This window comes from Gluconobacter sp. P1D12_c (assembly GCF_018812105.1).
GTDB classification, from domain to species: Bacteria; Pseudomonadota; Alphaproteobacteria; order Acetobacterales; family Acetobacteraceae; genus Gluconobacter; species Gluconobacter oxydans_A.
On record NZ_JACSIQ010000011.1, the window covers coordinates 1 to 56,747 of the forward strand.

53 protein-coding genes, 2 tRNA genes and 1 other RNA gene (1 of these 56 running past the window's edge) are annotated in these 56,747 nt (G+C 57.6%); 26 read left to right on the plus strand and 30 right to left on the minus strand.

Annotated elements, in window-relative coordinates:
- Positions 1-354: 354 nt before the first annotated feature.
- Both clpB and KP705_RS12245 read right to left on the minus strand, forming a co-directional pair.
- Positions 355-2,955, minus strand: coding sequence for an ATP-dependent chaperone ClpB (clpB, locus tag KP705_RS12240; RefSeq protein ID WP_203547778.1), 2,601 nt, complete (start codon positions 2,953-2,955; stop codon positions 355-357).
- Positions 2,956-3,044: 89 nt separating this feature from the next.
- Positions 3,045-4,124, minus strand: coding sequence for an aldo/keto reductase (locus KP705_RS12245; protein ID WP_064274815.1), 1,080 nt, complete (start codon positions 4,122-4,124; stop codon positions 3,045-3,047).
- 186 nt (positions 4,125-4,310) lie between these two features.
- Between KP705_RS12245 and KP705_RS12250 the strand changes: the two genes are divergently transcribed.
- Positions 4,311-6,512, plus strand: a complete 2,202-nt coding sequence (locus KP705_RS12250) for a S9 family peptidase (RefSeq protein ID WP_215764517.1) — start codon at positions 4,311-4,313, stop codon at positions 6,510-6,512.
- Here KP705_RS12250 and KP705_RS12255 read toward each other — a convergent pair.
- From KP705_RS12255 to KP705_RS12270, 4 genes are all read right to left on the minus strand, one after another.
- The gene (locus KP705_RS12255) at positions 6,509-7,069 is read right to left on the minus strand and encodes a hypothetical protein (RefSeq protein ID WP_215764518.1); all 561 of its coding nucleotides are present in this window, start codon (positions 7,067-7,069) and stop codon (positions 6,509-6,511) included. The genes KP705_RS12250 and KP705_RS12255 overlap by 4 nt on opposite strands.
- Positions 7,070-7,085: 16 nt before the next feature.
- A complete protein-coding gene (locus KP705_RS12260; protein ID WP_215764519.1) occupies positions 7,086-8,477 on the minus strand; it encodes a M20/M25/M40 family metallo-hydrolase in 1,392 nt (463 codons plus the stop codon).
- Between the two features lie 124 nt (positions 8,478-8,601).
- A complete protein-coding gene (gene grxB, locus KP705_RS12265; protein WP_046900836.1) occupies positions 8,602-9,258 on the minus strand; it encodes a glutaredoxin 2 in 657 nt (218 codons plus the stop codon).
- A gap of 50 nt (positions 9,259-9,308) precedes the next feature.
- On the minus strand, positions 9,309-9,893 hold the full coding sequence (locus KP705_RS12270; RefSeq protein ID WP_046900835.1) for a YqgE/AlgH family protein: 585 nt from the start codon (positions 9,891-9,893) through the stop codon (positions 9,309-9,311).
- A gap of 70 nt (positions 9,894-9,963) precedes the next feature.
- On the opposite strand from KP705_RS12270, the gene KP705_RS12275 reads away from it, so the two are divergent.
- Both KP705_RS12275 and KP705_RS12280 read left to right on the plus strand, forming a co-directional pair.
- Positions 9,964-10,719 (plus strand): SDR family NAD(P)-dependent oxidoreductase, encoded by a 756-nt coding sequence (locus KP705_RS12275; protein WP_215764520.1) that lies wholly within the window; start codon positions 9,964-9,966, stop codon positions 10,717-10,719.
- A complete protein-coding gene (locus tag KP705_RS12280; RefSeq protein ID WP_215764521.1) occupies positions 10,709-11,587 on the plus strand; it encodes a PPK2 family polyphosphate kinase in 879 nt (292 codons plus the stop codon). The genes KP705_RS12275 and KP705_RS12280 overlap by 11 nt, the downstream gene beginning before the upstream one ends.
- Before the next feature lie 63 nt (positions 11,588-11,650).
- Here the strand turns inward: KP705_RS12280 and KP705_RS12285 are convergent, their stop codons facing one another.
- Both KP705_RS12285 and KP705_RS12290 read right to left on the minus strand, forming a co-directional pair.
- Positions 11,651-13,474 carry a DEAD/DEAH box helicase gene (locus tag KP705_RS12285; protein ID WP_215764553.1) on the minus strand — a complete coding sequence of 608 codons (1,824 nt, stop codon included), beginning with the start codon at positions 13,472-13,474 and terminating at the stop codon, positions 11,651-11,653.
- A 124-nt stretch (positions 13,475-13,598) separates the two neighbouring features.
- On the minus strand, positions 13,599-14,249 hold the full coding sequence (locus KP705_RS12290) for a class I SAM-dependent methyltransferase (protein WP_200898331.1): 651 nt from the start codon (positions 14,247-14,249) through the stop codon (positions 13,599-13,601).
- 85 nt (positions 14,250-14,334) lie between these two features.
- Between KP705_RS12290 and dapF the strand changes: the two genes are divergently transcribed.
- The 3 genes from dapF to ftsY all read left to right on the plus strand — a co-directional run bounded on the left by dapF (position 14,335) and on the right by ftsY (position 17,464).
- Entirely contained in the window at positions 14,335-15,108 is a 774-nt protein-coding gene (gene dapF, locus KP705_RS12295; protein WP_046901012.1) for a diaminopimelate epimerase, read from the plus strand.
- On the plus strand, positions 15,105-16,310 hold the full coding sequence (locus KP705_RS12300) for a MiaB/RimO family radical SAM methylthiotransferase (protein ID WP_046900831.1): 1,206 nt from the start codon (positions 15,105-15,107) through the stop codon (positions 16,308-16,310). The genes dapF and KP705_RS12300 overlap by 4 nt, the downstream gene beginning before the upstream one ends.
- Positions 16,311-16,498: 188 nt before the next feature.
- A complete protein-coding gene (gene ftsY / locus KP705_RS12305; RefSeq protein WP_046900830.1) occupies positions 16,499-17,464 on the plus strand; it encodes a signal recognition particle-docking protein FtsY in 966 nt (321 codons plus the stop codon).
- Positions 17,465-17,478: 14 nt separating this feature from the next.
- On the opposite strand, the gene KP705_RS12310 is transcribed toward ftsY, so the two are convergent.
- From KP705_RS12310 to argC, 7 genes are all read right to left on the minus strand, one after another.
- Positions 17,479-17,940 (minus strand): hypothetical protein, encoded by a 462-nt coding sequence (locus KP705_RS12310; protein WP_215764522.1) that lies wholly within the window; start codon positions 17,938-17,940, stop codon positions 17,479-17,481.
- Positions 17,937-19,907, minus strand: coding sequence for a protein kinase domain-containing protein (locus KP705_RS12315; protein ID WP_215764523.1), 1,971 nt, complete (start codon positions 19,905-19,907; stop codon positions 17,937-17,939). Before KP705_RS12315 ends, KP705_RS12310 begins: the two co-directional genes overlap by 4 nt.
- A gap of 91 nt (positions 19,908-19,998) precedes the next feature.
- Positions 19,999-21,288: an adenylosuccinate synthase gene (locus KP705_RS12320; RefSeq protein WP_064274773.1), complete on the minus strand. Its 1,290-nt coding sequence runs from the start codon at positions 21,286-21,288 to the stop codon at positions 19,999-20,001.
- Positions 21,289-21,341: 53 nt separating this feature from the next.
- Positions 21,342-22,481, minus strand: coding sequence for an ATP phosphoribosyltransferase regulatory subunit (locus KP705_RS12325; RefSeq protein ID WP_215764524.1), 1,140 nt, complete (start codon positions 22,479-22,481; stop codon positions 21,342-21,344).
- Entirely contained in the window at positions 22,478-23,635 is a 1,158-nt protein-coding gene (locus tag KP705_RS12330; protein ID WP_046900825.1) for a phosphoserine transaminase, read from the minus strand. The genes KP705_RS12325 and KP705_RS12330 overlap by 4 nt, the downstream gene beginning before the upstream one ends.
- Positions 23,636-23,690: 55 nt before the next feature.
- Positions 23,691-23,774, minus strand: a tRNA-Leu gene (locus KP705_RS12335).
- A 75-nt stretch (positions 23,775-23,849) separates the two neighbouring features.
- Positions 23,850-24,755, minus strand: coding sequence for an N-acetyl-gamma-glutamyl-phosphate reductase (gene argC / locus KP705_RS12340; protein WP_046900824.1), 906 nt, complete (start codon positions 24,753-24,755; stop codon positions 23,850-23,852).
- Positions 24,756-24,942: 187 nt separating this feature from the next.
- On the opposite strand from argC, the gene mazG reads away from it, so the two are divergent.
- The 7 genes from mazG to KP705_RS12375 all read left to right on the plus strand — a co-directional run bounded on the left by mazG (position 24,943) and on the right by KP705_RS12375 (position 32,678).
- Positions 24,943-25,728: a nucleoside triphosphate pyrophosphohydrolase gene (gene mazG, locus KP705_RS12345; RefSeq protein WP_046900823.1), complete on the plus strand. Its 786-nt coding sequence runs from the start codon at positions 24,943-24,945 to the stop codon at positions 25,726-25,728.
- 53 nt (positions 25,729-25,781) lie between these two features.
- Complete coding sequence (locus KP705_RS12350) at positions 25,782-26,570, plus strand: SDR family oxidoreductase (RefSeq protein WP_046900822.1); 789 nt, start codon at positions 25,782-25,784, stop codon at positions 26,568-26,570.
- A 97-nt stretch (positions 26,571-26,667) separates the two neighbouring features.
- Positions 26,668-29,097, plus strand: a complete 2,430-nt coding sequence (locus tag KP705_RS12355; RefSeq protein ID WP_215764525.1) for a membrane-bound PQQ-dependent dehydrogenase, glucose/quinate/shikimate family — start codon at positions 26,668-26,670, stop codon at positions 29,095-29,097.
- Between the two features lie 49 nt (positions 29,098-29,146).
- Positions 29,147-29,326, plus strand: coding sequence for a hypothetical protein (locus KP705_RS20125; protein WP_046900820.1), 180 nt, complete (start codon positions 29,147-29,149; stop codon positions 29,324-29,326).
- 19 nt (positions 29,327-29,345) lie between these two features.
- The gene (gene queA / locus KP705_RS12365) at positions 29,346-30,389 is read left to right on the plus strand and encodes a tRNA preQ1(34) S-adenosylmethionine ribosyltransferase-isomerase QueA (RefSeq protein WP_046901011.1); all 1,044 of its coding nucleotides are present in this window, start codon (positions 29,346-29,348) and stop codon (positions 30,387-30,389) included.
- Positions 30,386-31,552: a tRNA guanosine(34) transglycosylase Tgt gene (gene tgt / locus KP705_RS12370; protein WP_211514452.1), complete on the plus strand. Its 1,167-nt coding sequence runs from the start codon at positions 30,386-30,388 to the stop codon at positions 31,550-31,552. The genes queA and tgt overlap by 4 nt, the downstream gene beginning before the upstream one ends.
- A 67-nt stretch (positions 31,553-31,619) precedes the next feature.
- The gene (locus tag KP705_RS12375) at positions 31,620-32,678 is read left to right on the plus strand and encodes a purine nucleoside permease (RefSeq protein WP_215764526.1); all 1,059 of its coding nucleotides are present in this window, start codon (positions 31,620-31,622) and stop codon (positions 32,676-32,678) included.
- 50 nt (positions 32,679-32,728) lie between these two features.
- On the opposite strand, the gene KP705_RS12380 is transcribed toward KP705_RS12375, so the two are convergent.
- From KP705_RS12380 to KP705_RS12395, 4 genes are all read right to left on the minus strand, one after another.
- Positions 32,729-33,337: a nitroreductase family protein gene (locus tag KP705_RS12380; protein WP_215764527.1), complete on the minus strand. Its 609-nt coding sequence runs from the start codon at positions 33,335-33,337 to the stop codon at positions 32,729-32,731.
- 126 nt (positions 33,338-33,463) lie between these two features.
- Positions 33,464-34,555: a purine nucleoside permease gene (locus tag KP705_RS12385; RefSeq protein ID WP_215764528.1), complete on the minus strand. Its 1,092-nt coding sequence runs from the start codon at positions 34,553-34,555 to the stop codon at positions 33,464-33,466.
- Positions 34,552-36,096, minus strand: coding sequence for an adenosine deaminase (locus KP705_RS12390; protein WP_215764529.1), 1,545 nt, complete (start codon positions 36,094-36,096; stop codon positions 34,552-34,554). The genes KP705_RS12385 and KP705_RS12390 overlap by 4 nt, the downstream gene beginning before the upstream one ends.
- A gap of 75 nt (positions 36,097-36,171) precedes the next feature.
- Positions 36,172-37,080 (minus strand): PhzF family phenazine biosynthesis protein, encoded by a 909-nt coding sequence (locus KP705_RS12395; RefSeq protein WP_215764530.1) that lies wholly within the window; start codon positions 37,078-37,080, stop codon positions 36,172-36,174.
- A gap of 109 nt (positions 37,081-37,189) precedes the next feature.
- Here KP705_RS12395 and queG point away from each other — a divergent pair, with 109 nt between their 5' ends.
- Both queG and KP705_RS12405 read left to right on the plus strand, forming a co-directional pair.
- Positions 37,190-38,254, plus strand: coding sequence for a tRNA epoxyqueuosine(34) reductase QueG (queG, locus tag KP705_RS12400; RefSeq protein ID WP_215764531.1), 1,065 nt, complete (start codon positions 37,190-37,192; stop codon positions 38,252-38,254).
- Positions 38,251-38,475, plus strand: coding sequence for a ribbon-helix-helix domain-containing protein (locus KP705_RS12405; protein ID WP_099211866.1), 225 nt, complete (start codon positions 38,251-38,253; stop codon positions 38,473-38,475). Before queG ends, KP705_RS12405 begins: the two co-directional genes overlap by 4 nt.
- A gap of 5 nt (positions 38,476-38,480) precedes the next feature.
- Here the strand turns inward: KP705_RS12405 and KP705_RS12410 are convergent, their stop codons facing one another.
- Complete coding sequence (locus KP705_RS12410) at positions 38,481-38,849, minus strand: hypothetical protein (RefSeq protein ID WP_374195567.1); 369 nt, start codon at positions 38,847-38,849, stop codon at positions 38,481-38,483.
- A gap of 107 nt (positions 38,850-38,956) precedes the next feature.
- On the opposite strand from KP705_RS12410, the gene KP705_RS12415 reads away from it, so the two are divergent.
- Positions 38,957-39,787 carry a TerB family tellurite resistance protein gene (locus tag KP705_RS12415; protein ID WP_046900812.1) on the plus strand — a complete coding sequence of 277 codons (831 nt, stop codon included), beginning with the start codon at positions 38,957-38,959 and terminating at the stop codon, positions 39,785-39,787.
- Here KP705_RS12415 and KP705_RS12420 read toward each other — a convergent pair.
- The gene (locus KP705_RS12420) at positions 39,784-40,845 is read right to left on the minus strand and encodes a YeiH family protein (RefSeq protein ID WP_215764532.1); all 1,062 of its coding nucleotides are present in this window, start codon (positions 40,843-40,845) and stop codon (positions 39,784-39,786) included. The genes KP705_RS12415 and KP705_RS12420 overlap by 4 nt on opposite strands.
- Before the next feature lie 107 nt (positions 40,846-40,952).
- On the opposite strand from KP705_RS12420, the gene KP705_RS12425 reads away from it, so the two are divergent.
- A complete protein-coding gene (locus tag KP705_RS12425; protein ID WP_046900810.1) occupies positions 40,953-41,837 on the plus strand; it encodes a LysR family transcriptional regulator in 885 nt (294 codons plus the stop codon).
- 80 nt (positions 41,838-41,917) lie between these two features.
- Here KP705_RS12425 and KP705_RS12430 read toward each other — a convergent pair whose 3' ends face one another.
- The 4 genes from KP705_RS12430 to KP705_RS12445 form a co-directional block, all read right to left on the minus strand.
- Positions 41,918-43,375, minus strand: coding sequence for a mannitol dehydrogenase family protein (locus KP705_RS12430; RefSeq protein ID WP_215764533.1), 1,458 nt, complete (start codon positions 43,373-43,375; stop codon positions 41,918-41,920).
- A 123-nt stretch (positions 43,376-43,498) separates the two neighbouring features.
- Positions 43,499-44,530, minus strand: a complete 1,032-nt coding sequence (locus KP705_RS12435; RefSeq protein ID WP_252348363.1) for an FUSC family protein — start codon at positions 44,528-44,530, stop codon at positions 43,499-43,501.
- A gap of 84 nt (positions 44,531-44,614) precedes the next feature.
- On the minus strand, positions 44,615-45,367 hold the full coding sequence (locus tag KP705_RS12440) for a glycosyltransferase family 25 protein (protein WP_215764534.1): 753 nt from the start codon (positions 45,365-45,367) through the stop codon (positions 44,615-44,617).
- Between the two features lie 30 nt (positions 45,368-45,397).
- The gene (locus KP705_RS12445) at positions 45,398-46,933 is read right to left on the minus strand and encodes a Do family serine endopeptidase (RefSeq protein WP_215764535.1); all 1,536 of its coding nucleotides are present in this window, start codon (positions 46,931-46,933) and stop codon (positions 45,398-45,400) included.
- Between the two features lie 117 nt (positions 46,934-47,050).
- On the opposite strand from KP705_RS12445, the gene KP705_RS12450 reads away from it, so the two are divergent.
- The 3 genes from KP705_RS12450 (at position 47,051) to KP705_RS12460 (ending at position 48,539) form a co-directional block, all read left to right on the plus strand.
- Entirely contained in the window at positions 47,051-48,241 is a 1,191-nt protein-coding gene (locus tag KP705_RS12450; protein WP_198150491.1) for an Mrp/NBP35 family ATP-binding protein, read from the plus strand.
- Positions 48,238-48,396 (plus strand): hypothetical protein, encoded by a 159-nt coding sequence (locus tag KP705_RS12455; protein WP_167386129.1) that lies wholly within the window; start codon positions 48,238-48,240, stop codon positions 48,394-48,396. Before KP705_RS12450 ends, KP705_RS12455 begins: the two co-directional genes overlap by 4 nt.
- Positions 48,397-48,464: 68 nt before the next feature.
- Positions 48,465-48,539 (plus strand) — tRNA-Thr (locus KP705_RS12460).
- Positions 48,540-49,018: 479 nt separating this feature from the next.
- Here KP705_RS12460 and thyX read toward each other — a convergent pair.
- Positions 49,019-49,930 (minus strand): FAD-dependent thymidylate synthase, encoded by a 912-nt coding sequence (gene thyX, locus KP705_RS12465; RefSeq protein WP_046900805.1) that lies wholly within the window; start codon positions 49,928-49,930, stop codon positions 49,019-49,021.
- A gap of 83 nt (positions 49,931-50,013) precedes the next feature.
- Between thyX and ssrA the strand changes: the two genes are divergently transcribed.
- The 3 genes from ssrA (at position 50,014) to KP705_RS12480 (ending at position 51,496) form a co-directional block, all read left to right on the plus strand.
- Positions 50,014-50,341, plus strand: a transfer-messenger RNA (tmRNA) gene (gene ssrA, locus KP705_RS12470).
- Between the two features lie 89 nt (positions 50,342-50,430).
- The gene (locus KP705_RS12475) at positions 50,431-51,003 is read left to right on the plus strand and encodes an SspB family protein (RefSeq protein WP_064274752.1); all 573 of its coding nucleotides are present in this window, start codon (positions 50,431-50,433) and stop codon (positions 51,001-51,003) included.
- Positions 51,004-51,103: 100 nt separating this feature from the next.
- Complete coding sequence (locus KP705_RS12480) at positions 51,104-51,496, plus strand: VOC family protein (RefSeq protein WP_046900803.1); 393 nt, start codon at positions 51,104-51,106, stop codon at positions 51,494-51,496.
- Positions 51,497-51,529: 33 nt separating this feature from the next.
- Here the strand turns inward: KP705_RS12480 and KP705_RS12485 are convergent, their stop codons facing one another.
- The 3 genes from KP705_RS12485 to KP705_RS12495 form a co-directional block, all read right to left on the minus strand.
- On the minus strand, positions 51,530-51,748 hold the full coding sequence (locus KP705_RS12485) for a hypothetical protein (protein WP_046900802.1): 219 nt from the start codon (positions 51,746-51,748) through the stop codon (positions 51,530-51,532).
- A gap of 78 nt (positions 51,749-51,826) precedes the next feature.
- Positions 51,827-52,609: an ABC transporter ATP-binding protein gene (locus KP705_RS12490; protein ID WP_046900801.1), complete on the minus strand. Its 783-nt coding sequence runs from the start codon at positions 52,607-52,609 to the stop codon at positions 51,827-51,829.
- Between the two features lies 1 nt (position 52,610).
- Entirely contained in the window at positions 52,611-53,492 is an 882-nt protein-coding gene (locus KP705_RS12495) for an ABC transporter permease (RefSeq protein ID WP_215764536.1), read from the minus strand.
- Positions 53,493-53,701: 209 nt separating this feature from the next.
- On the opposite strand from KP705_RS12495, the gene KP705_RS12500 reads away from it, so the two are divergent.
- From KP705_RS12500 to KP705_RS12510, 3 genes are read left to right on the plus strand one after another with little or no spacing between them, the layout of a single operon-like run.
- Complete coding sequence (locus tag KP705_RS12500) at positions 53,702-55,087, plus strand: lytic transglycosylase domain-containing protein (protein ID WP_215764537.1); 1,386 nt, start codon at positions 53,702-53,704, stop codon at positions 55,085-55,087.
- A gap of 31 nt (positions 55,088-55,118) precedes the next feature.
- Positions 55,119-55,664 carry a peroxiredoxin gene (locus tag KP705_RS12505; protein ID WP_215764538.1) on the plus strand — a complete coding sequence of 182 codons (546 nt, stop codon included), beginning with the start codon at positions 55,119-55,121 and terminating at the stop codon, positions 55,662-55,664.
- Between the two features lie 26 nt (positions 55,665-55,690).
- Complete coding sequence (locus KP705_RS12510; protein WP_215764539.1) at positions 55,691-56,299, plus strand: DUF1643 domain-containing protein; 609 nt, start codon at positions 55,691-55,693, stop codon at positions 56,297-56,299.
- A 13-nt stretch (positions 56,300-56,312) separates the two neighbouring features.
- Here KP705_RS12510 and KP705_RS12515 read toward each other — a convergent pair whose 3' ends face one another.
- A protein-coding gene (locus KP705_RS12515; protein ID WP_046900796.1) for a POTRA domain-containing protein crosses the window boundary here: on the minus strand, positions 56,313-56,747 show its 3' portion. Its footprint extends 222 nt past the window's final position; the window shows 435 of its 657 coding nt (coding positions 223-657); the start codon falls outside the window, past its right edge; the stop codon is at positions 56,313-56,315.

The following is a 56,747-nucleotide window of genomic DNA, read 5'->3' on the forward strand; positions in this document are numbered from 1 at the left end:
GTCTAACACTTCGACACTCAGGTCTCAGGAAAATAATCCCAAAACCAGCAGCACCAAAACGCCGCCAACATATCCCTTCCAATTCCATATTCAATTTTCAAAGATCAGCATCTCAACCAACCCCGCCAGACCCTCGAAGAAGGCCCCGCCGTGTCGGTGAACGGGCTTATACGGCCACCACCCATCACTGTCAAACAATCATCACACAACACTTATCCACAACACTAACCCACAGATTTCCTGAACTTTTCCCCCTTACACACATTTTCCATTCACAAAACAAAACTAAAAAAATCAAAAAAAACGCCAGAAAAATCTGGCGCTTTCTTCGAAAGTCCCGGTTTCCCGCGACAATCAGTCTGCGGAGGACGAACGACCGTTAATCGTCAGGCCCTTGTCGTCCGCAGAGACGGTAATGGTGTCGCCATCCCGGATAGTCCCATCCAGCAGAAGTCCTGCCAGAGGGTTCTGAAGGCTACGCTGGATCACCCTCTTCAGCGGACGGGCGCCATACACTGGATCATATCCTGCTTCGGCCAGCCACTCGGTCCCCTTCTGATCCAGATCCAATGTGATCTTGCGATCTTCAAGAAGCTGACGCAGGCGACCCAGCTGGATGTCGACAATCCGTCCCATATCCGCGCGTTGCAGACGGGAGAACAGGATGATCTCATCCAGACGGTTCAGGAATTCCGGCCGGAAGTGATTGCGCACCACCTGCATGACCTGCGCCTGCACCAGTTCCGGCGATTCACCATCTTCCTGATTGGCCAGCACATCTGAACCAAGGTTACTCGTCAGAACGATGATCGTATTGCGGAAGTCCACAACACGCCCCTGCCCATCCGTCAGACGGCCATCGTCGAGCACCTGAAGAAGGATGTTGAAGATGTCCTCATGGGCCTTCTCCACCTCATCAAACAGGATGACCTGATAAGGACGACGACGCACAGCTTCTGTCAGAACACCACCTTCGTCGTACCCGACATACCCCGGAGGTGCACCAATCAAGCGCGACACCGCATGCTTCTCCATGAATTCACTCATGTCGATCCGCAGCAGGGCCTTCTCGTCATCGAACAGGAACTGGGCCAGAGCCTTCGTCAACTCGGTCTTGCCCACACCCGTTGGACCAAGGAACAGGAACGACCCAATCGGGCGGTTCGGATCCTGAAGCCCTGCCCGGGCACGACGAACGGCATTGGAGACAGCCACAAGTGCCTGCTCCTGCCCGACCACACGCTCACGCAGCGTATCTTCCATCCGCATGAGCTTGGCGCGCTCGCCTTCGAGCATCCGATCTACCGGAATACCCGTCCAGCGAGAGACAACCGATGCAATACCCTGATCCGTGACGCTATCTGCGAACAAACCAGATTTGGATGCTGCGTCTTCCTCTTCCTGCGCCTTGGCAATTTGAGCTTCCAGGTTTGGAATCAGGCCGTACATCAGCTCGGAAGCCTTCGCGAGATTCCCCTGACGCTGCGCCACATCCACATCGGAGCGTGCTGTATCCAGCTGCTCCTTCAGCTTCTGAATGGCGTTCACGCGATCCTTTTCGGCGTGCCACTCGGCACCCATCGCATCGGACTGCTCTTCCAGATCAGCCAGTTCGGCCTCAAGAGCCTGCAGACGATCCTTGGACGCCGTGTCGTCTTCCTTACGGATGGCTTCACGCTCGATCTTCAGCTGAATAATACGGCGATCGAGTTCGTCCAGAGCTTCAGGCTTGCTGTCAATCTGCATCCGCAAACGGCTGGCCGCCTCGTCAATCAGATCAATGGCCTTATCCGGCAGGAAGCGATCCGTGATGTAACGGTTGGAAAGCGTTGCAGCAGAGACGATGGCGTTATCCGTGATGCGCACACCATGGTGAAGTTCATACTTCTCCTTGATGCCACGCAGAATAGAGATCGTATCCGCAACAGATGGCTCACCGACGAAAACAGGCTGGAAACGACGGGCAAGCGCGGCGTCTTTCTCGATGTACTTGCGGTACTCATCGAGTGTCGTCGCGCCAATGCAGTGCAGCGTCCCGCGAGCAAGTTCCGGTTTGATAAGATTGGACGCATCCATCGCACCGTCGGAACGGCCAGCGCCCACCAGCGTGTGCATCTCGTCAATAAAGAGAATGACCTCGCCTTCGGCCGTCTCAACTTCTTTGAGAACTGCCTTCAGACGCTCTTCAAACTCACCACGGAATTTCGCACCTGCAATCAGGGCGCCCATGTCGAGAGACATCAGTCTCTTGTTTCGGAGCGCTTCTGGCACATCGCCATTAACGATACGCAACGCCAGACCTTCAACGATTGCGGTCTTACCAACGCCTGGCTCACCAATCAGAACCGGATTGTTTTTGCTGCGGCGGGCCAGAACCTGAATCGTGCGCCGGATTTCCTCATCACGGCCAATCACCGGATCGAGCTTGCCAGCCTGTGCAATCGCCGTAACGTCACGCGCATACTTCTTCAGCGCGTCAAACGTATTCTCGGCAGATGCGCTGGTCACTGTCCGCCCTTTGCGGATCTGTGCAACGGCACGTTCCAGCGCAGAGGCATCGGCCTTTCCTTCAACCAGCGCTTTACCCGCGGCAGATCCGCTCGCAGCAATGGCCACGAGCAGACGATCCTGCGCAACGTGGCTGTCACCCGCGGCTTTTGCAGCGGCTTCAGCGGAGTCCAGCAGTCTGACGAAATCAGGAGTGGCTTGGGGCTGACCTGCACCGCCGCCCTGAACCTTTGGAAGTTTGGCAAGTGCTGCATCATTGGCAGCCTGAACAACTTTTGGATCACCACCCGCAGCCCGAATAAGGCCGGATGCGGCACCCTGATCATCATCCAGCAGGGCCTTGAGCAGATGCTCCGGCGTCAACTGCTGATGGTAGTCTCGAAGGGCAATAGTCTGTGCGGCCTGAAGGAAACCCTGGCTCCGCTCAGTGAATTTCTGAATGTCCATTCTAATATGTCCTCTCATGCCCCGTATCGGCAGCATATGGTGTCTCGGTCGCCCCCGAAGGCGACGACCGGTGATGAATATTTAGGCACTCATTTTTTTGTTTCAAGGGCATCCCGATGACGTTTCGCTGGCCCGTGCAAGACCATGTCGGCCTCTGACAACCTGCCAAACGCATTCCGCTGCTGGTGCCAGTAAGGATAAATCAGATCCGGCGCACTGACATCGTCAAGCCGTGCGACCTGTGCCTTTGTCAGACGCAATGATGCCGCAGCCAGATTATCCAGCAACTGGGTTTCCTTACGGGCTCCAATCACTACGGACGTCACACCCGGTTTGTGCAGCAACCATGCCAGCGCAACGCGCGCAGGCGAGACATCGTGTTCCTCTGCGATCTCCACCAACACTTCGACCGTATCGTAGAGTTTTTCGATATTGCGGACTTCCGGTTCCGGCCAACCCGAAATACGGCGGCTATCCGCAGGCGCCGTTTTCCCGCGACGATATTTGCCCGTCAGCAGCCCACAGGCCAGCGGGCTCCAGATCTGAACGCCCAGTCCTTGATCCACAGCGAGTGGCAGAAGCTCATATTCCGCATCCCGTGCTTCCAGAGAATAATAGATCTGTTCGGAGACCGGCGTAATGAGACGGTCCCGCTCCGCGGCAGACAGAAGCTTCATGGCCTGCCAGCCAGCAAAATTGGAAAGTCCCGCATAGCGGATCTTGCCCTGATCCCGAAGCGTCTGAAGTGCCTCCAGCGTCTCTTCAACCGGCGTCAGACCATCCCATTCATGCAGGTAATAAAGATCGATATGGTCTCGCCCTAAACGACGCAGGCTGTCATCACAGGCATTCAGAATATGATGCCGCGACAGACCCTCTTCGTTCGGGCCTTTGCCCGTCGGAAACCGGACTTTGCTGGTCACAAGCAGTTCCCGGCTTCTGCCTTTCAGAACACGGCCAAGGATTTCTTCGGCCTCTCCACCCGAATAACCATCGGCTGTATCAAACATGTTGACGCCATGCTCGACGCAGAGATCCACCATTCGTGTGGCCTCTGAGACGTCAACATTACCGGTGGAAGCGAAATCGCCCTGCCCTCCGAACGTCACAGAGCCAAAATTGAGTGCGGAAATTTTCAGGCCAGAGCGACCTAGCTGACGATACTGCATATCCATCAGGTTCCTCTTCTGAGACAGACCATGACACACAACACCTCAACGGTGGATCAGTCCCGGTAAAATCGGCCCCGCTCTCATCATCGTGAGCAAGGCGACTTCTCATGCTCGTGCACTCTGTTCAGGAACGACAGGTCAGTCCATGATTGATGTCAAAACTTTTCCTGTCCCGGAGCCGCCATGCCGTCATTCCGTCTCCGCAGAGCCCTGCTGTCCTGCGCGTTCCTGTCTTCCCTGCTTCCCGCCTTACCGGCCATGGCCTCCGAACCTGCATCATGCATGCTCGATCTTGCCAAAACTCGGAACGGAACGCTGGGTCTACCCACACGATCAGAAGTGACACCGGATGGACATTCGGTTCTCTTCCTGCGTTCTGGCCCGTTCGACACACGCCTGCATCTGTTCCGCTACGATCTGCCTGACCACTCGCTGCATGAACTTGCAGCCCCGGAAGCTGGTCCAGAGCACTTGTCCGTTGAGGAGAAAGCCCGGCGAGAGCGGGCCCGTCAGTCCATGTCTGGCATCACCGACTATCAGATGAGCGAAGATGGCGGCACGATCCTGGCATCTCAGGGTGGACGCCTCATCCGCATTGCCGCTGATGACGGCCGGGTATCTTCCGTTGATGGCAACTGGATCGCGCCCCGCCTTTCCCCGGACGGACAGACCATTGCCGCAGTGCGGGACAATGACCTCTACGCGGTCAATCTGGTAACGGGCGCCGAAACACGTCTGACCACTACAGGCACAGAAACGCTCACCAATGGGTTGGCCGAATTTGCCGCAGCAGAAGAACTGGAGCGCCCGGATGGCGCCTGGTGGTCTCCAGACAGTCAGACCGTGCTGTTCGAAGAAGCCGATTCAGACAACGTCGAAAAACATTACATCACCAATCCAGAGACGCCGCAGGCGGCCCCTGTTGAGTTCCGTTACCCGCGGGCTGGCACGCCCAATGCACGAACACGTTTTGGTCTCACCAGCATCAAAGGCGGAGACGTTCGCTGGATTGGCTGGGATCATGAAGCATGGCCCTACATGGCGCGTGCGGTCTGGCGGAAAAACGGTGGCCTGTTCCTTGTTCTGCTCAACCGGGAACAGACGCAGGAACAGGTTCTGTCTGTTGATTCAGCGACAGGCAAAACAACGCTCCTCCTTGCAGAAAGCGACAAGACGTGGCTCAATCTTGATCCGCGCGACGCCGGTGGCAGCAATGCCTTACCCGTCGTGTTGAACGGCCAACAGGGTTTCCTTTGGGCCTCGGAGCGCGGAAAGACATGGCAGCTTGAACATCACGCCGCAGACGGGTCCCTGAAGCGGGTTCTGACGCCCGATACCATGCCGTATGTCGCGTTCAATGATTACGACGCTGACAGCAACAGCGTTGTCGTGACGGTACGCCCGAACCGAATTGATAACGAGGTCGTCCGGATTTCACTCGCAGACGGCAAGATCACTCCGTTCATCACGGAGCCGGGCATCCACAATGTCCATTTCACCAATGGCACCCATCGCCTTCTGGTCGATGCTTTTGTCGCCGCAGACGGAAGTCGGCGCACTCTTCTGCGGGACGCCAAAGGGAAAATACTCGCCAGCCTCCCGGGTATTGCGCAGCCCCCTCACCTTCCCGTCCACGTCCAGTTCACGACGGCTGGGGAACGACAACTCGATGCCGCAATCATCCGGCCAGAGCATTTCCAGAAGGGCCATTACTATCCGGTCGTGCTGTCCGTCTATGGCGGCCCCGGCGTAAAGCTGGTGCACGATACACCGTCGAGCTTTCTGGAAGACCAGTGCCTCGCCAATCAGGGCTATGTCGTTGTCACGCTGGATGGACGCGGCACTCCGGGCCGGGATCATGACTTTGAGCGTGCCATCAAAGGCAACCTGATCGATGCTCCCCTTCAGGACCAGATCGATGGCTTGCAGGGGCTGGGCAAAACCTACCCTGAACTCGATCTGTCACGGGTGGGTGTTTATGGCTGGTCTTTCGGGGGCTACTTCACGGCAATGGCCACCATCCGCCGTCCGGACGTCTTCAAAGTCGGCGTTGCAGGTGCACCCCCTGTCGATTTCGCCGATTACGACACCGCCTATACCGAACGCTACCTGAACACCCCGCAGAACGACCCGGAAGGATATCGCAAAAGCAACGTCCTAACCTATGCGGACGGCCTGAAACGTCCCCTTCTGGTCATGCATGGCCTGACAGACGACAACGTGTACTTCGAAAATACCATGAAGCTTACACAGGCCCTTCTGAAAGCCGGGAAACCTTACGATCTCCTTCTGCTCCCCGGCACGCATATGCTGTCTGATCCACTCTTGCGCGCGCGCGTAAGCCAGCGCCGTGCAGAGTTCCTGAGTGACGCTTTAAAGCCCTAAGGTTGATCTGCCTGGGCCGCACGATCCGAATGTTTCGGAGAGGCAGCCCAGGCTTTCAACGCGGCCTGATATTGCCGCGATGCTTTGAGCCTGGGCATATAGGTAATGGCGCGATGGCTGGAGAGTGGGAAGGTCTGCCCATTAAACGATCCTCGCGCGCCACAATGCCCAACCCGACAAGCACTGTCAGCATCCTGTAAAACAACATCTTTCCCAGTCCGGCGAAGCGTCAGGCGACAGGGCTTCTCGCCTGCCATGAAGGGTGGTTCCTGATACACCAGAGCCTCTCCCTCCATGCGGCCGATGCCTGACAGGGAACACATGTGCCCATTGAAGAACTGTGTTTCTATTCGAAGATAGGCCGCCTCTGCACTGACGGGCACAACCTCCAGAACATTGTCGCTCCAATAGGTATCACCCGACACGTCACCGTTTTGGAAATGCGTACTGTACCGCCCGGAAAGCTGATTCTGTTCAAGAGCGGAGCGCCCCATCGCAGCATGAGCCATTGTCGCTCCCGCCAGAACCACGCCCAAACAGACAGCAACACTCCGCATCTACAAAGCTTCCCTCTTAGTGAGACAGCTCCGGAATCAAAACCAGAAGCGCGTCCATTGCCGGACCAACGGCGGAAACCGGCGTCCGTTCATTCAGTCCATGCATGAAAGAGTCTGAATTCTTGATGAAGATCGGGCTGATGCCATAGCTGGGAACACCATGAGAGCGGAACCACATGCTGTCGCTCGCTCCGGATGACATGGCTGAAAAGACCGGCACTCCCGGATAAACCGCATGAATAGCGGCATCAATCGCATGCACCACATCAGGCCGCATGGGAGATGCAGCAGTTTCAACAGACCCTTCTGTCGCGTCTTCAATCTTCATACCCGGGTCCTGCGCCGCGTCGCGCAGTTCAGCCATGATCGAAGCCCTGGAGTGCCCTGGAAAGATGCGACAATTGATATTAGCCGTCGCCCGCTGCGGAAGCGCATTGAGCGCATGACCACCTTCAATCATCGTGACCACACAGGTTGTGCCAATCCGCCCCACAAAGGACGGGTCAGCCGATAGCGTGGTAATAGCCTTTTCATCGGCTGGATTGGCTGCGAACGCCTTCATGGCAGCCGCAATATCAGGCTTCTGCCAGCGGGCCGCGTTGACAAAGAAACTACGGCTCAGGTCATTCACTTCCGGTTTGAAGCGATGTTGCTGGAACCGCAGAAGATCGGCACTCAGCTCATCAATGGCATTGACGGATCTCGGCTCCGAAGAGTGACCACCGGGGTTCGTCACGGTCAGACGGAAATCAGCGTAGGTTTTTTCCGCACCTTCCCATGTGAAATAATCTGGCTTCCCCGTCTTTTCATCCAACGTGCCATTAGCCCCGTCCATGTTCAGAACAAGTTCGGCATTGGACAACCTGTCAGCGATGATGGCGCCAGTTGCCATCGTCGTCTCTTCATCTCCCGAGAACTCGATGATGATATCCCGGCGGGGCACGTACCCTTCTTTTTTCAGCTCCAACAGAGCAGAAATAGCCAGTGTATCATCCAGCTTCATGTCCGTTGAGCCACGGCCGAGCAGATAGCCATTTTCAATCTGTGGTTTGAAAGGATCATGCGTCCAGTCAGATGCCTTGGCTTCAACCACATCCATATGGCCGGAAATCACCAGCGGCTTGAGAGACGAATCACGGCCGGGCCAACGGGCAATCAGATACGCCGTATCCTTGTAGGGCGTGATCGTCACATCCGCAGGCGCAAAACCTCCCTTAACCAGAGCATCCCGGAAAAGGGCGGCGACCTGTGGTGTCTGGTTGGCAGGCCCCGCGACCGATCGCAGGGCGATGGCTTGCTCTGCAAGGTTCAGGGCCTGAGTTGCGGCGTCATGATGCTGGGGAGCTGCAGCAAGCGCGCTCCCGCTCATCAGGGCCAGTAACAATCCTGCGCCAATCGTATTCCGCATCGTCTTCTCCTGCATCAGATGCGAAATCGTAACCATACGGACAGTGGATGCCTAGCCGGAGCGTTGCAGGACATTTCCATCCATCCGACGAGACGGTTTCAAAATGTCCTGCAATGGCCTTCCGTCAGGCCGCGAACCCATCCAGCAGGCTCACGCCGGATTTTTCAGACATGGTCTGACGGTAAGCCTCAACCCCGAGCGGGTAACGCAGCCCTTTGATGAGTGACATGCTGTGAAGCTGAGCAAACAGATGGATATCGTCTGTGGAAAGCGTGCCATTCACGGCTTCTGGAGACTGGATCAGAGGCTCGAGCTCTTCCAGCAATGCGTTCAGCTCTGCAATTTCCTTTGAGCCATCTGCCAGAATTTCCCAGAACGGGCCCGTAGATTCTTCCTTGCGACGAATAAAGCCCGCCCGGGAAGACGTTGTCGCGAATTCAGGCAAGGGTGCGCAAACTGCGCGCGGCAGGAAGAGCCGATACGTGGCCTTGCTGCTTGCACGCAGCCAGTCTGCAATGTCCTCGCGAACCGGTCCGTTCAGAACCGGCGCGCCAACTCCATCAATATGGGAGACGATATCCATGCTCTCCGGCATGTATCGACCGTTCTCCTCCAGAATCGGGACAACCTTTCTCCCAACCATACTGATCGGGCCAGCTTCGTCGTCATTCAGGAAAATACGCTTTTCGAACGGGATGTTTTTCAGGCCAAAAATCATCATGGCCTTCACGCAGAACGGGCAGTGCTCATAAACGTGAAGGATACGGGTTGTCTGATTCATGATCTGAAAATCCTCATGTCTGTCAAAAGTCGTTGCTCCGAATAAATCGGTCAGGCTTCACCCATCGCGGAGGAGAGCAGCAGCGGATCAATGTTGATGGCCGCCAGTGCCTTTCCCCATTTTTTCGAATGATCCATGCCAAAGACAATCTCATCGCTGGCCGGCGCAACCAGCCATGAACTATCCCTCAGGATCTCTTCTTCAAGCTGACCCGGTGCCCAAGACGCATGGCCAATAGCCATCAACGCCCGCTTGGGGCCCTGCCCCGCAGCAAGCTCCCGCAGCACATCCAGACTGGCCGTCAACGTCGCCTGATCATTGACGCCCAGGCTGCCCTCTCCGTTCCAGTCTGTCGAATGCAGAACAAACCCATGTGAATGATCGACGGGGCCACCCATACAGACGGCAATCCGGCGTTCCGGAGGGTTAGGCTCGATTCCGAGTTGCGCAAAAAGATCATCCAAACCCGGCTGGGCCAGACGACGGTTGATAATCAGCCCCATCGCCCCGTCTTCGGGGGAGTGAGCACAGAGATAGATCACGCTCTGGGCGAAGACTGTCTCCGCCAGTTGCGGCGCCGCAACCAGGAGCATGCCTGTCAGGTTGTCATTCTGTCCGGCGAGTGTTTTCTTCATTCTCTACAAATGGGTGCATCTCGTGCCTCTTTGCAAGCGTTCCCATGTCGAGAGTTTTATGGAGGTCTTCATGTCCCTTACCGTTCTTGTGACCGGTGCCACTGCCGGCTTCGGACACGCCATCGCCACACGCCTCGTACAGGATGGCCATCGCGTCATCGCCACAGGAAGACGGGCAGAACGTCTTGAGGCCCTGAAAGCCGAACTCGGAGACAATCTTCTCCCCTTCCCTCTGGACATGACGGACCGTGACGCACTCCGCGCACTGCCAGGCAGCCTGCCGGAAAACTGGCGAACCGTGGACGTTCTGGTCAACAACGCGGGCCTAGCGCTCGGTATGGAGCCAGCACAGGAAGCCAAGATCGATAACTGGGAAACGATGATCGCCACCAACGTCTCCGGTCTGGTGGAAATGACCCACGCACTGCTGCCCGGAATGGTCGAGCGCAACTCCGGATATGTCATCATGCTCGGCAGCACTGCGGGCCTCTACCCCTACGCTGGCGGCAATGTTTATGGCGCCACGAAGGCGTTCGTGCGGCAGTTCAGCCAGAACCTGCGAACGGATCTTCTAGGCAAGCGCATCCGCGTCACGGATATTGAACCAGGTCTGTGTGGCGGAAGCGAATTCAGCTCTGTTCGCCTCAAGGACGACGACAAGGCAGCCGCTGTCTACAAAGACACCACGCCCCTGACACCGCAGGACATTGCAGAAACAGTCTCCTGGCTCGTGGGGCTGCCATGGCACATGAACGTTAACACAATGGAGATCATGCCTGTCTGTCAGGCTTCTGGTGGCCTTGCGGTGAACCGTCATGTTGGCTGAAAGCGGTATTCCCTCGCGCCTGACAATTACGGACGGCACGAAGTTCAAACTGACCGACTTCAGAACTGATGACCGGATTGGGCACGACAAGAAAAGTGCCCATACCCGCATCCGGGACTGCGTGGACCGGATGGCTATTCTGCAGGGGCGTCTGGCGGCCCATGGGTCCCACGGTATTCTGGTCGTGCTGCAAGGGATGGATACGGCAGGAAAGGATGGCGCTATCCGCCATGCCTTTTCCGGTCTGAACCCACAGGGCTTTCACGTCACATCCTTCAAGACACCCGCTGGTGCCGCGGAAAAGCGCGATGACCTCTGGCGCGTCCATCTGATGGCGCCAGCCCGTGGCGAAATCGCGGTTTTCAATCGCAGCCACTATGAGGATGTTCTGATCGCACGTGTCCATCCGGACATCGTCAGAGCACGCGGCCTCAACCCGGATGAGCCCGGCTTCTGGGACCGGAGACTGGCAGACATCCGGCACTTCGAAAGCTACCTGACGCACCAGAACGTCATCATTCTAAAGCTCTTTCTGCATATCTCTGCGGATGAGCAGAAGAAACGCATTCTCAAACGCCTGACCCAACCCGAGAAGCGCTGGAAATTTTCTCCGTCGGATCTAGCCGAGCGTGAGAAGTGGCCGGATTACACCAAAGCTTACGAGGCTGTCATTCAGGCAACGTCCACTCCGGAAGCCCCCTGGCACATCATCCCGGCTGACCATAAATGGGCAGCCCGCTTGATGGTCGCCGAGGCCCTGCTGGAAACCATGGAAAAACTTCACCTTAAAGTACCCGAAGAAAAGCTCTCTGACACATTGAGGGCCGCCCGTGATGCCCTTCTCGCAGAAGGGTCTTCCAGGACATAATAAAGAAAAACCCCCGCCGGATCACTCCGGCGGGGGTTTTCAGTTCTGACGTGAAATCAGAAATCAGGAACGACGCTTGCGGCTCGCACCTTCACCTGATGAGCCACCAGCGCCCGGCTTCGGACGACCGAAACCGGAACCGCCACGGCCCTTGTAACCGCCGCCAGCACCGCCACCGCGCGGGCCGCCCTTGAAGCCGCCACCAGCACCACCGCCGGACCGACCAAAGCGCTTGCCTTCGCCCGGGTTACGCCCACGGGAACCATAGCTGCTGCCACCGGCAGGCTCAGCAGACGGCTCGATCGTCACTTCGTCAGGCTCAGCACCAGCCACACAGGACTTGAAGCGCTCGACGCTCTCATCCGTGATCTGGAAATAAGTCTGATCCTGCTCGATGCGGATGCTGCCGATGTCACGCTTCTGAACGTTACCAAGACGGCAGATCAGCGGGATCAGCCACTTCGGATCAGCGCGCTCCGTGCGGCCGACGCTCATCTTGAACCACTCGCCCGACACAATGCGCTCTTCGCGCGGTGCGCGTTCCGGACGATCGCCACGGCTCTGTGGAGCCTCAACAGACATCGCACGGATCTGCTCAACGTTCGGCAGGCGAGCACGGTACATCTGCACCAGCGCTGCTGCGAGCTTCTTCGCGTCGTAGGTTTCAGCCAGCTTCAGAACCAGCTCATCCGTCGTATCTTCCGAGGCGTTGGCGAGGATCGGATCGTCCAGAAGACGCTTCGTGTCCTGAGCGGCAATCGCGTCAGCCGTAGGAACGGCTTCCCACTCAGCATTGACCCGTGCCATGGCCAGAAGACGCTCAGCGCGACGACGCTGGTTCATCGGCACCATCAGCACACTGGTGCCCTTCCGACCCGCACGACCTGTACGGCCAGAACGGTGCAGCAGGGTTTCAGACGCCGTCGGGATGCTGGCATGAATCACGAGGTTCAGCGCTGGCACGTCAATGCCACGGGCAGCAACGTCAGTCGCGACACAGACGCGAGCCTGACCGGAGCGCAGGCTCTCAATTGCACGGCTACGCTCGTTCTGGCCCATTTCACCGGAGATAGCGACGGACGCAAAGCCACGCTCCAGCAGAGCTGCCTGCACCTGACCGACCATCATACGGGTGTTGCAGAACACCATAGCCGTCGGGCTTTCGTAGAAACGCAGAACATTCACGAGGGAACGCTCGATTTCCTGCGGAGCCGTCACGACACAGCGATAGGTGATGTCAGAATGCTGCTTGGCGCCGGAAACCGTATCGATGCGCTTGGCATCTTTCTGGAAGCGCTTGGCAAGAGACGCGATTTCGCGCGCAATTGTTGCCGAGAACAGTAGGGTGCGACGCTCGGATGGGGACGCATCCAAAAGCTGCTCGAGCTCGTCACGGAAGCCCATGTCCAGCATTTCGTCAGCTTCGTCGAGAATGACGCAGCGCAGACCGGACAGGTCAAGCGAACCACGGGACTGATGATCACAAAGGCGGCCTGGCGTTCCCACAACGATGTGGGCGCCACGGCTGAGGTCGCGGGCTTCACGGCGGGCATCCGTGCCACCAATGCAGCTCGCGATACGAGCGCCGGTCTCGGCATAGAGCCACTCAAGTTCGGACTGGACCTGAAGGGCCAGTTCACGCGTCGGGGCAATAACCAGAGCCAGCGGCTGTGGCGACGGCGGGAGGCGATCAGCCTCACCAAGCAGCGTCGGCGCAATAGCCAGACCAAAAGCTACGGTCTTGCCTGAACCCGTCTGGGCGGAAACCAGAAGATCACGATCCTCCAGCCCTGGCTGCAGAACTGCTTCCTGAACGGGAGTGGGCTGTTCGTAGCCACGCGCCGTCAGGGCGCGCAGAAGGGCAGGATGAGTATCGGGGAAAGGCATATTTAATGAACACTCGGCAAACGTCACGCCGACGGCAAAAAGCGGCGGCTGGGATGCCGCTGCATAAAGACTTCCGAGCATAAATGCCAGAAGTAACGCATCCGAACCTGCGAATCAGGCAAAATCAGCCTCTGGGCTTCCGCCCGACAACCGCCCGAACCGTGTCACGCCACGCCGTCAGATCTTCCGGAGGAACGACTTCACCTGTGTCGAGTTCCCCAAAACCAGCCTTCGAAAGAAGAACACTGACAAGACGTGCGCGGTCTTCTGGCTCCAGAGCCTGCCACATTGCAACAGCTTTCTGCTGATGAAACTGATCTGAGAATGTGACAATCAGAGGAGCCCCTTCCTTCAGAACACGGAGGGCTTCCGTCAGGACTTTCAACGGCTGCGTCAGGTATGCCACCCCGTCACACAGCGTTATGGCGTCGATTGTGTCGTCTTCGAATGGCAGTATGGGATCTGCGTTCAGGTCCTGTACGATCCGTGTCGTCAGCACAGGATTGGCGTCCAGCGCAGCCTTGGACGCTCCCAGTCCGATGGCGTCCTGAAACCGGGCCTCTTCCGGGTAATGGCTGAGCGATCCTGCCATCAGATCCAGAACCGTGCCTCCAACAGGAAGAGAGGTCTGGTAAAGTGCCGCAACCGCCGTGCGGGCCCCCATGTCCATCAGCGAATCCGGAAGACGCTGCGCATAGAAGATCGTATCCGGTTCATTATTGACGCGCGTAAACGCTGCTGCGTGAAAACCTTCAACCTGTTCCGTGCCGCTCATGTCCATCTCCTCCTGACTGACCTGTCGAAATGAGGGTATGTTCCTCGTGCGTCAACCCGCAGGATGCTCTATGGGAGGCACCATCATGACCCTTTCTTTCACCAAGATGCACGGCCTGGGCAATGATTTCATCGTCATTGATGGCCGCGAAACCGACCCCGCCCTTGACGAAGCCACCATCCGGCACCTGTGCGACAGACGCTTCGGCATCGGCTGCGACCAGCTCGTCCTGCTCTCTGCCCCAACCTTGGAAGGTGCGGATGTTCTGGTCCGTTTCTTCAATGCTGATGGGTCGGAATCCGGCGCCTGCGGGAATGCATCGCGGTGTGTTGCCAGTCTCGTTGGTAACAATCCCGTTCTCCAGACCCGGGCCGGACTGCTCCTTACGTCACAGGATGGCGATCGCATCACGGTGAACATGGGTGCTCCCCGGATTGGCTGGCAGGACGTGCCGCTGTCCAAGGATTGCGACACACTTCACCTGCCCCTGCATGATGCAGCCGCCTGCTCCATGGGAAATCCTCATGCAACGGTTTTCGGCGACGTATCGCGCGCAGAAGACCTCGGCCCTTCTCTCGAGAAGTCTCCGCTCTTCCCGCAGCGCGCCAATATCGGATTTGCAGATCTCATCACCCCCGGTCACATGCGTCTGCGCGTCTGGGAACGCGGTGCGGGTTTAACACTGGCTTGCGGCTCTGGAGCCTGCGCTGCCGTGGTGAACGCCGTACGTCGAGGCTTGGCAGACCGGACCTGCCTCGTGACCATGGACGGTGGAGACCTGGAAATCACCTGGCAGGAAAATGGGGACGTCCTGATGACCGGACCGGCCACAACCGTTTTCCATGGCAAGCTTCCGTGACTGCCCCTTCTGTCCTGACATTCGGCTGCCGTCTCAACGCGCATGAGAGCGACGGCATGGCGCATCACGCCCGTGGGCAGGATGACACCATCATCGTCAATACATGCGCCGTCACGACCACAGCAGAGCGACAGGCGAGGCAGGCCATCCGCCGCGCTCACCGCGAGCGCCCGGATGCAAAAATAGTCGTGACAGGCTGCGCGTCGGAAATTGACGCCAAACGCTGGATGGAGCTACCCGGCGTGGTGCGGGTTGTGCCCAACGCTGACAAGCTCAAGCCCACCACATGGGGTGACAGCAAGCCCGGCCTTCCACCATCACGGCATGCCCGTGCTCTGCTTCAGGTCCAACAGGGATGCGATCATCGCTGCACGTTCTGCATCATCCCCTATGGCCGGGGAGACTCCCGCTCTACCCCCACAACGGAAGCTATTTCGAGAGCCCGCGCCCTGACTGAGGCAGGGCATCGTGAAATCGTTCTCACAGGTGTTGATATTGCTTCATGGCAAGGCACAGATGGCGAAGGTCTGGGCCGGATGTGCCGGACGCTCCTGCAGGACGTTCCCGCCATCGAACGTCTGCGCCTGTCGTCCATCGACCCTGTCATTCTTGATCCGGAAACGGGAGATCGGGACCTCTGGTGGCTTCTGGAAAACGAGCCCCGCCTGATGCCACATCTGCATCTGTCTCTTCAAGCTGGTTCTGATCTCATCCTCAAGCGCATGAAACGCCGACACACCACCACGCAGGTCGCGTCCATGCTCCAACATGCTCGCGCCTTACGCCCGAACATTGGTGTTGGTGCAGATCTCATCGCGGGCTTCCCGACAGAAACAGACACGCTTTTCAACGAAACCCTCTCCTTCATCGAAGAGCAGGCTATCCCGTTCCTGCATGTCTTTCCCTACAGCGAACGCCCCGGCACGCCCGCCGCCCGAATGCCTGCGGTTCCTAACGGAGAGCGCCAGGACAGAGCAGCCCGCCTTCGTGCAGTCGGCGAGGCCAATCGCGATACCTTCCTTGAAAGGTTCATTGGCAAGACTGTAGACGTCCTGATCGAAACACCAGACCGGGGCCATTCTCCCGAGTTTGCTGCTGTCCGCCTAGCAGACAACGCCTCCCCTCCGCCTCGAGGCAGCATCATTCCGCTTGCTATCCAAGGTGTATCAGAAGGGCATCTGCTGGGACGTACCCTCGCTTAGAAATTGGCTATTATAACGAATCTGGTCGGAAACAAATTCCAGAAGAAGACCTGCGGCGCGATCCTGCCCCGAAGAGAGTGTCAGATCGCACAATTAAGATCTGTAACAAACACCCTGCGGCGCGTTTGCCTTCAGGAAATCGACGCTACAGACTTGACGTTAGGCCTGACCTGTCCGAACTCCCGTAAATGGCTGGATTTTTCTCACGACTCAAACAGGGTCTTTCACGCTCGAGCTCACGTCTCGGAGCTGTGTTCACGCATCGCAAGCTGGACGATGCCGCTCTTGAAGAACTCGAAGACGAACTGATCGCGGCAGATCTGGGGCCTGTCGTAGCAGAGCGTGTCATCGAGAGCTTTCGCAGCTCCCGTTTTGGCAAGGACGTCACAAGTGACGAAATTCGCGATGCCCTGGCCGAAGAGATTGCGCGGGTTCTGGAGCCCGTTGCGATCCCGTTTGAACCTGATCCGAAGAAGAAGCCACATGTCGTTCTCGTGGTGGGCGTCAACGGTGTAGGCAAGACCACAACCATCGGCAAAATGGCCCGTCATTACAGCGAAGAAGGCAAATCCGTCATGCTCGTGGCGGGAGATACCTTCCGTGCTGCGGCTGTCGAACAGCTTCAGGTCTGGGGGCAACGCTCAGATGTGCCCGTTATTGCGGGAAAACACGGAGCAGATGCTGCCGGCCTCGCCTATGACGGCATCAAACGCGCCACGGAAGAAGGCAAAGACCTTCTCTTCATCGATACGGCCGGCCGCCTGCATAATAAGGGCGCGCTCATGGAAGAGCTGGCCAAGATCATCCGCGTCATGCAGAAGTTTGATCCCACCGCTCCACATTCCGTATTGCTGGTGCTGGACGCAACGACCGGTCAGAACGCCATTGAGCAGGTGCGGGTGTTCCGTGAGCTGGTGAACGTGACAGGCCTGATCGTGACCAAACTGGACGGCTCTGCCCGCGGTGGAATTGTGGTCGCACTTGCAGAACAGTTCAAATTACCCGTGCACATGGTCGGGGTCGGCGAACAGGCCGAGGACCTGCGCCCGTTCTCAGCTCAGGATTATGCGCGCGGTCTTGTGGGTGGAGCTACGGGAGATCTTGCCTCCCGGCTTGTCGAGAGCCCCTCAGAAGAAGAAACCCCGGAAGATTGAAAAAACCAGCCCTTTCAGGGCTGTCTCTCACCGTCTGAAGTCAGCCATTCCTCTCGCAGGGCGTCGATCTTCTTTTCGATGGCCCTGCGCTCTCTGCGAACATAATCCGCATACCAAAGTCTGGCACCAATGGCAGACGCTTCAGCGACCAGCCACGCCACACCAACGGCCATCCAGTCCATCACAAGCAGCATTGGCTGCATAATTTGCTGGGTGCAGGCCTCCCAATCCCCATGCGACAACCATGCTTCCCTCAAGGGATGAACCATGACAGCCCCCAGATAAAACAGAACGATCATGATCCGCTGCCGATCAGCATCCGGATCGATGAACCGGAGCACGATCAGCGGCAGCAGCAGAACACCGCCCACAAGCAGACTGCCCGGCACATATGCCAAAAGCAGCCCAAGGATGAGGCCATGCCACCATTTGAAACTGGCCTCTGTCACGCGCGATCGCACTGACTGGCGGGTCATTCACAGAACTCCAGCCAGATACTGGTCATCGCGACAGCAATCCCGATCAAGAGTGAGAAGAACTCCCCAGCATTGCGAGCCTGTTTTTCATGGACAGCTTTGCGGACAGGCTCCTCTTCGAGAACTTTCTCAAGATGGGCAATCTCTGCTTCAGCCTGTCGAGCCAACTTGCGATCATGCTGCAAGCCGGCTGGGTCAGTGACGTTATCAAGAAACTTCGTAAGATTTCCCGTTTCGGCCAGCTGAAAAAGCCGGGCACGACGCTTTGCTCTCGTCGTTTTGCTTCGCCATTGCTTAAGCTCGTTTTCCAGCAAGGAAAGCGCCCGCTTTGCCACAGTACTGAGGGGCGTCTTGTCGAAACGGCGTTGGGCCGCAGCCATCAATGTCAGATCCGAAAGCCAGGACGGAAGACCCGCTTTCTGGGACTGCGCAAGTGGGATGATCCCCTGGCGCGCGCAATGACTTTCCAGAAAAGTCCGCATCTGATCGTCCAGAAAGCCTGAACGCCCCAGGTCGTCGGCAGAAAGCTCCTGTTCCGAAACGTGCCGATCCAGCCATTGCAACAGACCTGCCGACAACGAGATCCGTTCTTTCAGGCAACGAGAAGACAGACAGGGCTGATAGACATTCACATCGTAAGGTACACGACGGATCTGCTCCATTCCCTTTGCACCCGTTCGGCGGGCATCAGTCGCGAGATCATTGATCTGCTTTGCCTGCAATGCGGGCAGCGAAGGAACATCAAACACTTCTGGGCTCGTCATCAGGAAGCCGGCTATCCCACGGATATTGCGCTGCTCTTCAGGCGGAAACCGTCCGGCCTCGGCACATGCCAGCATATGAGGAATGGCGGATGGCCAGAACCAATGTCCGGCCCAGAACATTGGAGCTGCGGGGTCCAGAATGGCAATGGCCCGTGTCACAACCATTGTCGTCGGATCTACGGCTTTGTTTCCGCTAGATGGCAAAAACGCAATTCCAGCCTGTTCGATCAGGCTGGACATGACCGACAACTCCAGCTCTCGATGTAACCATTGGCTGACAATTTTTCGCTGAAGCAGAGACAGGAACTCATTGGGATATGTCCCGGCATACCATGCCAGTGCCTGTGGTGTTCTGACCTCCACACCGCCAATGACCAGAGGCGAGCGCGCGGGAATATCGGGCCGGATTGAAAACAGCTTGCTCGGCGCAATGGTTATAAGGTCATTGGGAGAAGGTCTGTTTTCGGGCCTGTCTGAAAGCATGGCTTCCAGAAGAGAGACCAGACCTGCAGGAACGTTATGCCCCTGCATGTAGGCCTCGGCAGACCCCACTTCAAAACGTCGTTGCAGAATTTCGTTATCTGACAGGCCCCTCAGGGGCACTTCCCCGATGCAAAGGGAAAGAACCAGTACTCCCAATGAGAAGATGTCGCAGGCAATTGTCCCGCCTCCCCGCGCCGTTGGATGACAGACTGCGGAAGACAAAGGCTCGAACAGGACAGGCTGCGCTTCTGCGTTACAGGCAACCCCAAGCGGGCCAACGACCACCTGATGCAGCCCCTGCCCAACAAACAGATTATCTGGCCGGATCCCACGACAGGTCAGCCCCATGGAGGAAAGCTTCTCAAGAGCATCGGCAATAGGGCGTATAACCCCATCAATGATCTGGCTTTCAGACCAGACACCCAGATTGTCTTTCAGGGACGGTCCGGGAGGGTGCGGACATAGCACCCAGAGCGAGCCTGCATGATATTCATGGGCATGCAGGCCGATAACACTCTCATGTCGGAAAAACATAAGATCGGAGAAATGAGGAGATGGCATGGACGGTGCCAGAGCCAGCCAGGTTGAACCTGTGGCTGTAATATCCTGAGCCACCCAGGCAGGACAGCCGCTGAGGTCAGGTTGTTTCTGGCTCGTATTCACCAGGTAACGGTCTGCGATCAGCAGTTCGGGGCGGTCATCTCCCTGAGTGTAATCCATGTCCGTTCCATCAAATTCCTGTCTGACACTCTATGCCGGACAGGAATTGAGGCTTCGTTAACGGACAGGCGGTTTCCCGTTCAGAAAAAACTCAGTCTTCGAACGGGTCACGCATCAGGATCGTGTCATCCCGCTCCGGGCTGGTGGACAGCAGCGTAACCGGAGCTTCAATCAGCTCTTCAATGCGACGAACATACTTGATGGCCTGTGCCGGCAGCTCACCCCAGGAACGGGCGCCCGCTGTGGTTTCCTGCCAGCCTGGCATTGTCTCATAAATTGGCTTCACACGCGCCTGTGCACCCGGAGCGGATGGGAAGGTATCGATCTTCTTGCCGTCCAGCTCATAGCCAACGCAGATCGAAATTTCTTCCAGACCGTCCAGCACGTCCAGCTTCGTCAGAGCAATACCCGTGACGCCACCAACGCGGGCTGCACGGCGCAGCATGACCGCGTCGAACCAGCCACAACGACGCGGACGGCCAGTAACGGTGCCGAACTCATGACCACGCTCACCGATCGTCCGGCCAACATCATCGAACAGTTCGCTCGGGAACGGACCTTCGCCCACGCGGGTTGTGTAGGCCTTGGCAATACCCAGAACGAAGCCGATGGAAGACGGGCTGACGCCACTGCCAGACGCAGCAACCGCAGCAACCGTGTTGGAGCTCGTCACGAACGGATAGGTGCCGTGATCGACGTCCAGCATAACGGCCTGTGCACCTTCAAACAGGATACGACGGCCAGCACGACGCGCTTCGTCCAGACGATCCCAGACCGGGCATGCGAAAGACATCAGACGCGGTGTGAATTCCGTCAGGAAGTCCTTGAGTTCTTCCTTCGTGAAGGTCTCAGCACCCAGACCCGCCAGCAGCGTGTTATGATGCAGAAGCACTTCGTCCAGCTTCCAGTCCAGCGTATCGGGCTCGGCCAGATCACAGACGCGAATGGCGCGACGGGCAACCTTGTCTTCATAAGCCGGGCCGATACCGCGGCCGGTTGTGCCGATCTTGCGATCCCCACGAGCAGCTTCACGCGCACGATCCAGCGCACCATGTACCGGCAGGATCAGCGGAGCATTCTCAGCAATCCACAGCGTTTCCGGCGTGACCTTCAGGCCCTGCGCCGTTACGCGGTCAATTTCAGACATCAGCGCCTTCGGATCAATGACAACGCCATTGCCGATCACGCCAATCTGGCCACGCACGAGACCCGATGGCAGTAGTGACAGCTTGTAGACCTGATCGCCGACAACCAGCGTATGACCGGCGTTGTGACCACCCTGGAAACGGACAACGATATCAGCGCGGCTGGCAAGCCAGTCCACGATCTTGCCTTTACCCTCGTCCCCCCACTGGGTTCCGATCACGGTGACGTTGGACATGAGCTGGCTTCCTCGACTTGGTATGCAGAGCAGAAATTAGAAAAAACTGGGGGTCAGAGCGCGTGCGCTGCGCCATTCCGCCAGACATGGGTGCAGCGCAGATGGCGCGCTTCGGCATCAGGCTCTGCATCTACTTCAAGTGCAGAAACCGTCGCAAAACCTTGAGCATGGAGGGCTGCCATGGCCTCATTCTCCAACCGAACGGGCACATAGCACCGCGGACGGGACGGCGGCACAGGAGCCGCACGCAACAGCGCCTGCGGACGCAACGTCAAACCACAGGCTGGCTCCTGACCCGCAATATACCGTCCACCACGACCCAGCTCTTCACGCGAGGTGGTGGAAAAGACAGTGATGCATAGCCCGGTATGATACTGCCATCCGCGGAAATCCACGGGATCTACCGTCAGACGCAGGGACGGTGCGCGCTCGCGAATAGCGGCAACGGAGGCAACCAGACGCTCGAAATGCGGACGGACGGACGCCGGAAAGTCGAGAGAGGCGAGCAGATCAAGCGCGCGACTGGCAGGGCCTGCGGCCTGAAGCATGACCGCCAGAGTGTCGGCGATTGAGCCGCCAAGTTCAGCAACAGACGCTGCATCCTTGCGGTTCAGCGCCTGAATCAGATCTTCACGGTCCGCTTCAGGAATAGCAGTCTCGATCAGGCCCAGAGCCAGAGCTGGCATCGAGAGATCGAAGGACACACCCTTGATGCCCAGTTCCTCAAGTGCTCTGGCGCCCAGCGCCACCACTTCAGCATCAGCCTGTGCGGAATCCGGACCAATCAGTTCGATACCAGCCTGGGAAACCTGACGGTCAGCTTCACGTCCTGGCGTGCCGATGACAATACAGCTTCCGGAATAAGAGAGACGCAGCGGGCGCGGTGCATCCTGAAGGCGGACGCTGGCGATACGGGCAATCTGCGTCGTCATGTCTGGCCGCAGGGCCATCATACGATGAGAGCTTGGATCCATCAGACGAAACGTCTGAGTGGAGAGCGCACCGCCTGAACCATTCAGCAGGGAGGTTTCAAACTCCAGCATCGGCGGACGTACACGTTCATAACCATGCCGGGAAAAGGCTTCCATGACGCAGGCAATACCCCGCGCCTCAGCTTCGGCTTCACCCGGGAGAAGGTCAGAGAAGCCAGACGGCAGAAGGGCAGCGCTTGGGGTCTCGGAATACAGGCTCATGCAGCAAACTCCTCGCGCGTGCACTCATACGCCCAGTCCAGCCACGGAAGGAGAGCCTGAATATCCGCTGCATCAACGGTGGCTCCTCCCCAGATCCGCAAACCAGCAGGGGCGTCTCGATAAGACGCGAGGTCATAGCCTGCACCTTCCTGTGCGACCAGCCCGGTCAGGTGCTTGACGGCCTTGGCCCGGGCTTCAGGCGACAGGGCCTCGAACCAGGGTGCTACGATTTTGAGGCAGATTGACGTGCAGGACCGCGTTGCAGGATCGGACGCAAGAAAGGACACCCAATCCGTCTTTTCCACCCATTCCGCTACGATGGCCAGACTGGCTTGCGAGCGCGCCTTGAGAGCAGGGAGACCACCCGCAGACTCTGCCCACCGCAAACCATCCAGCGCGTCTTCGACGCACAGCATGGAGGGCGTGTTGATGGTATCTCCTTCGAACACAGCCTCCAGCAGACCCTTCTTTCCCGTCAGACGAAAAATCTTGGGCAGCGGACGTGGGGAGGCCTCTGTCAGACGAGCGGCAGCACGGGGGCTGATGGCCACCATGCCATGAGCCGCTTCACCGCCGAGAGCCTTCTGCCAGGACCACGTGACAACATCCAGACGATCCCACGGAAGGTCCATCGCAAAAGCAGCGGATGTTGCATCGCAGATGATCAAACCGTCATGCTCGACGGGAATAGCCTCTGCATTCGGAATGCGAACGCCTGACGTTGTACCGTTCCAGGTCAAAACGACATCGCGGGACCAGTCCACAGCCGCCAGATCCGGAAGCTCTCCGTAAGGAGCGTCCAGTACGCGGAGATCTTCGATTTTCAGAACGTCCCGCAGATCCTGCGCCCATGTTCCGGAAAAACTTTCAAAAGACAGCACATCCATGCCGCGCTCACCGGCGATGGCCCAGAGAATCATCTCAACCGCACCGGTATCCGAAGCCGGAACAACTGCCAGACGCCAGTCTGCGGGAATGCCTAGGATATTTTTCGAGCGGGTAATGACTTCCTTCAGGCGCGCACGGCCTTCAGGGGCACGATGTGACCGTCCCAGCAGGGCCTGATCCAGAGCCGAGAGGGACCAGCCAGGGCGTTTTGCGCACGGACCAGAGGAAAAGAACGGGCGGGAAGGTCTGACAGTCGGCTTGGACATGCTCGTTCCGGGCTAAACGGTCCTCGGGTGCAGCCAGACTGGTGCGCCCGGTTTGTGGTGCGAGAGGGGGGATTCGAACCCCCATGCCTTTCGGCGGTCGATTTTGAGCCGACTGCGTCTACCGTTCCGCCACTCTCGCGCGAACGGCCCAGACCCTAGTGCATTCCTGAGCAAAGGACCAGACCGTGAAAAAAAAATCCCAAACCGTGGAAAATCAGAGGCCCAGCATCAAAAGCAGATTCTGGATCGCAGCGCCAGAGGCTCCTTTGCCCAGATTATCGAGACGCGCGGTCAGAACCACTTTTTCTCCCTGCGCATTGCCGTGCACACGGAGCTCCATGTTGTCCGTATTGGCCAGCGCATCTGCCAGGAGTTTGGGTTCAGACGGCAGAACTCGGACATGGTCACACCCGCGATAAGCTTTTTCAAGCGTTGCCTCCAGATCGCGCGGCGTCGGATGGCCGGGCAGATCCGCAAGGTGAAGCGGGATGGACACAATCATGCCCTGCGGAAAGTGTCCTACGGACGGTACGAACACCGGCTGGCGCGTCAGGCCGGAATAGTGCTGGATTTCTGGAAGATGTTTGTGTTCCAGCGTCAGCCCGTAAAGAAAGAATGCCGGGCCGCCATCCCGTTCATGCGCCTCGATCGCGGAGCGCCCTGCCCCACTGTAACCCGATACGGCATTGATGGAGATGGAGTGATCTGCTGGGACAAGTCCAGCGCGAACCAGCGGCCGCAACAGTGCAATTGCACCCGTCGGATAACAGCCAGGATTCGCAACATGGGTCGCACCGCGGATCAGAGCGCCCTGATCTTCATCCAGTTCCGGCAGACCATAAACCCAGCCATCGGCAATCCGGTGCGCCGTACTGGCATCCAGAATACGGACGTTCAACCCCTCTGCCAGAGCAACGGTTTCGCGCGCGGCATCGTCTGGCAGACAGAGAATGGCGATATCCGCCTGCGCCAGCAGGGCACGACGTGCCTCAGCATCTTTTCGCAGAGCCGGGTCAATCGATAGCAGTTCGAAACCGTAACTTTCCGGCAGGGCCTCGATACGCTGGCGTATGCCAAGCCCCGTGGTTCCTGCTTCTCCGTCGATAAAGATCCTGGCCATGTATTTAAAATCCGGTCTGCAAAAAATGTCCGGCCTGTCCAAGCAGCCGGGCTGGCCTTCTTATCGCGTTACCCTTGGTGCTGTCATCCCGTGAGAGCGGTTCGTGCGCTCTGTGCTTTCTGTCTGTGCAACGAAAGAGTATGCTTTTGGGTCAGGCCAGACGCCAGATCATTACCCAGGAGCTGTTATGACCCAGACCCACCCCGTCCGTCAGATTGACCGCCTTCTGGACATCATGAAGCGCCTGCGCGACCCGCAAAGCGGTTGCCCGTGGGACGTGGCACAGACACCCGAAACCATTGCGCCCTTCGCCATAGAAGAAGCGTATGAGGTGATGGATGCCATCGCCCGGGATGACAGTGATTCCTTACCGGATGAACTTGGGGATCTGCTGCTACAAGTCGTGTTCCAAGCTCAAATGGCTGAAGAAAAAGGCCAATTTGACTTCGAAACCGTTGCCGGAAAAATCGCTGACAAGATGGTCCGCCGTCATCCCAACATCTTCAGCGATGTAGAACACGACGAAGACCTGTGGGAACGCACAAAAGAAACCGAGCGCCACGCCAAAGCGGAATATGGCGCACTCGCTGGTGTGGCCCAGCACCTGCCTGCCTTGGTCAGAGCCGCCAAGCTGTGCCGCCGTGCAGCGCGCGTTGGGTTCGACTGGGATGATGCGTCGGGCGTGTTGGAAAAGGTGCAAGAGGAAATCGGCGAACTTAAAGCCGAACTGGACGGAGACCGCGACCGGATCGAAGACGAACTCGGGGATGTCCTGTTCACTGTCGCCAGTCTGGCACGCAAGCTGGGCATTGACCCGGAGGCCGCATTGCGCCGCAGCAACCGGAAGTTCACGCGCCGTTTCGAAGCCATGGAAGCCAGCCTGGCCTCTGAGGGTAAAACAATGGGCGAGCAAAATCTGGAAACGCTGGAAACGCTTTGGCAGACGGTCAAGAAGCAGCCGGGGATGCGCTGATCGTTACCCGATCATCTTCCTCAATTTTACCTCGCTCCTAAGGATACTTTGATATGGACCTCCAGATTTCAGGCCGCAAAGCTCTTGTTCTTGGCGCCTCTTCCGGCCTGGGCCGTGGCGTTGCAGAAGCACTGGCGGCAGAAGGAGTCCATATCGTTCTGGCTGCGCGCGCCAGTGACAGGCTGACAGATGCGGCAACAGCGATTACCAGTCAGTACGGCGTTCAGACGGCTACACTGCCGGCTGATCTGTCGGACAGCGCCTCCGTCGAAGAATTCGTTCAGGCCATCCGTACGCAGCACCCGGATATTTCCATTCTCGTAAACAATACTGGCGGCCCCTCCCCATCAGGTGTTGAGGGCATCTCCACAGACACATGGAAACAGCAGTTTGAAACCATGGTTCTGAGCCTGTTCAGAATTACGGATGCGGTACTGCCCGGTATGAAGGAGCGCCAGTGGGGGCGCATCCTCACCATCGCCTCGGCTGTTGTGGTTGAGCCGAATATCAGGCTCGGCGTCTCCGTCACATTGCGCTCGGCACTCGCGGGCTGGTCCAAAACACTTGCGACGGAAGTGGCGCCCCATGGCGTGACGGTCAACATGCTTCTGCCCGGCCATATCACAACGGATCGAACCCATTTCCTGGCAGAGGCCGAAGCCCGCAAGACGGGCAAAACACCGGAGGCCGTTCAGGAAGAAAAGGCCCGCAATATCCCCGTTGGACGATACGGCACTGTCGAAGAATTCGGTGCGACTGCGGCTTTCCTCACCAGTATGGGTGCTGCCTATATAACCGGCAGCATGATCCGTATTGATGGTGGCGCACTGAAGTCGATCTGAAACAGTTCTGGGTAAAAGAACGCCCTATTTTCTTTTTTAGGAAACTGCGCTCCCCCGTGCGGGATTAATCCTTTCGGTTACCCCAAAGGAAAATTCCATGCCGCCTACGCCTAGACGCAGTTCGTTCCTGCCCCTTGTGACGGGCATCTTGCTCGTTCTGCTCGGCCTAGGGCTGGCTTTACCCGGTCTGTGGTTAATTGGGCTGGGAGGCTCTTTCTACTACGCCATTGCAGGCGTTCTCATGGTGGCATCCGGCGTTCTGATGATCCGGCTTCACCCCGGTGCTTCCGCAGTTTATGCCGCCCTCCTGCTTTACACGCTTGTCTGGGCATTAGGGCGCGTAGGCCTTGATGGCTGGCGCCTTCTCCCGCCTCTTGCCCTGCCAGCGGGGATGGGCCTGTGGGTATTCAGTCCATGGATTACGGGACGATTGCTCCAGGGCACGGAACGTCGCTCCTTCGGCAAACCCGTTGTTGCAGGTGGCATGGCATTCTGCGCGGCACTGTTTGTCTTCGTGTTTGCCTGCGGATGGCACATTACCGCCTCACGCGACCAGCAGTTCAATCCGTTCCCCGGTGAGACCGGTGCGACCCTTCCGGGCGCGGACCAGCAGGCTGCCAATGACTGGCAGTTCTATGGTGGCACTCCGGCCGGAGACCGCTTTGCCATGCCAACCCAGATCAATGCTTCCAACGCACACGACTTGAAAGTGGCGTGGATCTATCACAGCAAAGATCTCCCACGTGCTGGCGAAAACTCCCGCGGGCGGGAATTCAGCTTTGAAGCCACACCCATCAAAATCGGTAATCGGTTGTTCTTCTGCACGCCACACCGAGATGTCGTGGCGCTGGATGCAACATCCGGAAAGGAAATCTGGCGATATTCGCCGGGTGGGGAATTCGGCAAGAACATCTATCAGGCCTGCCGTGGCGTTTCCTACGTCAATGCGCCCGGAACCGACTGCGCCCATCGTATCGTCTCAACAAATTCCAGCTCCCCTCCAACACTGTTTGAGGTGGATGCAGACACAGGAAAACTCTGCGAAAGCTTTGGCGATCATGGCGTTGTGGATCTCCGGGGTGGGATGGGAGCTATTCCGCCCGGCTTTCACTTCATCACCTCCCCACCCATGGTGCTGCATAACCGCATCATGACGAGTGGCTGGGTTTACGATGATCAGACGGTTGGCGAACCTTCCGGCGTTATTCGTGGCTTTGATGCTATTACGGGCCAACTGGCCTGGGCCTGGGACATGGGCCGCACACCGACCAACAAACCTCTGGATCCGGGCGAAGTCTTTACCCGTGGCACCGCCAATGGCTGGGGCGTCTATACGGCCGATGCCGGACTAAACATGGTTTACGTCCCGCTTGGAATTGCCACGCCTGACTATTTCGGTGGCAAGCGCCGGAGCTTTGACGAGAAGTATGACAGCTCCCTTGTCGCCTTGGATATCACGACGGGCGAAGAGCGCTGGCATTTCCAGACCGTTCATCATGATCTGTGGGATTTTGACCTCCCGGTCGGCCCATCTCTGGTGGATCTGCCAGATGCCCACGGCACCCTGACGCCCGCACTGGTACAAACGACCAAGCAGGGCGAACTCTTCGTGCTGGACCGCCGAACCGGCGCGCCATTCTATCGCGTTCAGGAAACGCCGGTACCTGCCGGTGACACGCCAGGCGAGCACTATTCGCCGACGCAGCCACTGTCCGTCGACATGCCCAATCTGCGCCGCCCTAGTCTGACAGAAGACGACATGTGGGGCGCGACCCCGTATGATCAGATGTTCTGTCGTATTGCCTTCCGCTCCATGCGGGACAAAGGCCTTTTCACACCGCCGAGCCAGAAAGGTATCGTAGGGTTTCCAGCGTTTGATGGCGTGGCAGACTGGTATGGGGGCACCATCGATCCGACGCACGGTGTCATGTATATCAACACCACGTTCATTCCGTTCCTGATGACGCTGGTGCCGCAGGAAAAAGCTCTTGCCAAAGGGCTCTACAAATCCTGGCATGACTGGACACAGCCTTACCCAGAACCTGTTTTCACGAACAATCCCCAGCATGGCCTGCCCTTCGCGGCCGTCGTGAAGCCTTGGCTTGGCCCGTTTGGTGCCCCTTGCCTCGCACCGCCCTGGGGCAAAATGCAGGCCATTGATCTTGTTCACCGTCGAATCATCTGGGAGAGGGCTTTAGGTACAACGAAGAATGTTGGCCCGACGAATATGCTGCGGATGCCCGTTGGCCTCCCCACCAGTGTCTTTTCCATGGGCGGCAGCGTGACCACACCGAATGGTCTGGTGTTCATGGGCGCACTGGCGGATCAAAGCTTCCATGTTCTTGATGGGCATGACGGCCATACGCTCTTCAAGACGGAACTGGACGCCGGCGGCAATGCCACGCCACTGACCTATATGGGGGAAGACGGCCGACAATATGTCGTGCTGGCTGTAGGTGGACATGGTGGGCTGAAAACGCGCAACAGCGATGAAGTCGTGGCCTTTGCATTACCCAAAGCCCCATGAACATACTTATCTTCCTGCCATCAGGGCAGGAAGACAGCACACTTATTCCGTGAAGGTTGTCTGGACCGGCAATACGGGAACCGGCACATCCTCTGCCCGCAGCTACACGCGCGATTACGATATTACGGCGCCGGACAAGCCCACGATTGAAGGGTCGAAGCCAAAAAAATCGCCTTTTGACCGAAAAGATGCGCCGGGCCGGCTGGTCCGGCGTTTTCATGTTGGCTGAACCTGCTAGAGAGCATCCCATGACGGATGAACTCGCCACGTTCGATTTCGAACTGCCCCGCGACCATATTGCGACCGAACCCGCCAGACCGCGTGACAGCGCAAAGCTGCTGCATGTGCGTTCCGGAGAAGCGCCCGATCTTCGGATCATACGCGATCTGCCTGGCCTGCTGCAGGAAGGCGATCTGCTGATTGCCAACAATACGGCCGTCATCCGTGCCCAACTTTCCGCTACACGCGGTGAGGCGAAAATCGGCATCACGCTGGACCGGATTCTAGCGGACGGAAGCTGGCATGCGCTCGCCCGCAACTCCCGCAAGCTGAAACCGAACGACACGCTGAATTTTGGCGATGATCCGGTCACGGCATCCGTTGTGGAAAATGAAGGTGATGGCGCTGTCAGCATCCGCTTTTCCGTCGAAGGGGATGCGTTCGATGCATTCCTCGAGCGCGTCGGAGCATTGGCCCTGCCGCCTTATATCGACCGTCCTTTCGGGCCAACCGTGCAGGATGACAGCGATTACCGGACGATCTTTTCCGAACATCGCGGGGCTGTGGCGGCTCCCACTGCTGGTCTGCACTTCACGCCAGACCTTCTGGCCGCGCTCGACGCAAAAGGCATCCAGCGCCGGACGCTGACCCTGCATGTCGGCGCGGGCACGTTCCTCCCCGTCCGATCCTCCATTGCCGAGCATCGCATGCATGCGGAATGGGGCGAGATCGACGCGGAGACGGCGCAGGCCATCAATGAAACACGTGCTCGCGGTGGCCGTGTTGTTGCTGTCGGAACCACGTCTCTCCGCCTGCTGGAAAGTGCGGCGCAGGAAGACGGTACGGTTCAGCCCTGGCGGGGCGAGACGTCCATTTTCATCAAGCCGGGCTATCGCTTCAAGGCGGTAGACCTGCTCATGACCAATTTCCATCTGCCGCGCTCGACGCTCTTCATGCTGGTCTGCGCGTTCAGCGGCACCGTCACCATGCGTGAGGCCTATGCCTACGCCATCGCCAACGGACTGAGGTTCTATTCCTACGGCGATGCCTGCCTTCTGGAGCGAGCACCATGACCGAACAGGCCACAAAAATGACGTGGGTTCCGGAAGCAACCTGCGGACAGGCCCGTGCCGGCCATCTGCACACCCGCCACGGCACCGTCCCGACCCCGACCTTCATGCCCGTTGGCACGGTCGGCACCGTGAAGGGCATGACCATGGATGCCGTTCGCTCCACAGGCGCAGGCATTGTTCTGGGCAACACCTACCATCTGATGCTGCGTCCTACGGCGGACCGTGTGCAAAAGCTGGGTGGTTTGCACAAGATGATGGACTGGTCCGGCCCGATCCTGACGGATTCTGGCGGGTTTCAGGTCATGTCCCTCGGTGCGCTCCGCAAGCTCGATCAGGACGGTGTGACGTTCCAGTCCCATATTGATGGCAGCAAGCATCGCCTGTCGCCGGAGATCTCGACGGACATCCAGTACAAGCTGGATGCGACGATTACCATGGCTTTCGATGAGTGCCCGGCCCTCCCCGCCACGCCGGAAGCGCTTCGCAAATCCATGGAACTCTCCATGCGCTGGGCAGCCCGCTCCCGTGAGGCGTTCGTGGCCCGTGAGGGCTATGGCCAGTTCGGCATCGTGCAAGGTGGCACCGAGCGAGACCTGCGCGAATATTCCATCAAGGCGCTGACGGAGATCGGCTTCGAAGGCTATGCGATCGGCGGCCTGGCTGTGGGTGAAGGTCAGGAACTCATGTTCTCGACGCTCGATTTCACAACGCCCATGCTTCCGCAGGACAAGGCGCGCTACCTGATGGGCGTCGGCACGCCAGACGATCTGCTGGGGTCAGTCATGCGCGGGGTAGACATGTTCGACTGCGTGATGCCCTCGCGTGCCGGTCGTACGGCGCGAGCTTATACGGAGCGCGGCTACATCAACCTGCGCAACGCCCGCTTTGCCGAAGACACGCGCCCACTGACACCGCATGACGACAGCCCGATGGCTGGCCGTTACACCCGCGCCTATCTGCATCACCTGTTCCGTGCTGGTGAGATGCTCGGCCCAATGCTGCTGACATGGCACAATCTGGCCTACTACCAGCGCCTGATGCGGCAGATCCGTGCCGCTATCGTGGACGGTACTTTGAACGAACTGGCGCTCAAACTGCGCGAGGACTGGTCCAAAGGAGACTGGACCGAAGATGAATGGCCCATGCCCTCTCTCGCTTTGTAAGTTTTCATTCTGATCCTGTTCCAATAATGTGTTTCCCCAACGACCTTCGGCTTTGGGGAATACGGATTTGAAACGCTTTAATGCTGGCCTGGCTCTTGCCGGGCTTCTCTGTGCGGGCAGTGCTCTGGCTGCGCCTCATAGGGAAGAAATCAAGGTTCTTGTTGTCGCCAACTGGGAAGTCGGCGCGGACAAGGGCGATGAGCCTGGCGAATATCAGGACTGGGTGGAGCGTCTCCATCTTGACGAAGAGCGCCCCATTCGTGGCGTACAGGAAAAGCTCCGCCGCAATGCGGATGGTGTTTATGGCATCGCCCTGAAAAGCGGCAGCATTGACCTGCACGCGCTTGCGCTTGATCCGCATTATGATCTCACGCACACCTACTGGATTTTCACGGGCATTTCCGGCGTGAACCCGAATGTCGCGTCTGTTGGGAGTGTGGCCTGGGCACGCTGGGTTGTAGATGGAGACGCATTGCGGGAAATCGATGACCGCACCGTTCCAAAAGGCTGGCCGTATGGTCTGTACGCCATCGGGGCGGACAAGCCGGACACGCTGCCAGCCAACGCAAACCATTATGGCTCTGTCACGGATGTGGCGGAACTCAGCAAGGCGTATCCACTCAATCAGGGGCTGGCGAACTGGGCCTTCAACCTGAGCAAAAACACTCCAATGGCAGACGATCCCGCCATTGCCGAGCGCCGGAAGGCCTGGAAAGGTTTCCCCAATGCCCAGAAGCCGCCGATGCTCATTATGGGTGAAACGCTTGGGGCGCTTCGTTACTGGCATGGCCCCTCCCGCAACGAGTGGGCGGAAAAATGGGTCAAGCTCTGGACGAAGGATCAGGGCAAATTCGTCATGACCAATGAGGAAAGCCAGACCTATCAGCTCGATATGCGGACACTCGCCCGTCTGGGATATGTCGATCTGAACCGCGTCATGGTTCTGCGCTCAGGGAGCAATTTTGATATGCCGCCCCCAAGCGTGCCGATCACCGAGAGCATCGGGGACGAAGCGCCCGGCCAGAAGCTCGCGTTCGATAACAACGAGCGTGCCGGTGAGCCGGTTGTCCATGAACTGACCGCGCATTGGGCGACGTACCGAACGCATATTCCCGGTCAGAATTAAGGCCGTCAGGCTCTGGACAATGCAGCAGCACCGTCCAGAGCCGATTTTTATCAGAACCGGTTTTCGATCATGATTTCGGAAACCGGCAGCGCACCGCCCGATGGCTTCGGAGCAGACGCCGCCTTCCCTATGGCCACGAACATAACGATCTCATGGTCCTCTGGCAGGTTGATGAGCTTGCCGACGGCATCGAAGTCAAAACCATCCATCGGGCACGTTCCATACCCCATGCTCTCAGCAACCAGCATGATGGCAGCAGCAGCCATGCCACAGGACCGCATCCCCTCATCCCGCTGTACCTGCTCGCGACCCCGGTAATACTGCTCAATGGCGCCAACCATGTACTCCCGCACAGCGTCAGGGGCATTTTCCCAGTATCGCTCCGGCGACTTTTCCCATGCCTTAATGTCCGCACACAGGACGATCAGCGCAGACGCATCCGTCACCTGCGGCTGATCCCACGAGACGGCACGAACCTGCTTGCGCAACTCTGGGTCCTTGAGAGCCACAAAGCGCCAGTTCTGGATATTGAAGGCCGTCGGCATCCGGCGCGCCAGACCAAGAATAGTTTCGAGGTCTTTCTCGGGCATGATGTGCGCGGCATCGAAATGCTTGGTCGCACGGCGCTGAAGAATGGCGGAAGAAACGTCGAGAGTCATGGGAATCCAATCAATCGAAACTAAAGCGTTCTGTTCACGACAAACTATGTCTTAAGCGCATACACGCAAAAAATGCCCGCCACTTCAATCTGGCGAGCATTTTCCTTTCAACACAGGGGCAGGTCGTTATTCTGCACCGGGCATGGTTTTCTCGTATTTGTCCCAATGCGTGGCCAACTCGCGCACAACGACACTTCCGACCGTGTAGGCTGCCTCAACAGATGGAATAAACGCTGAATAGCTGCCTTCGTGCGCTTCTTCCGCCAGCAATTCCGCCGCCGTCTGGCCCGGATACTGCATGTCAAAATTGCTGGTCGTCCGAAGGATCAGAGCACGCTGGGGATCTACTCGACCAGCCTTAGCCTGTGCAGCAAGTGCCTGACAGAATGCAACATCCTCTTCTGCTGTCGTGGCCAATGTTCCCTGATTGTCGGTCCAGTAGCGGACCCACCGCTCGGCCCAGGCATTCATTTTCTCGCCAACCCAGAAGGTCTCACCAGAAATGGTGTCGCCGACCATGACAGACGGTGCCTTCAGGGCTTCCGGATAACCCTTGTAACGCGCGCGGGACGCCTGAAGACCCGGCGTGTCGGGCAGGGTCATATTCTTCGTCAGGCCATAGGCCCACTGCACGAACTGCGGGTTAAACGTGTAAACCATATCCCCGCTGACAGAATGCAAAGGCGGACGCGGCTTCTCATCCGGGAGACTGCCCTGAACCGGCGTAAACCCATCCGGCCAGGATTTCGGAATTTCCCGCGGATCAATCAGATGCGACAGACCGCCATTAATCACGCGTGGCGCCCAGATTGCAGAGCCGACCGTACCGAACTTCGGATCAACACCGCCAATTCCGGCCAACACGAAATAGGCGTGTTTCAGGTCAAACCGCGGATCAAGGACGAGCGCCGTGATGGCCGATGCCATGTGCTCCGGCCCTTCCCCGGACGCAATACCCAGAACATGCAGTTCCGGGTTGTAGTGCATAACATCATGATCCGTACCGGGCGCAGGAATTTCCTGCGAGAGCGGGAGTTTTTCAACCCAATTCTGGTACTCGCCCGGCGTGTCACCCGTGTCCTTGCCAAGTTCGAAGGTCGTCACCACAACCACGCGCACAGGAATAGGCCGCGTTTTGGCAGATGCGCTGGAGACGCTGCCTGAAACTGCGAGGATGGACAGGGCAGTCGCCCCAAGAAGGGTTTTCAGGCGGGTCATTGATAAAGGCTTTCGTGAGGAGCAGAGGTTTCAAAAGCGGCAAACCGCGATTCAAGCTGCCACTGAAGGCGGGCTTTCTCGCTGGTTTTCAACAGATCGGCACAAGGGCCGCTCTCAGGCTGAGATGAAGACGCGGTCTGACAGGCTGAAACAGGCTTGCCGACCTGATGGTTGTCCCAAAGGCTCTGTCCCGGAATAAACGCATATTCCAGACCCGTCCGGGACATCTGTTTCAGGTCCGCATAGCTCAGATTGTAGGTTTGAGCGGCCCGAACATATTCCTGCGCCAGATCACCACGGGAGACGCCTTCGTCATCCGTTGAAAGCGCAACGGGAACCCCGGCCCGGCGGTAGAGCGGCAGCGGGTGTTCAGCGCCCTTCACGTTCAGGATCTCGTCATTACTCGTCAGGTTGATTTCCACCATGACGTGCTTCTTAGCCATCTCGGCCAGCAGCCCGGTAACATCATCTTCCGATGCGATATCGACGCCATGGCCGATACGCTTGGCACCAGCGATTTCGATAGCTTCCCGAATGTGATGCTTCAGGCCTTCCGGCGGGACGAGCTTGCCAGTGAGTTCACCGGCATGAAGGCTGAGGTTCACACCCGGATAGACCTGCGACAGGAACTGGAACATCCGCATATGCAGGGTGTAATCCCGCATGGCGATGGCATCATCTTCCGGTGCCACAATATTGAGGCCGACAAATCGGGGATCGGCCTTAACGACCGCATATCCGGCATCAAGCTGGGCATAGACTGCCTGGGGCGGCAGCGTACGAAGAACCTGGAAAAGGTAATGAACACTCACGCTGCAACCCGGATGAGCCTCTGGCGTGCCGCATTTCAGAACCGTTTGTGCCTGCTTGTCCATGGCATCCGTTTCCTGACGGGCCTGCGTCACAAGAGCAGAAATCTCCGGCTCCAGCGCTTTATGAGCAGCGGCGAAATCGTCACCATTCATCGGATGTTTGAAGCCAGCACGGATCATCGCGGGAAGAGCCGGTGAAATCATGGGCTCGATATAGGTGATATGATCGTGGGCGGCACGATCCATGGCCTCTGCCAACATATCCCCCTGATGCGCCGCATCGATCGACCCAAAGTGCCTGAAAGCTGCGAAGAAGTGGTCATGCCCTGAGCGGTCAGCCGGAGACGGCGTGAAATCACGCATGGACATGGCATCAATCAGGCGACTTTCAGCATCCGGATTTCCAGCCAGAGCCGTTGCCGGCATCTCACCCTCTTTCGGATGCGGACATGCATGACTGAGGATCTCAAGGCTTTTGAGAGAGATGCACAAGCCATCCTGGGCCGCCCAGTTCAGCATGTTCTCTGCGTAGATCGCCCCTACGAGATGATTGTGCAGATCTGCGCCTTTTGGAAAGGCCCGCAGAAACAGACCAAGCCGAACCGGATCATTTCGAACGGTGTTGTAAGTCTGCTCGACAGCAGACGGAGCTTCGGCCCTTGCCAGAGGAGACAGGGCCGTCAGGGAGAGGGCAGCCGCTACAAGAACGGAAGGGAGGGTGCGTCGCATGGTGGCACGATGCCGACTGCCCACGCCCCTGACAAGACATTTTCAGACCGTTATAAACTCTGCAACAGACCGTTCTCAGACTTCGCTTTCCAAAGTGAAAAATCCATCCATGACAGGAACACAGGAACCGGCGACATAAGCCTTGCCCGCTTCTGTTCTGGCATCCAAAAGGCTTGGCCGTCCCATGTCCACACCCTGCGTGAAGGTCAGGGACAGATCGGCTCCATTCTCCAGCGCAGACAGGAACGCGACGGCCGCGACTGTGGCGCTCCCCGTCGCGGGATCTTCGGCAATGCCATCCAGCGGCGAGAACATCCGCCCCTGAATGTCGCTGCCTTTTTCAAAGGCGCTTTCCCCCGCATTGCGCGTGTAGGCATACACGGAACTGATCCCGTTGGAGGCAAGGAGCCTGCGATGCGCGGCAAGCTCTCCATAAGAGCGACGCAGAGCGTCACGGGATGCAAGCTCAACAATCAGGAACGGCAGCCCGACCGAAACAACCTGCGGGGCGTGGTGATCCGTACAAATATCTTCCGGTTCAAGCCCCAGACACGCAGCCGCATTCTCAGGAATCATGCGGCTCCGGCGTGTCATGGCTTCCGGCGCCATGAGTTCCGCCCGAACGACACGTCCGTTCTCACGCTCCAGCCGCACAGGCACCAAACCGGCTTTTTCTTCGAACAATAGTGTTTCCGGCAGCTCCCGCCCCTGCGCTTCGACCTGTCGCGCCAAGGCGAAAGCCGTGCCGATATTCGGATGCCCGGCGAATGGCAGCTCTCCACCCGGCGTGAAAATACGGACATGCGCCGTATGATCCGCCTCTACCGCAGGGAGCACGAAGGTCGTTTCGGAATAGCCGAATTCAATGGCAATCTTCTGCATCTGTTCGGTGGAAAGCCCCGCCGCATCCAGCACGACAGCCAGAGGGTTTCCCCCGAAAAGCTGGTCCGTGAAAACATCCAGGGTGACATAGGAACGACGCATAACCGGTTCTCTCATCGGAGAATGAAGACATCCCATCATGTCTGATTGGCCCGTTGGGGGAAAGATGGCGTAAACTGCTGATTCTGCTTTCCATCCATCTGCTGAGCGCATGACATCACGCCCGTCCCCCTCCCGCCCCGGACGTTCCCTTGAGGAACGGATCGAGGACCACGCCCGGCATCTGGGGTTTGATGCCGTGGGCTTCTGCGCGGCGGAGCTTGGCCCGGATGTGGAAGCCGGACTACGCGCTTTTGTTGCACAGGGCCATCACGGGACGATGGAATGGATAGAGACGCGCATCGAACAGCGCAGCCATCCGCAGACCCTCTGGCCCGAAGCTCGCAGCGTCATTTCCCTTGCCGTCTGTTACGCACCCGCCGAAGACCCGGACGCAACGCTGCGTCAGCCGGATCGGGGCAATATCTCCGTCTATGCCCGTAATCGGGACTATCATGACGTCATCAAAGGGATGCTGAAGCATCTTGCACAGTTCGTCGTGAAGCTGGGCGATGAGACCACGCAGGTGAAGGTCTTCGTCGATACGGCCCCGGTTTCGGAACGCGCTCTGGCGGAAAAGGCGCATCTGGGCTGGCAGGGCAAGCATACCTGTCTGGTCTCCCGCACTCACGGTTCTTGGCTTTTGCTGGGAGAAATCTACACCACGCTGGATTTAAGCCCGTCCGAGCCAAAAGGCGGAAGCTGCGGCACCTGCACAAGCTGCCTGACAGCCTGCCCCACAGACGCCTTCCTCGGCCCCTATCGCATGGATGCCCGGCGCTGCATTTCGTACCTGACCATCGAACACAAGGGACCGATTCCGCATGACCTGCGGGAAAAAATGGGCAACCACATCTATGGCTGCGATGACTGCATTTCCGCCTGCCCGTGGAACCGCTTTGCCGAGGCGTCCCGACACATCAAGCTTCAGGCCCGACCGGAATTGATCGAGCCAAAACTTGCAGAACTTGCAGCCCTCGATGACGCAGCTTTCCGCACGCTTTTTTCGGGATCACCGGTTAAGCGCATAGGTCGCAACCGGTTTGTCCGTAATGTTCTGATCGCAATCGGCAACTCGGACGATCCTGCCCTTGTACCCTCAGCGCAGGCTCTTCAGTCTGACCCTGATCCCGATATTGCCGAAACTGCCGGCTGGGCACTGGAGCGCCTGACATGAGTGACCTCGTCAAACGCAGCCTTTCGCTCTCAGGACATCGGACGTCCGTGGCCCTTGAACCGGAATTCTGGGCAGTCCTGGATCAGATGGCTACGGAGCGGGCCTTGAGCTTTGCGGCCCTCGTTGCGTCGATTGACGCCAAACGCACACCAGACCGCCCACTGGCCTCAGCTCTCCGTGTTGCAGCCCTTATGGATGCGCGAAAAACGGGCGACGACTGATCGGGTCACTTTGCGTTCGGAGGAAGATCCATCCAGTCAGGGTGCTTTCTCTGGATCCAGTTCAGAGCTTTCTCCATCAAACGACGGAAGAACGGAATATCTTCGGAAAGCAGCAGGATACCTACAGGAATCATCCACACACCCAGAACGGGTAGGAACGCCATGCAGCCTCCGAGCATGAACAGAATACCGGCCGGAATACGAATCCATTTGCGCTCTGGCTCCCGTAGCCAGCTCAGCGTCTTCTGCATCCATTCAGGGAGTTTGCGAATCAGAGCCTGCATCTTCTCCTCATAATCGTCTGCCGACGAAGGCTGAGCGACACGGAGATGATGGGTCTGATCGGACATAACTGGGGTGACCTTGTTTTTCATGATGCTCCTTCAACACCCGAAGCCTCCGGGAGATCCAGTTCTTTCTGTGGAGGGTACATGTCCGATCTGTCATTTGCCGGTTTCCGGGACCATGCTAGATTGTCGATATGGCTATCTGGGGCAAAATGTTCGGTGGTGTTGCTGGCTTCGCAGTCGGCGGCCCGTTCGGGGCACTGATGGGAGCAGCCCTTGGGCATGCCGCCGACAGTGGCTCTCTGCTTAATCCTTCCACCGGGGGGTGGAGCGAACGCTTTCCTGCACGGGGTCGTCCTGACCCGAACAGTGCAGCGTTTTTTGGAGCTGCAAAAATTGCGGCCGCCATGGGCAAAAAAGACCAGCTTTACGCCATTGGCCTTGTGGCGCTGTGCGCAAAGCTGGCGAAGGTTGACGGGCCGGTCAATCGCTCCGAAATCAATGCGTTCAAAACCTGCTTCCAGTTTCCCCCCGACAATACGCGCGAAGTTGGCATGTTGTTCGACCGCGCACGGGAGCGAACGGACGATTTTGAAATGTACGCCCGCGAGATGGGCTCAGCTTACGGAGACGACAAGGCACCGCTGGAGAACCTGATGGTGGCTCTTTTCCGGATTGCCCGTGCGGATGCCGGAGCATCCAGGGAGCTCCATCCGAAAGAAATTGATTTTCTCCAGCGTGTCCATCGTGCGTTTGGTCTGTCGTCTGGAGCATGGACGCGCGCAGAAAGTGGCGACAGCCGTGCTGCCAGCACCGGCGAGCCAGACGCTTATCGCGTTCTCGGCATCACGCGTACAGCGTCAGACAAGGAAGTCCGTGTTCGGTGGCGAACGCTTATCCGCGAGTACCATCCGGATGTTATTGCCCAGAAACCGATGACGGATCTGGAGCGCAAGCGTGCGCAGGAACGCGTAGCCCGGATCAATGCGGCATGGGACCGCATCAAGCGGGACCGTCAGCTTTAACCGAAGTGAAGCCATACCAGCATGCCGTAGCTGATAGCGCCCAGTGACAGGATGACAGCTCCTGTCACTCTCAGGCCAGCGTTCGCAACGCTGCGGGCATCAACACCGAGGCCCAGAGCCGCCATGGACGTTACCGTCAAAATTGTTGCGATGTGACTGATTGGGCCGCCAAGTGACGACGGAATTAGCCCGAGTGAGCGGCAGGCTATCAACGCGAGAAAACCCAGAATAAACCACGGCACAAACTGGAAAATTCCGCCTTTCCTGACTGATGCGTTTATATTTTCTGACGTTTCATTTTTACGTTCGGAAAAGAAAACGGGAGAGGCCAGTCCAAGCCCGAAACACACCGGCCCAAGCATCAGAACGCGCACCAGCTTGACGATCATGCCTGTCTGCACAGCAATGGTGCCTAAAGGGGCCGTGGCGGCGACAACCTGCGGGACAGCATAAACCGTCAGTCCAGCGAATGCGCCGAACATGCTGCCACTCATACCCGAGAATAAGCCAAGACATGGCAGTCCCAATACGGTGAGAACGCCGAACACTGCGGTGAAGGCAATCGCTGCGGCAACGTCTTTTCCGTCTGCTCGAATAACAGGTGCAACAGCTGCAATTGCGGAGTTTCCACAGATCGAGTTGCCGCAGGCAATAAGCAGCGCCATGCGGGGTGGAAGCCCCATAAACCGTCCAATCCCGAAGCTCATGATGAGTGATGTCGCCACGAGCACCATGATGCCAATAATCAGGACAGGTCCAACGGCCAGCAGGTTTGCCGCACTTACTGACGCTCCGAGCAGAACAACAGATATCTCCAGAAAATAGCGCGCAGTGAAAGCAATGCCGGCTTGGTATCTGTTCCCCGGCGAACAGAGGCTGCGCACTGCCATTCCGGTCAAAATCGCAAGTACGAGCGCCTCCAGCCATACCTTGCCGAAAAGAACCTGCTCACCAGCTTCTAGCAATGATGCAGCAGCGCTTACCGCAAGGCACAATCCTATTCCCGGCAGGGTGCGATAAGCGGGCTGAAATTTCAGGGCAGCGAGACATCGGGGCATGATCGTTTTCTCCTGCCCTTCAGATATCCGCTCATAAATCATCAATAAAACAAATTGATTAAGTTGTTTTGTTCGTTAAAATCGATTGATTGCTATCGAGGACGATCATGACGCTAGAGCAGTTACGCATTTTCGTTAGCGTCGCCGAACGCGAACATATGACGGCCGCCGCACGAGCGCTGAACGTCACGCAATCCACCGCCTCAGCCGCAATTTCTGCCCTTGAAGAACGGCATGGCATCAAGCTGTTCCATCGCGTGGGGCGAGGCATCGCTTTAACGGATGCCGGCCAGATTTTTCTGGAGGAAGCCCGCAATGTTCTTGCAAGCGCAGCTTCGGCGCAAAACACACTAAATGAACTCAGCGGGCTGAATCGCGGCAGTCTTCGGGTTGTCGCCAGCCAGACCATCGCAGCCTACTGGCTGCCACCAATACTGGTCGCTTTTCGCGCCACCTTCCCCAACATCACCGTTACGCTTGAAATCGGCAATACGACGCAGGCCGCAGCGCATGTGCGAGAGGGACAATCGGATCTTGGAATTGTCGAAGGCAGCGTGGATGACCCCGCACTCGCGCAGTGGCCACTCGCGGAAGATCGCTTGCAACTCGTGCAGGCCCAACCTTTCGGAACGAAAAATGTGGATGCTGGCTGGCTGCAAAATGCGACCTGGATCATGCGGGAGCGTGGCTCGGGCACACGCTCATCGCTTGATACCAGTTTGCGGGCTGTCGGCGTAAAACCTGAGGCCCTGAAGGAAGGGCTGGTTCTTCCATCAAACGAAAGCGTACGAACGGCTGTTGAGGCAGGCGCCGGACTGGCTGCTCTCTCTTCCCTTGTGGTTGCCCCATCCCTCGCCAGCGGAAAACTTCATGCTGCTCCGTTTGATCTTGGGCCCCGCACCTTCTTCGGTTTGCGACACAAGGAACGCTACCGCAGCAAAGCCGCTGACGCTCTCTTGCAGATTATCTCGGCGCAGAGAAACGGCACCTAGAAACGGATGGGCGCCAGCCCATAAAAAAACCGCTTCCCCCTGAAGAGAAGCGGCCAAAAAGCCTGTCAGGCTGCCCGGTTTCAGACTGGAAGTGCAGCCTTGACACCCTTTTCGCGAATGATCTTGCGCAGCGCGATAACCTTCTCATCAAGCGTCGCATGATCAAGGTCACGCCAGGCGTCAAAAGCGGGAAGTTTCAGAGCGCTCTCAAAGTCGTCTGCTTTCGCGAGTGCCTTCTGCTGCTCACCGAAGGTTGGCTCGAACGGTTCGTACGTTCCGCCCTTCTCGCTCTTCCCACGCAGCATCTCAAGGTAGGCTGCCATGCCAAACGCAATTCGGGATAGATCCCGCTTGCCTTCAAGCGCCTGACGCACCGTTTCCGTCCAGAAGACCTGAATTTTCGAGGACCCATCCCCTGAAATTCGCAGGGTCTGGTCAGCCATCGCCGGGTTGGAGAAGCGGCTGATCACGCTGTCACGATACCCTTCGAGCGTCATGCCCGGCGGGGCTTCCAGGGTCGGAATGACATCCTTGTTAAGGAAGTTCTCCAAATTACCACGCAGATCGGCGTCACGAACGGCTTCATCAACATTCTCATACCCGACCAGAACGGCAGGGAAGCAGAGCATGATGTGGCCAGCATTCAGCATGCGGATCTTTACATGTTCGTAGTCCGTCACATCATCGACGAACTGGACGCCGGCCTTCTCCAGTGCCGGGCGTCCGTCAGCAAAGCTGTCTTCCAGCACCCACTGATGAAAATCCTCAGCAACGAGCGGAAGATCATCGCTCAGGCCACTGGCCTCATTCAGGCGCTTGGCAATTTCTGAAGACACCGTCGGTGTGATGCGATCCACCATTCCGTTGGGGAATGTGGCGTTTTCTTCAATCCACTTGGCCAGTTCCGGATCACGCGCCTTTGCATAACCCAGAAATGCCTTGCGGGCGACATTACCGTTGTGCCGCAGATTATCGCAGGACATGATCGTGAAGGCCTTACCCCCGGTATCCCGGCGGCGGCGCAGTCCTTCCACAACATATCCGAAGATCGTGGACGGCGCTTCCGGCGTCTTCAAATCCTGCTGAACAGCCGCATTCTCAAGATCGAACGCACCCGTCGATTCATTGATGTTGTAGCCACCTTCCGTGATCGTCATGGAAACAATCCGGATGGCAGGGTCCGAGAGGTGCTTCAGTACGGCTTCAGGATCTGCCGGAGCCAACAGATAGTCCCGTAATGCGCCCATGACGCGGACAGTGCTTTTGCCAGACGGTGCCGTTTCCGTCAGGGAGAAGAGGCAATCCTGCTTCTTGAACTCTTCAGCTTTTTTCTTTGAGCGGTCACCGCCCGTCAGGCCGACACCAATGATGCCCCAGTTGGGATCATCCTTGAGAATTTGTTCAACATAGAATGCCTCGTGGGCACGAAAGAAATTGCCCACACCAAAATGCACGATCCCTGGCTTTATCCCGTTGATGTCGTAGGGCGGAGCCTGCACACCGGCGGGAAGAGACTTGAGGGTTTCGTGCGTAATCATGGATTTCTCCGTTCCTAATGACCAGCCTCTGACGGGGGCCGGTTTTCCGGGCAGATGCACCGAGCTCTCCAGAAAACGCGGGAGATCACGACCGGGTTTCGAAAAAACGCCATCAACTGGCGCCTAGAGCCCTTTGGCAGCACTGGCATCGTCTCGCATGAGAACGCCTACGGCGCGCTCCAGATCATCCTTGAACAGAGACATGACGAAGCGCATTTCAGGCCGCGTCTGTTCTTCCAGCCGCGGAAGAAGTTCGAGAATGTCTTTGTCTTCCGGCTGATGCGGATGACGGTCCTGCTTGCGAACAAATCTTTGTTCACAGCTATGAGCCAATGCTCTCAGCGTGTGGCTGAGGCTTTTGTAGAGTGGAACAAGGCCTGTATTCCCTGCTGCACGGCCTGTCGCGATTGCTCGAGCCACCAGCATCGTATCGTTCAGGAGCCGCCGCATCAACCTTGGAAGTGCCGCAAGCACAGGATCGCGCTTCTCCAGATCACTAAAACGCTCGCGCCTAGCCTCTTCCACTGCGCCTTCAAGTTCGATCAGGAGGGCTACACAGGCTTCGTTCCGGGTTTCAATTTCCCGCCAGCCCGTCTTCTGATCCAATGCGCCTTCCAGCAATCCGTCCAAACGTCGCAGGATGCGGCTGGATGTATGGAAAGCCTGCTTTCGGGCACTGCTATGCAATACCACGAAGGACACCACCAGAGAGACGACCACACCAATCACGATAGCCGTCAGCCGCGTCACCATTGGCAGGAACGGGCTGCCTTCGCTCGGAAACAAATACACAATAATCAGGGTGATACAGGCAAACCGCAGATTGGTCTGAACGGCTGCGAGAAAGGCCAATGGCGCGAGAACGATCCAGAAAGGCAGCCACCGCAGACCCGTCCACATTTCCAGCAAGACCGCCACGATCCCCGCGACAGCGCCTAGTAGCGTGCCGGTAATCTGATCGCGGGCCGTTGTCATTGTCTGCGTTATGCTGGACTGCGTAACAATCAGCGCGGTCACGAGCGCCCAGATTGTTTCCTGAAGATGGAGCGTCATGCCCACAACCCAGGCTGTGACGATCGAAACCAGAACGCGAATGGTCTGGCGCGTGGCGGGTCGCAGAACCTCTCGCCAACTGCTTCCCTTCGGCGGGACCATCAGCCAGGCCTGTGTGATTTTTTTTAAAGCGCTCATCATGTCATGAGCGCTTTAAGAGCTTCCCGGTTCTTCCGTCCACCCGTTTCAGAGCGAGATCAGGTGCCCGCCTCGTTCAAACGAAGAGCTGGACCAGTCATTCCCCGGAATGGCGATTGGTGGGAGACACACGTAGGACCTGACGTCTTGCAGAACCATGCTGATGGCAACATCAATGCCAACGTTCGTCCATCGTATGCGGGTAAATTCCCGGCAAACGGGAGATGTAAAATACCGCAAAGGGTAATACCCGCCCTTTATCGGAAAGATATTTTCCATAAAGAATTTTGCGCAGGCCGGCGTGATGACGTAGCAGCAACAGCCTGCGAAGGCGCTGAGTTGCGGGTAACAAAACGCACGCCCTTTTAAGAACTTTGGCTGCTCTTCATCAAAAATGATTGTCGCCTTCATGGAGCCCGGAACAAACGCCACCTCCAACGGCCAATCCGTGTTGAACCCGAGAGCCAGAAAATCATAATCAGGATTGGTGGTCAGCGCCTGCTCTCGGTCTTTCCAGAAATCTGGAGACAGATGAACGTCATCCTCCATGACCATAATGGGCTCTCCGATGTCCCGGCAGAGCTGCCATAGTCTCAGATGCGACATCGCGACGGCAAGCGCCGTATCGTCATAATCGGCGTCATTTAAAACGATACCGGCATCAATACACGCCTGCTTGCTGACATCATTTTTATCTGTCGCAGGGAAAACGGTAATCTGGTCGAGGAACGGCGCATTTATGGCATTGAACTGCGCAAGCCGGTCTGGCCTGGAAGCAAGACTGATGACGTAATTCTTCATCGCCCCTCACACCCAAAGAAGCTGAGCGGATCAGTTCCCCAAAAAAGGAACTGGTACCCAGCGTAGCCCGTCATCATCCTGCACCAACAGCAGAACTTCTTTCTTCTTCTGTTCCAGCGCATGGCTCACAGCTTTGGCAAACGCATCCGGCGTGTCGATCTGATCCTGCCCAACCTGCGTAATCACATTCCCAACGGCAATCCCGCGAGATGTGGCCGGGCTGGAGGGTTCAACCCGATCCACCAGCACGCCGCGCTGATCATCCGTCAGAGCATATTGGGTACGCATTTCCGCATCGATGGAACGTACTGCCAGACCCAGCTCGCCAAAAGCTGCTTTCGTATGTGTTGGCTGATGCGTGTCGGACGGTGGCATATCTGGCGCGTTCGGCGACTGTGCCAGCGTGATCGGAAGCGTCTTGATGCTGCCCTTATGCCAGACGGTCAGCTCTGTCTTTGTTCCAGGCAAAATGGACGCAATGATGCGCGGCATGGTCTGACCCGTCACATCCTGACTGCCCACACGAGTGATGATGTCACCAACCTGCAGGCCAGCCTGAGCTGCCGGACTTTTCGGCCCTACTTCAGATACCAGAGCACCCTTGCCGACCGTGCCGTCCGCCTGGTGGAAATCAAGATCCTCAGCAATGTCGTAGGAGACATTCTGGAACTTCAGTCCCATCCATCCGCGTGACACATGACCTGTCTTGCGAAGCTGATCGATGATGCCACGCGCGTCATCTGCCGGGATGGCAAAGCCGATCCCGATAGAATCACCCCCGGCTCCACCATAGATCAAGGTGTTGATGCCAATGACTTCGCCCGAGAGATTAAAGAGCGGGCCGCCAGAATTTCCCCGATTAATGGCTGCATCCGTCTGGATATAGTCATCATACAGGCCGTGTTCGACATTCCGTCCGCGGGACGAGATGATACCTGCCGTGACTGTTCCGTTCAGGCCGAACGGATTGCCAATGGCCACCACCCAGTCTCCGATCCTGGCGGCATCGCTGTGTCCTAACGGAACAGCCGGCAGCGGATGTTTCGGTTTGACTTCCAGAACGGCCAGATCAACCTGACTGTCACGCCCCACAATCTTTGCCGGCAGCTCCGTACCATCCTGAAGTGTCACGGAGACCTGATCTGCGCCTTCAATGACGTGATTGTTCGTCACGATGATGCCAGCCGGATCGACAATAAAGCCGGAGCCCAGAGCCTGCATCCGCCGCGGCGGGCGGTTCGGTGCCGGCTTGTGCGTCATGTAGTCGTGAAAGAATTTTTCCAGCGGAGAGCCCTGCGGGAACTGCGGCACCTGCGGACCATCCGGACCACTGGAGTCCGGCCCCTTGTCCTCATCCTTACCAGGCTTGAGCACAGCAGACGTCGAAACGTTCACAACGGACGGAAGAAGGCGATTTGCCAGATCCGCAAAGCTGGACGGAACGGAGCGCGGGGCTGGAACGGGTGCCGGAGAGGGCTGCGGGGCGGTCTGGGCCTGTACCGTCGTAACGGACAGCGCCAGGGAAACGGCGCAGGACAGGGCAAGGCTGGCGGTCAATCTGCTCATGGTGACACGCTAACGCAGAAGACAGTCCTTCGTCACCATCCTGTAGTTCAGGAGGGGCGTATGCTACGCTGTTTCTCCTTCCTGACAGGCCGTTCCCCCAGAAAAAAGAGTCTTGGCATGACCGATCATCTCCCCCCGACCAGTTCTTCTGACGAATCACATGCCAATGCCGAGAAACGCATTTCCGAGATTCTGAACAACGAACAAACTGGCCTTGGATCGAATGTATTGTCCTTTGCGTCGCTGGAAGGTGTTTCAGTTCGCGACGGACATGCGCACGTGACCCTTGCCACCTCGCGGGACAACGTGTCGCGCATGGAGCCAATCAGACCTCAGGTTGAAGCAGAGATCGCACGCATTCCAGGTTTGACGGGAGCAACAATTTCCCTGACAGCCCATCGCGCTACCACGCCACCACCGGCCAACGCACCAGCTCCCGCAGCCCGGGGCGGTCATCGGCCGTTCAATCTGGGCGGCAAACGGCAGAATGCGTCCAGCCGTCATGCTCCAGAGACGCTTCTGCCGGGCGTAAAAGCCGTCGTCGCTGTTGCGTCCGGCAAGGGAGGCGTTGGCAAATCCACAACCGCTGTGAACCTTGCCGCCGGACTGGCCAAACTCGGTGTCCGGACCGGCCTGCTGGATGCAGACATCTACGGCCCATCCCTGCCGCGGATGCTTGGCCGCAATACACGCCCCGAAGTCATTGAAGGCCGCATCATCCCTATTGAAGCCTGGGGGCTGAAAAGTATGTCCATCGGCTATCTGGTGGACGAGCATCAGGCCATGATCTGGCGTGGCCCCATGGTCATGGGCGCCCTCACCCAGTTCCTTGGAGAAGTGGACTGGGGAGATCTGGACGTCCTTGTCATAGATATGCCGCCCGGAACCGGTGATGCCCAACTGACACTAGCCCAGAAGCTTGGAGCCAAGATGGCCAAGGGTGGGGCTGTTATTGTCTCTACGCCTCAGGACATTGCGCTGCTGGATGCGCGACGTGGCGTTTCCATGTTCGAACGGATGGAAACCCCCATCCTCGGCGTTGTGGAGAACATGTCCTATTTCTGCTGCCCCAATTGTAATCACCGCACTGAGCTTTTTGGCCACGGTGGTGCCAGAGAAGAGGCCGAACGTCTTGGCGTGCCTTTCCTTGGCGAAATTCCCCTGCTGGCCGACATCCGGGCCAGCGGCGATCAGGGCACGCCCATTATCCTCTCGGCACCTGACAGCGAAGCTGCCCGTGCCTACACGGCACTCGCCACGACCATTGCCGAGGCCCTCAGCCACTCAGATGAAAAGGCTTCCTCATGACCCGTCTTCTCCTGCTGGGAACAGCGCTACTTCTGTCGGCTTGTGCTAAGCCGCCTGTAGTCCATCATGGGCTTTCTTCAGACGGCTACGGCTTCACGAATAACTCCTCCCATCTTCCCCCGCCACCAAGCCTCATGACCCCTGCGACACGATAAAATTACAGAATCGACACTCAGGAGCTTGACCAAAGGGGTCTCGGCGTGGAAAAAGCCGGGCTGTGGATGCCGGGTTAGCACAGTGGTAGTGCAGCGGTTTTGTAAACCGAAGGTCGGGGGTTCAAATCCCTCACCCGGCACCACGATTTTTCCCAGAAAATCAAGCGTTCTACGCGATTCTCCAAAAAGAATCGTGCACGCCGTCGACCCCCGCTTTGTGGGTTCAGACCCTGTGGATAAGTTTGTTGATGAAGATCTACGAAATGTGAGTCCGACGTGATTCCACATTCGTTCTCAGTAGAATCCGTTCAGAAACAGCGATTCCAGAAAACAGGAAATCCACCGACCATTTTACTCACCGAAATACGAACTCAATTTTCGGCGGTGGGGTCAATTTTATAGCAGTGTTCAGTCAGGCCCTTTTTACAAAGGGCCATATGTTTGTGTGCCGGTGCAGGCCAGAAAATGTGGATGCACACGGACGCAAGAATGAGCAGCCCTGCGAGAATCGCCCAAGGCCAGATCCGTGGTAACTGAGGCTCTATTTCAGCCGAAGTTTCACTTTGCACGGAAGGAGCTTCTCGCAGGAGCTTATCAAAATCGTTCACGATTTTCGGTTATCTCAGGCTTCTGGTTCGAGAATGTCGTTCATCTCGATCCATTCGCGCTTGGAAAGCCCGGACGTTTCCTGTGTCACGGCCTCTCCCGCCAGACGGCGGCGCACCACGTTCAGCATCCCCGCTGAGAACGTGAAGGCTCCGCGACGATATTCTTCGAATGCAGCAGCCGTTGCCGGCACCCAGGCATGCAGGAGCTCAATCATCTTTTCTGCATAAACACGAATCTCGTACTGCGCATGCGGATCCGCACGCAGGGCAAGGAAGTGCATCAGATTGTGCAGATCGATCTTCCAGTACCACTGGGTATAGGTGTTCAGCGTCAGGTTCATGCGCGCCAGTTCACGGGCCAGGCCGGTGCCCTCCGGGTCCAGCATCGATTCATAATCATCGTAACACTGGCTGGCGTCACGACGCAGAATCTCAAGCACGCGCTCCGCCGTTTCCGGATCAAGAGCTTCGCTGCGTCCCTGACGGTTCGAGGCGCTCTGCGATGCAACCTGATCCAGAGCTGGCAGATAGAACTCACGGTCGAGAATCGAATAGCGTGCGGAATATTCGTTCACGCTCGCCATGCGATGACGAATCCACTGCCGTGCCACGAAAACCGGAAGCTTAACGTGGAACTTGATCTCGCACATCTCGAACGGCGTCGAATGCCGATGACGCATCAGATAGCGGATCAGTCCGGCATCTTCAGACACCTTTTTGGTGCCACGCCCATAAGACACCCGGGCAGCCTGAACGACGGCTCCATCATCGCCCATATAATCGACGACGCGCAGGAAACCATGATCCAGCACCTCGATGGGCGTGAAAAGAAGTTTCTCCATCGCCGGAACGGTCGGGCGGGAGGTCAGCTGGGGCTCATTGCGTTGCGCTTCAATTTCAGCGCGCTGTTCGGATGTCAGTGCCATAGGCCGCGGCTCTAGCATGACGAAACATCTCCCGCCACCGCAAGAGACGAGTCCGGGCGGCATCATCATGCGCTTCGTCTTTTCCCCTTGCAGGACAGCAACAGCACTCCTATGTTCAGCAGTGCAAGGGGTTCGTCCCCGGCTATGGCGATAAACGGTAAGTGAAATAAGTGTTGTGGACCCGGGGGCAGTGCCCGGCGTCTCCACCAGGAAAAATCTCTCTGCAAGAGGGATCTGTGGGGACGAAACAGGCTCGACGCGCATGGTAAAGACTTATCTTTTGCCCGGTATTGTACCACCGTCATCGGGCTAAACTTACAAGTGCCAATGATAACTCTGAGGTGCTCGCTGTCGCTGCATAAGCGATAAGCGCGGTTCGGGAGGGCACCGGGCAACAGAAGCCCTCCCACCTCATTTTTCCTTTTGTGCAAAACGTCTTGCCATTCTGGCTGGTCTGTCGCATCCCTGACCTGATTGACTGAAACATCAGGCCTGCGACCATGAGCGACGACGATCACACCGGCCAGGACGGCCTTGAGCACGACCTGCCCGAAAGCCTTCTTCCCTATGACGACTGGGTGGAAGACGCCTATCGTGAAGTCATGCTGCGCGCCATTGAGCACGTTGCGGCTGAGGGACTTCCCGGTGCTCACCATTTCTACCTGACGTTCCGCACCAATCGTCCGGACGTCATCATTCCGTCCCGTCTCCGCGCCCAGTATCCGGAAGAAATGACGATCGTTCTTCAGCACCAGTTCTGGGATCTGGCGCTGGATCGCGAAAAGAATGTCATTTCCGTTGGTCTGTCGTTCGGGGGCGTTGGCAGCATCCTCGTCATCCCGGTCGCCGCCATTACGGCCTTTGCAGATCCACATATCCGGATGGCGCTGCGCTTCGTCAGCAGCATGGTCGATGACGACGAAGACATCGAGATCCCTGAAGGTGCGGTAGAGCCAGATGATATCGATCCGACGCACCACCCAGAGGTGACGATCGAAGAGCCTCCTCAGGAAGAGAAGAAAGATGCCGAGGTCGTCAGCCTGGCGGCATTCCGCAAGCGCCCACCCACCTGAGCTATTCTTTCCCGCCCGAACAGGGCACCGAGGCCTGACGGTTTCTGCGTCCTGATGATAATATCAGGACCATCGGGCGCCGTTTTCTTGAGGGACCATCATGCGCTTTACCGTTGATCGCCTTGACCATATTGTTCTGACCGTACGGGACAGAACTGTTTCGGCATCCTGGTACCAGCGGGTTCTGGGCATGGATATTGAGGAATACGGCCGTAATAACCGTGTTGCTCTCTGTTTCGGCGGCCAGAAGATCAATCTTCGCCCTGAAGGATCAGAAGGTTGGGAAACGGCCGAAGGCGCGCAGCCCGGTACATCCGACCTCTGCTTCACAACAGCTATCTCAAGCGACGATGTTGTGCGGCATCTCGAAAAATGCGGTGTTGTCGTTGTGGAGGGCCCGGTTTCGCGCCTGGGCGCGCTGGGACCGATCACCTCGGTATATTGCCGGGACCCGGACGGCAACCTTGTGGAAATTGCCTCTTACCAAGGCTAACAGGCGGGGTTGACCCGCCTGCCCTGCTGGCTTTTACCAATTTTTGGAGATCATCCAGAATTCTTCGGATGTCAGGGTAATCGCATTGCAGTCTTTGGTTTCCGCCGCAGCCGTGGCGAGGGCTTCGATCCGCTCGATCATGAGCGTCTTACGCTGATGAGCTTCTGACTGCTCCTTGACGGTGGCAAGTGTCTGAAGGGCAGACTTTGCAGCTTTGGCAACGCGGGCTGCATCAATAGCGGCATAAGACATGATTAGTCTCCATGGTGATGGTCAAACTCGAAGTTGATCCTACCGCACCCTTGAGACCAGACCAAATAACAGCTGACCTCAGGCCAGTGAGGCCTCATATGCCTCAAGCACAGTGTCCGTCGGACCATCCATGCGGATCTGACCCTCTTCCATCCAGAGGATGCGCGTACACCACTGCTTGAGCACAGGCAGGGAATGCGATGTAACGACCAGAATTTCGGCGGCATCGACCATACCTGCCATCCGTTCCTTCGCCTTTTCCTGAAAGCGCTGGTCGCCCGCCATGAACCATTCGTCCATCAGGAGAATGCGCGGACGGGGAACCGTAGCCAAAGCAAATCCAAGCCGAATGCTCATCCCGGACGAGTAGAGTCGAACAGGCAGATCAAAAAACGGCCCCAGTTCCGCAAAGGCTTCGACGTCGGCTTCCAGAGCAGGAAGCTGCCCTTTGGGCAAACCAATGCGACATGCAAAGAGATTAAGGTTCTCGCGCCCGCTCAACTCAGGGTTCATGCCAGACTGCGGATCAATAAGCGCATGACTGTCGCCCTCGATATCCAGATAGCCGTCATCTGTTTCATAGATCCCGGCCAGCACACGCAGGAGCGTTGTTTTACCAGCGCCGTTATGGCCGATCAGGCCAATGCGCTCACCTCCATTGATCTGAAATGTCAGCCCTGACAGCGCCTGCACGAGCACGGCATCCGAGGCAACTGCACCGAGACGCATTCTTCCGCCAACAGATGCAGGCTTCGTGACGGTGGCCTTGGCACGCGCCAGCAGGGTTTTCTTCAGAGAGCGAGAAGCCCCGTGCAGAACCGGGAACGACAGGGAGAGATTCTCAAGGCGGATATGCGTCATGTCAGATCCAGAATACCAGCCGTGAGCGCACACGGACGAAAGCCCATATCGCGATAACCCAGAAGACAGCACTCGTCAGCAGAGCCACAAGCCAGACGCCGATCGAAGGAATGTGCCCTAACAACGGAGCACGAACGACTTCCAGCAGAGCATAAAACGGATTGTACAGAAGATACCGCGCTTTCCCCGCCAGTTGCTGCGGCTGCCAGATGACAGGCGTCACGTAGAACACGATCTGAAGGAGCGCCCCGATAATCGGCGGCACATCCCGAAACCTCGCACAGAGCGAGCCCAGCAGCATACAGGCCGCAAATCCGTCCAATCCCCATAGCAGGAGTGAAGGAAGCGCCAGCAACGCCGTAGACCCCGGCCAGACATGATAGAGCGCGAAAACACCCACAGGAACTATGATGTTGTGAGCAAAGACAATCGCATTACGGACCACAACCCGAATGGCCTGAAGCAGCAAAGGAAGACGACTGGAGCGTATGATGCTTTCTGCATCCAGAAAACTGGTGCAGGATTCTTGAAGAAGGCTCGATAACCCCGTTTGCCAGAGCGTCAGGGAAAGCGCCAGAAACGGCAGGTAAACCTTCATATCCTGATGAAAGAGGCGACTGTACAAAACGCCCATGGATGCAACCATGATGGCGGATGTGATGGTCAGCCAGAATGGACCCAACGCTGATCCGCGATAGCGAAGCTTGATGTCCAACCACCCCAGCATAACGCCCAGACGCCAGAGCTTGCAGGCTCCGCGAAAATCATCCCAGGCCCGGGCAGCGGGGCTTCCCCGACGCTGGTCGAACTTCAGCGGGCTCAGATCATGCTTCGGTAGCCGTTGCATCTCTGGCTCTTTGGGGGCCGGGGAAGATGAGTTCATCTGGTTCGCCTAGCCGATAGACTCTGTTCCCGCAAGCAGTCTTCCCCTTGATGAAGAAGCACCCTTTCACCATCTCTCGTCGAACAGCTTCAAAGCGAAAAAGTAGGCGACAAACGTAAACCTTTCGTCATTTTTCCTAGTTTTGCCGTAATCCCTGTGTATTGTCTGGGGGTTGCGACAGTTCTTCCCTTGTCAGGTACCCTGCCCCGATGCCCAGACCCGCCGTGCCGTTCCAGACCACTCTTCGCCCGTTGACCGCTCTCCGTTCCGGTCTGGCACTTGGTCTGATCGGCCTTCTCGCGGCCTGCGCCGGTACACCCGACATGAGCTCCACCTCACAGGTTCCCGTCTCTCAGGAAGCTGCGAAGTATCGCGCGCACGCAAAGTCCTACTACGCCCCGCCAGGGCCTCCCAGCGATCCGTGGGGGCCATACATTCAGGAAGCTTCTGCGCGTTTTGACGTTCCTGAAGCATGGATCCGGGCCGTCATGCAGCAGGAATCCGGCGGCCACCTGTACGACCATAACGGCAACTTCATTACCTCCACGCCCGGGGCCATGGGCCTGTTACAGCTCATGCCACCAACCTACGATGACATGCGCCAGCAATACGGCCTCGGCGATGATCCGTTTGACCCACATGACAACATTCTCGCCGGCACAGCGTATCTTCGGCAAATGTACGAAATTTACGGTTCCCCAGGGTTCCTTGCCGCATATAACGATGGCCCCGGCAGTCTCGATAGCTACCTGCGCCGCGGACGCCCCCTTCCTCGCGAGACACGCCGCTATGTGGCAGCGATCGGTCCTCGCATTGCTGGCGTGACGCCTCATAACCGGTCGGCCGCAGATCTTCTGGTCTCCCAGCATGATCCAAACGCCCAGATTCAGGTTGCAGAGAATACTGTACCCAACACGCCTGTAAGCCAGTCGGTCCGAGCCGCCTGGTCCCACAAGGATGCATCAGCAGCCAGTTCATCTGATGATAGTTCGTCTTCGGACGAGACTGCGTCCGAAACACCAGCCGCCGCAGAAGCGCCTGTGGTCGTAGCTTCTGCCGCACCGGTAGAACCAAACAGCGTCAGCGCAGCGTGGGCAGCGCGGGGTATCACATCACCAGCTCCCACTGTGCAGAAAGTGGCCTATCACCCACCAGTCGCAAACAGCATGGATACCGAACTGGCCGACAGTCAGGTCACGGCGCAGGAAATTCCGATGGGGCACCACCTGCAGCCCCAGCCGATCATGGCCGTCATGCCTGCTTCACGACAGCAGTACCGACTGTCTTCCCCTGCACCGACAATGCATCACGCCACCATCGCCGCACCACAGGAAACGAGTGGCCCCAAAACATGGGCCATTCAGGTCGGCGCATTTGCCAATTCCGGACAGGCCACTTCAGCTGCGTCTCAGGCCCACAGTCAGGGCGGAGCAGTTGTCGCGTCTGCGAGAACACAGGTTGCCAGCGTCAAAACAGGCAAAGGACACCTCTATCGCGCCCGCCTGACCGGCCTGACACATGAAAATGCTCTTGCGGCCTGTCACCGTCTGCCGCACGGTTCACCCTGCGTCGTGGTTCCGCCCGGCGCATTCTAAACCGTTACCTTCAGGGAACAGAGCACATCCTATGCGTCGCTTTCTGCCAATTTCTGCTTTCTGTGCCCTTGCCATGATTGGCACCCTCCCTTCTCCAGCCCAGGCTGCTCTGGAATCAGGGGCCCATGCTCCAGACTTCACGGCCAAGGCGAGCATGGCAGGACATGAGTTCAGCTATCATCTGGCCGAGGCCTTAAAAACGGGTCCGGTCGTCCTTTATTTTTACCCTGCCGCTTTCACCAAAGGCTGCACCATCGAGGCGCACGAATTCGCTGAGGCTATTCCCGAATTCAAGGCTATGGGCGCAACGGTTATCGGGATTTCCATGGACCCGATCGACAAATTGACCCGCTTCTCCGTCAGTGAATGCCGGAGCGCATTTCCCGTTGCCGCAGATCCTGACGGGACCATCACCAATTCCTACAAGGCCAAGATGCCTCTTCTGCATATGGCCAGCCGCACCTCTTACGTGATTGCGCCGGATGGGCATGTTGCCCTCTCTTATGCGTCCATGTCCCCGGATGGCCATGTCGAGCGCACACTGGCTGCCGTCAAGGCGCTTCAGGCTGCCCACTAAGCTCACCAAACATCGGAATGTCTTCTATGCCGCGCCCTTCCCGCTCCACACCGTTCCAGAGCGGAGGGGAGCCTGCTGACCTTTTTGGGCAGCATCATGTTGGTGACTCACGCCCGCTTCGACTTTCGGAAGACGTCATCAGTACAGCCCTCTACGACGGCCCGGGCGACTGTTACCGTTACACCTTGAAGCGCGTATGGGACGAGACGAAGCCCATGGTCATGTGGCTGATGATGAACCCCTCAGTCGCCACAGAACTCGGGGACGACCGAACGGTCGCCAAATGCCAGCGCTATGCGCGTGCATGGGGTTACGGTGGAATTTTCGTCGGCAATAGTTTTGCCTATCGCTGCACGGATCAGAAACGCCTTCTGGAAGTCGATGATCCTATTGGGCCTGACAACGACAGGCATCTTCTTGAAATGGCGAAGGCCGCAGATCTTGTCGTGCTGGCTTACGGTGCCCCGCAGGCCAAGGCACTTAGGCCTCGGGGCACTGCTGTAGCCCAAATGCTGGCGCACCATGGCGTGAAGGTGACCGCATTAAGATTGAGCAAGACGGGACGGCCAGAGCACCCACTTTATCTTCCGGGTGTTCTGACCCCTCAGTCATTGGATACAGAGACCCTGACCTAATTCTTCAGGTAGGTTATTCCCCGGCTGAGCGCGGGCTCTGCTCACGGATCTGCCAGACCAGAACCAGATGATTGTCATGGTTCGGATAAACCACCTGTGGCTGGATCTGAGCGCCGAGCTTGTTTTCCCGATAGACTTTCTCGATCGCAACTTCGTCCGCTGCCAAAGCCTGATCCGAGATCGCTGCGCCATCCTGAAGGGTGGTTGCTGCTGCCAGAGCAGGCGTTGGTACTTTTCGGTTACCCTCGAAAGCAACCTTGTCCACGATCAGTCCAGCAGTGCCAGCCTCGGCAGTCCTTTGATCGTGCTCCCTCATCAGCAGCTTCACATCCACCTTGTCGGCGGAGATATGCAACTGCTCACCAAGGTCCGCCCCAACGCCGCGTGACTGATACAGCGTCGCGACCTGTTTCTGTGCGTCTGCCAGCTTCGCACGCGTGACGTTCTG

What these genes read in the sequence shown, in the direction of transcription:
- ftsY (WP_046900830.1), top strand. Translation starts at nt 16,499, where the DNA reads ATGGCTGGATTTTTCTCACGACTCAAACAGGGTCTTTCACGCTCGAGC.
- clpB (WP_203547778.1), bottom strand. Translation starts at nt 2,955, where the DNA reads ATGGACATTCAGAAATTCACTGAGCGGAGCCAGGGTTTCCTTCAGGCC.
- KP705_RS12315 (WP_215764523.1), bottom strand. Translation starts at nt 19,907, where the DNA reads ATGGATTACACTCAGGGAGATGACCGCCCCGAACTGCTGATCGCAGAC.
- KP705_RS12260 (WP_215764519.1), bottom strand. Translation starts at nt 8,477, where the DNA reads ATGCGGAATACGATTGGCGCAGGATTGTTACTGGCCCTGATGAGCGGG.
- KP705_RS12475 (WP_064274752.1), top strand. Translation starts at nt 50,431, where the DNA reads ATGAGCGACGACGATCACACCGGCCAGGACGGCCTTGAGCACGACCTG.
- KP705_RS12250 (WP_215764517.1), top strand. Translation starts at nt 4,311, where the DNA reads ATGCCGTCATTCCGTCTCCGCAGAGCCCTGCTGTCCTGCGCGTTCCTG.
- mazG (WP_046900823.1), top strand. Translation starts at nt 24,943, where the DNA reads ATGACCCAGACCCACCCCGTCCGTCAGATTGACCGCCTTCTGGACATC.
- KP705_RS12410 (WP_374195567.1), bottom strand. Translation starts at nt 38,849, where the DNA reads ATGAAAAACAAGGTCACCCCAGTTATGTCCGATCAGACCCATCATCTC.
- KP705_RS12490 (WP_046900801.1), bottom strand. Translation starts at nt 52,609, where the DNA reads ATGACGCATATCCGCCTTGAGAATCTCTCCCTGTCGTTCCCGGTTCTG.
- KP705_RS12445 (WP_215764535.1), bottom strand. Translation starts at nt 46,933, where the DNA reads ATGAGCAGATTGACCGCCAGCCTTGCCCTGTCCTGCGCCGTTTCCCTG.
- KP705_RS12500 (WP_215764537.1), top strand. Translation starts at nt 53,702, where the DNA reads ATGCCCAGACCCGCCGTGCCGTTCCAGACCACTCTTCGCCCGTTGACC.
- KP705_RS12255 (WP_215764518.1), bottom strand. Translation starts at nt 7,069, where the DNA reads ATGCGGAGTGTTGCTGTCTGTTTGGGCGTGGTTCTGGCGGGAGCGACA.
- KP705_RS12275 (WP_215764520.1), top strand. Translation starts at nt 9,964, where the DNA reads ATGTCCCTTACCGTTCTTGTGACCGGTGCCACTGCCGGCTTCGGACAC.
- KP705_RS12440 (WP_215764534.1), bottom strand. Translation starts at nt 45,367, where the DNA reads ATGAAGAATTACGTCATCAGTCTTGCTTCCAGGCCAGACCGGCTTGCG.
- KP705_RS12310 (WP_215764522.1), bottom strand. Translation starts at nt 17,940, where the DNA reads ATGACCCGCCAGTCAGTGCGATCGCGCGTGACAGAGGCCAGTTTCAAA.
- queA (WP_046901011.1), top strand. Translation starts at nt 29,346, where the DNA reads ATGACGGATGAACTCGCCACGTTCGATTTCGAACTGCCCCGCGACCAT.
- KP705_RS12435 (WP_252348363.1), bottom strand. Translation starts at nt 44,530, where the DNA reads ATGGTCCCGCCGAAGGGAAGCAGTTGGCGAGAGGTTCTGCGACCCGCC.
- queG (WP_215764531.1), top strand. Translation starts at nt 37,190, where the DNA reads ATGACATCACGCCCGTCCCCCTCCCGCCCCGGACGTTCCCTTGAGGAA.
- KP705_RS12330 (WP_046900825.1), bottom strand. Translation starts at nt 23,635, where the DNA reads ATGTCCAAGCCGACTGTCAGACCTTCCCGCCCGTTCTTTTCCTCTGGT.
- KP705_RS12510 (WP_215764539.1), top strand. Translation starts at nt 55,691, where the DNA reads ATGCCGCGCCCTTCCCGCTCCACACCGTTCCAGAGCGGAGGGGAGCCT.
- argC (WP_046900824.1), bottom strand. Translation starts at nt 24,755, where the DNA reads ATGGCCAGGATCTTTATCGACGGAGAAGCAGGAACCACGGGGCTTGGC.
- dapF (WP_046901012.1), top strand. Translation starts at nt 14,335, where the DNA reads ATGACCCTTTCTTTCACCAAGATGCACGGCCTGGGCAATGATTTCATC.
- KP705_RS12385 (WP_215764528.1), bottom strand. Translation starts at nt 34,555, where the DNA reads ATGACCCGCCTGAAAACCCTTCTTGGGGCGACTGCCCTGTCCATCCTC.
- KP705_RS12415 (WP_046900812.1), top strand. Translation starts at nt 38,957, where the DNA reads ATGGCTATCTGGGGCAAAATGTTCGGTGGTGTTGCTGGCTTCGCAGTC.
- KP705_RS12455 (WP_167386129.1), top strand. Translation starts at nt 48,238, where the DNA reads ATGACCCGTCTTCTCCTGCTGGGAACAGCGCTACTTCTGTCGGCTTGT.
- KP705_RS12405 (WP_099211866.1), top strand. Translation starts at nt 38,251, where the DNA reads ATGAGTGACCTCGTCAAACGCAGCCTTTCGCTCTCAGGACATCGGACG.
- KP705_RS12285 (WP_215764553.1), bottom strand. Translation starts at nt 13,474, where the DNA reads ATGCCTTTCCCCGATACTCATCCTGCCCTTCTGCGCGCCCTGACGGCG.
- KP705_RS12350 (WP_046900822.1), top strand. Translation starts at nt 25,782, where the DNA reads ATGGACCTCCAGATTTCAGGCCGCAAAGCTCTTGTTCTTGGCGCCTCT.
- KP705_RS12495 (WP_215764536.1), bottom strand. Translation starts at nt 53,492, where the DNA reads ATGAACTCATCTTCCCCGGCCCCCAAAGAGCCAGAGATGCAACGGCTA.
- KP705_RS12325 (WP_215764524.1), bottom strand. Translation starts at nt 22,481, where the DNA reads ATGAGCCTGTATTCCGAGACCCCAAGCGCTGCCCTTCTGCCGTCTGGC.
- KP705_RS12280 (WP_215764521.1), top strand. Translation starts at nt 10,709, where the DNA reads ATGTTGGCTGAAAGCGGTATTCCCTCGCGCCTGACAATTACGGACGGC.
- KP705_RS12420 (WP_215764532.1), bottom strand. Translation starts at nt 40,845, where the DNA reads ATGCCCCGATGTCTCGCTGCCCTGAAATTTCAGCCCGCTTATCGCACC.
- KP705_RS12380 (WP_215764527.1), bottom strand. Translation starts at nt 33,337, where the DNA reads ATGACTCTCGACGTTTCTTCCGCCATTCTTCAGCGCCGTGCGACCAAG.
- KP705_RS12425 (WP_046900810.1), top strand. Translation starts at nt 40,953, where the DNA reads ATGACGCTAGAGCAGTTACGCATTTTCGTTAGCGTCGCCGAACGCGAA.
- KP705_RS12480 (WP_046900803.1), top strand. Translation starts at nt 51,104, where the DNA reads ATGCGCTTTACCGTTGATCGCCTTGACCATATTGTTCTGACCGTACGG.
- KP705_RS12270 (WP_046900835.1), bottom strand. Translation starts at nt 9,893, where the DNA reads ATGAAGAAAACACTCGCCGGACAGAATGACAACCTGACAGGCATGCTC.
- tgt (WP_211514452.1), top strand. Translation starts at nt 30,386, where the DNA reads ATGACCGAACAGGCCACAAAAATGACGTGGGTTCCGGAAGCAACCTGC.
- thyX (WP_046900805.1), bottom strand. Translation starts at nt 49,930, where the DNA reads ATGGCACTGACATCCGAACAGCGCGCTGAAATTGAAGCGCAACGCAAT.
- KP705_RS12450 (WP_198150491.1), top strand. Translation starts at nt 47,051, where the DNA reads ATGACCGATCATCTCCCCCCGACCAGTTCTTCTGACGAATCACATGCC.
- KP705_RS12245 (WP_064274815.1), bottom strand. Translation starts at nt 4,124, where the DNA reads ATGCAGTATCGTCAGCTAGGTCGCTCTGGCCTGAAAATTTCCGCACTC.
- KP705_RS12395 (WP_215764530.1), bottom strand. Translation starts at nt 37,080, where the DNA reads ATGCGTCGTTCCTATGTCACCCTGGATGTTTTCACGGACCAGCTTTTC.
- grxB (WP_046900836.1), bottom strand. Translation starts at nt 9,258, where the DNA reads ATGAATCAGACAACCCGTATCCTTCACGTTTATGAGCACTGCCCGTTC.
- KP705_RS12290 (WP_200898331.1), bottom strand. Translation starts at nt 14,249, where the DNA reads ATGAGCGGCACGGAACAGGTTGAAGGTTTTCACGCAGCAGCGTTTACG.
- KP705_RS12430 (WP_215764533.1), bottom strand. Translation starts at nt 43,375, where the DNA reads ATGATTACGCACGAAACCCTCAAGTCTCTTCCCGCCGGTGTGCAGGCT.
- KP705_RS12485 (WP_046900802.1), bottom strand. Translation starts at nt 51,748, where the DNA reads ATGTCTTATGCCGCTATTGATGCAGCCCGCGTTGCCAAAGCTGCAAAG.
- KP705_RS12505 (WP_215764538.1), top strand. Translation starts at nt 55,119, where the DNA reads ATGCGTCGCTTTCTGCCAATTTCTGCTTTCTGTGCCCTTGCCATGATT.
- KP705_RS12355 (WP_215764525.1), top strand. Translation starts at nt 26,668, where the DNA reads ATGCCGCCTACGCCTAGACGCAGTTCGTTCCTGCCCCTTGTGACGGGC.
- KP705_RS12320 (WP_064274773.1), bottom strand. Translation starts at nt 21,288, where the DNA reads ATGTCCAACGTCACCGTGATCGGAACCCAGTGGGGGGACGAGGGTAAA.
- KP705_RS12390 (WP_215764529.1), bottom strand. Translation starts at nt 36,096, where the DNA reads ATGCGACGCACCCTCCCTTCCGTTCTTGTAGCGGCTGCCCTCTCCCTG.